General features: G+C 59.7%; 53 protein-coding genes and 1 tRNA gene. 36 read left to right on the top strand and 18 right to left on the bottom strand.

Annotated elements, in window-relative coordinates; translation table 11 throughout:
* Nucleotides 1–40: 40 nt before the first annotated feature.
* A protein-coding gene (locus BFP93_RS04470; protein WP_122582746.1) for an IS3 family transposase occupies nt 41–1,188 on the bottom strand; the annotation gives its coding sequence in 2 pieces (ribosomal slippage) (nt 41–933 and nt 933–1,188; 1,149 coding nt in all).
* 381 nt (nt 1,189–1,569) lie between these two features.
* On the opposite strand from BFP93_RS04470, the gene BFP93_RS04460 reads away from it, so the two are divergent.
* Nucleotides 1,570–2,580 (top strand): aldo/keto reductase, encoded by a 1,011-nt coding sequence (locus BFP93_RS04460; RefSeq protein WP_065892197.1) that lies wholly within the window; start codon nt 1,570–1,572, stop codon nt 2,578–2,580.
* 148 nt (nt 2,581–2,728) lie between these two features.
* The gene (gene rarD / locus BFP93_RS04455) at nt 2,729–3,610 is read left to right on the top strand and encodes an EamA family transporter RarD (RefSeq protein ID WP_065885686.1); all 882 of its coding nucleotides are present in this window, start codon (nt 2,729–2,731) and stop codon (nt 3,608–3,610) included.
* A 47-nt stretch (nt 3,611–3,657) separates the two neighbouring features.
* On the opposite strand, the gene hppD is transcribed toward rarD, so the two are convergent.
* Nucleotides 3,658–4,734, bottom strand: coding sequence for a 4-hydroxyphenylpyruvate dioxygenase (hppD, locus tag BFP93_RS04450; protein ID WP_065892196.1), 1,077 nt, complete (start codon nt 4,732–4,734; stop codon nt 3,658–3,660).
* A gap of 395 nt (nt 4,735–5,129) precedes the next feature.
* Between hppD and BFP93_RS04445 the strand changes: the two genes are divergently transcribed.
* Both BFP93_RS04445 and BFP93_RS04440 read left to right on the top strand, forming a co-directional pair.
* A complete protein-coding gene (locus BFP93_RS04445) occupies nt 5,130–6,671 on the top strand; it encodes an EAL domain-containing protein (protein ID WP_065892189.1) in 1,542 nt (513 codons plus the stop codon).
* Nucleotides 6,672–6,870: 199 nt separating this feature from the next.
* Complete coding sequence (locus tag BFP93_RS04440) at nt 6,871–7,236, top strand: histone-like nucleoid-structuring protein, MvaT/MvaU family (protein WP_065892186.1); 366 nt, start codon at nt 6,871–6,873, stop codon at nt 7,234–7,236.
* Between the two features lie 270 nt (nt 7,237–7,506).
* Here the strand turns inward: BFP93_RS04440 and BFP93_RS04435 are convergent, their stop codons facing one another.
* On the bottom strand, nt 7,507–8,037 hold the full coding sequence (locus tag BFP93_RS04435) for a DUF4946 domain-containing protein (protein ID WP_065892201.1): 531 nt from the start codon (nt 8,035–8,037) through the stop codon (nt 7,507–7,509).
* A 179-nt stretch (nt 8,038–8,216) separates the two neighbouring features.
* Between BFP93_RS04435 and gloA the strand changes: the two genes are divergently transcribed.
* The gene (gloA, locus tag BFP93_RS04430) at nt 8,217–8,738 is read left to right on the top strand and encodes a lactoylglutathione lyase (RefSeq protein WP_065892185.1); all 522 of its coding nucleotides are present in this window, start codon (nt 8,217–8,219) and stop codon (nt 8,736–8,738) included.
* A 108-nt stretch (nt 8,739–8,846) separates the two neighbouring features.
* On the opposite strand, the gene ahpF is transcribed toward gloA, so the two are convergent.
* The 3 genes from ahpF to BFP93_RS04415 all read right to left on the bottom strand — a co-directional run bounded on the left by ahpF (nt 8,847) and on the right by BFP93_RS04415 (nt 12,176).
* The gene (gene ahpF, locus BFP93_RS04425; protein ID WP_065892184.1) at nt 8,847–10,412 is read right to left on the bottom strand and encodes an alkyl hydroperoxide reductase subunit F; all 1,566 of its coding nucleotides are present in this window, start codon (nt 10,410–10,412) and stop codon (nt 8,847–8,849) included.
* 122 nt (nt 10,413–10,534) lie between these two features.
* Nucleotides 10,535–11,098, bottom strand: coding sequence for an alkyl hydroperoxide reductase subunit C (ahpC, locus tag BFP93_RS04420; protein ID WP_005788226.1), 564 nt, complete (start codon nt 11,096–11,098; stop codon nt 10,535–10,537).
* Nucleotides 11,099–11,243: 145 nt separating this feature from the next.
* Nucleotides 11,244–12,176, bottom strand: coding sequence for a site-specific integrase (locus tag BFP93_RS04415; protein ID WP_065892182.1), 933 nt, complete (start codon nt 12,174–12,176; stop codon nt 11,244–11,246).
* Nucleotides 12,177–12,347: 171 nt separating this feature from the next.
* Here BFP93_RS04415 and BFP93_RS04410 point away from each other — a divergent pair, with 171 nt between their 5' ends.
* Nucleotides 12,348–13,355, top strand: a complete 1,008-nt coding sequence (locus BFP93_RS04410; RefSeq protein WP_065892181.1) for a DNA-binding protein — start codon at nt 12,348–12,350, stop codon at nt 13,353–13,355.
* On the opposite strand, the gene gorA is transcribed toward BFP93_RS04410, so the two are convergent.
* Both gorA and galU read right to left on the bottom strand, forming a co-directional pair.
* Nucleotides 13,356–14,714, bottom strand: a complete 1,359-nt coding sequence (gene gorA, locus BFP93_RS04405; RefSeq protein WP_065892179.1) for a glutathione-disulfide reductase — start codon at nt 14,712–14,714, stop codon at nt 13,356–13,358.
* A gap of 106 nt (nt 14,715–14,820) precedes the next feature.
* Entirely contained in the window at nt 14,821–15,660 is an 840-nt protein-coding gene (galU, locus tag BFP93_RS04400) for a UTP--glucose-1-phosphate uridylyltransferase GalU (protein ID WP_003230743.1), read from the bottom strand.
* A 299-nt stretch (nt 15,661–15,959) separates the two neighbouring features.
* Here galU and BFP93_RS04395 point away from each other — a divergent pair, with 299 nt between their 5' ends.
* Nucleotides 15,960–16,145 carry a hypothetical protein gene (locus BFP93_RS04395; RefSeq protein ID WP_003173828.1) on the top strand — a complete coding sequence of 62 codons (186 nt, stop codon included), beginning with the start codon at nt 15,960–15,962 and terminating at the stop codon, nt 16,143–16,145.
* Between the two features lie 162 nt (nt 16,146–16,307).
* Nucleotides 16,308–16,589 (top strand): hypothetical protein, encoded by a 282-nt coding sequence (locus tag BFP93_RS04390; protein ID WP_065885694.1) that lies wholly within the window; start codon nt 16,308–16,310, stop codon nt 16,587–16,589.
* A 9-nt stretch (nt 16,590–16,598) separates the two neighbouring features.
* Here BFP93_RS04390 and BFP93_RS04385 read toward each other — a convergent pair whose 3' ends face one another.
* Nucleotides 16,599–16,829, bottom strand: a complete 231-nt coding sequence (locus BFP93_RS04385; RefSeq protein ID WP_065885677.1) for a hypothetical protein — start codon at nt 16,827–16,829, stop codon at nt 16,599–16,601.
* A 245-nt stretch (nt 16,830–17,074) separates the two neighbouring features.
* Nucleotides 17,075–17,425 carry a hypothetical protein gene (locus tag BFP93_RS04380; protein WP_065885676.1) on the bottom strand — a complete coding sequence of 117 codons (351 nt, stop codon included), beginning with the start codon at nt 17,423–17,425 and terminating at the stop codon, nt 17,075–17,077.
* 212 nt (nt 17,426–17,637) lie between these two features.
* Here BFP93_RS04380 and BFP93_RS04375 point away from each other — a divergent pair, with 212 nt between their 5' ends.
* From BFP93_RS04375 to BFP93_RS04330, 11 genes are all read left to right on the top strand, one after another.
* Nucleotides 17,638–17,940, top strand: a complete 303-nt coding sequence (locus tag BFP93_RS04375; protein WP_003173824.1) for a DUF1883 domain-containing protein — start codon at nt 17,638–17,640, stop codon at nt 17,938–17,940.
* 25 nt (nt 17,941–17,965) lie between these two features.
* Nucleotides 17,966–18,130 (top strand): hypothetical protein, encoded by a 165-nt coding sequence (locus BFP93_RS28800; protein ID WP_163001619.1) that lies wholly within the window; start codon nt 17,966–17,968, stop codon nt 18,128–18,130.
* 3 nt (nt 18,131–18,133) lie between these two features.
* Complete coding sequence (alkB, locus tag BFP93_RS04370) at nt 18,134–18,799, top strand: DNA oxidative demethylase AlkB (protein WP_065892178.1); 666 nt, start codon at nt 18,134–18,136, stop codon at nt 18,797–18,799.
* Nucleotides 18,800–18,874: 75 nt separating this feature from the next.
* Nucleotides 18,875–19,921 carry a bifunctional DNA-binding transcriptional regulator/O6-methylguanine-DNA methyltransferase Ada gene (gene ada, locus BFP93_RS04365; RefSeq protein WP_065892177.1) on the top strand — a complete coding sequence of 349 codons (1,047 nt, stop codon included), beginning with the start codon at nt 18,875–18,877 and terminating at the stop codon, nt 19,919–19,921.
* Between the two features lie 109 nt (nt 19,922–20,030).
* The gene (locus BFP93_RS04360) at nt 20,031–21,089 is read left to right on the top strand and encodes an NAD(P)H-dependent flavin oxidoreductase (protein WP_065892176.1); all 1,059 of its coding nucleotides are present in this window, start codon (nt 20,031–20,033) and stop codon (nt 21,087–21,089) included.
* Between the two features lie 105 nt (nt 21,090–21,194).
* Nucleotides 21,195–21,947, top strand: coding sequence for a molybdate ABC transporter substrate-binding protein (modA, locus tag BFP93_RS04355; RefSeq protein WP_065892174.1), 753 nt, complete (start codon nt 21,195–21,197; stop codon nt 21,945–21,947).
* A complete protein-coding gene (gene modB / locus BFP93_RS04350; protein WP_065892172.1) occupies nt 21,948–22,628 on the top strand; it encodes a molybdate ABC transporter permease subunit in 681 nt (226 codons plus the stop codon).
* Nucleotides 22,629–22,633: 5 nt separating this feature from the next.
* A complete protein-coding gene (gene modC / locus BFP93_RS04345) occupies nt 22,634–23,713 on the top strand; it encodes a molybdenum ABC transporter ATP-binding protein (protein ID WP_065892171.1) in 1,080 nt (359 codons plus the stop codon).
* A 75-nt stretch (nt 23,714–23,788) separates the two neighbouring features.
* The gene (locus tag BFP93_RS04340) at nt 23,789–24,838 is read left to right on the top strand and encodes a DNA topoisomerase IB (RefSeq protein WP_065885669.1); all 1,050 of its coding nucleotides are present in this window, start codon (nt 23,789–23,791) and stop codon (nt 24,836–24,838) included.
* A gap of 124 nt (nt 24,839–24,962) precedes the next feature.
* On the top strand, nt 24,963–26,597 hold the full coding sequence (locus BFP93_RS04335; protein WP_065892169.1) for an ATP-binding cassette domain-containing protein: 1,635 nt from the start codon (nt 24,963–24,965) through the stop codon (nt 26,595–26,597).
* 66 nt (nt 26,598–26,663) lie between these two features.
* The gene (locus BFP93_RS04330) at nt 26,664–27,368 is read left to right on the top strand and encodes a YoaK family protein (RefSeq protein WP_065892164.1); all 705 of its coding nucleotides are present in this window, start codon (nt 26,664–26,666) and stop codon (nt 27,366–27,368) included.
* 155 nt (nt 27,369–27,523) lie between these two features.
* Here the strand turns inward: BFP93_RS04330 and BFP93_RS04325 are convergent, their stop codons facing one another.
* From BFP93_RS04325 to BFP93_RS04310, 4 genes are all read right to left on the bottom strand, one after another.
* Nucleotides 27,524–27,877, bottom strand: a complete 354-nt coding sequence (locus BFP93_RS04325; RefSeq protein WP_065892159.1) for a hypothetical protein — start codon at nt 27,875–27,877, stop codon at nt 27,524–27,526.
* Nucleotides 27,878–28,048: 171 nt separating this feature from the next.
* Nucleotides 28,049–28,360, bottom strand: coding sequence for an AzlD domain-containing protein (locus BFP93_RS04320; protein WP_065892157.1), 312 nt, complete (start codon nt 28,358–28,360; stop codon nt 28,049–28,051).
* Nucleotides 28,357–29,052 carry an AzlC family ABC transporter permease gene (locus BFP93_RS04315; protein ID WP_065892156.1) on the bottom strand — a complete coding sequence of 232 codons (696 nt, stop codon included), beginning with the start codon at nt 29,050–29,052 and terminating at the stop codon, nt 28,357–28,359. Before BFP93_RS04315 ends, BFP93_RS04320 begins: the two co-directional genes overlap by 4 nt.
* A gap of 71 nt (nt 29,053–29,123) precedes the next feature.
* Nucleotides 29,124–29,339 (bottom strand): hypothetical protein, encoded by a 216-nt coding sequence (locus BFP93_RS04310; RefSeq protein ID WP_065892155.1) that lies wholly within the window; start codon nt 29,337–29,339, stop codon nt 29,124–29,126.
* Between the two features lie 348 nt (nt 29,340–29,687).
* Here BFP93_RS04310 and BFP93_RS04305 point away from each other — a divergent pair, with 348 nt between their 5' ends.
* The 6 genes from BFP93_RS04305 to BFP93_RS04280 all read left to right on the top strand — a co-directional run bounded on the left by BFP93_RS04305 (nt 29,688) and on the right by BFP93_RS04280 (nt 36,597).
* Entirely contained in the window at nt 29,688–30,971 is a 1,284-nt protein-coding gene (locus tag BFP93_RS04305) for an arsenic transporter (protein WP_065892154.1), read from the top strand.
* 213 nt (nt 30,972–31,184) lie between these two features.
* Complete coding sequence (locus tag BFP93_RS04300) at nt 31,185–31,796, top strand: LysE family transporter (protein ID WP_065892152.1); 612 nt, start codon at nt 31,185–31,187, stop codon at nt 31,794–31,796.
* Nucleotides 31,797–32,101: 305 nt separating this feature from the next.
* The gene (locus BFP93_RS04295) at nt 32,102–32,395 is read left to right on the top strand and encodes a hypothetical protein (RefSeq protein ID WP_065892150.1); all 294 of its coding nucleotides are present in this window, start codon (nt 32,102–32,104) and stop codon (nt 32,393–32,395) included.
* A 234-nt stretch (nt 32,396–32,629) separates the two neighbouring features.
* Nucleotides 32,630–35,347: a magnesium-translocating P-type ATPase gene (gene mgtA / locus BFP93_RS04290; protein ID WP_065892149.1), complete on the top strand. Its 2,718-nt coding sequence runs from the start codon at nt 32,630–32,632 to the stop codon at nt 35,345–35,347.
* A 61-nt stretch (nt 35,348–35,408) separates the two neighbouring features.
* Nucleotides 35,409–35,756 (top strand): DUF2493 domain-containing protein, encoded by a 348-nt coding sequence (locus tag BFP93_RS04285; RefSeq protein WP_065892147.1) that lies wholly within the window; start codon nt 35,409–35,411, stop codon nt 35,754–35,756.
* 19 nt (nt 35,757–35,775) lie between these two features.
* Nucleotides 35,776–36,597, top strand: coding sequence for a hypothetical protein (locus BFP93_RS04280; protein WP_065892146.1), 822 nt, complete (start codon nt 35,776–35,778; stop codon nt 36,595–36,597).
* Here BFP93_RS04280 and BFP93_RS04275 read toward each other — a convergent pair.
* Nucleotides 36,594–37,268: a tellurite resistance TerB family protein gene (locus BFP93_RS04275; RefSeq protein ID WP_065892141.1), complete on the bottom strand. Its 675-nt coding sequence runs from the start codon at nt 37,266–37,268 to the stop codon at nt 36,594–36,596. The genes BFP93_RS04280 and BFP93_RS04275 overlap by 4 nt on opposite strands.
* 123 nt (nt 37,269–37,391) lie before the next feature.
* Between BFP93_RS04275 and BFP93_RS04270 the strand changes: the two genes are divergently transcribed.
* Complete coding sequence (locus BFP93_RS04270) at nt 37,392–37,919, top strand: DinB family protein (protein ID WP_065892139.1); 528 nt, start codon at nt 37,392–37,394, stop codon at nt 37,917–37,919.
* A 136-nt stretch (nt 37,920–38,055) separates the two neighbouring features.
* Nucleotides 38,056–38,142, top strand: a tRNA-Leu gene (locus BFP93_RS04265).
* A gap of 89 nt (nt 38,143–38,231) precedes the next feature.
* Here BFP93_RS04265 and BFP93_RS04260 read toward each other — a convergent pair.
* Nucleotides 38,232–38,825: a GNAT family N-acetyltransferase gene (locus BFP93_RS04260; protein ID WP_065892135.1), complete on the bottom strand. Its 594-nt coding sequence runs from the start codon at nt 38,823–38,825 to the stop codon at nt 38,232–38,234.
* 277 nt (nt 38,826–39,102) lie between these two features.
* On the opposite strand from BFP93_RS04260, the gene BFP93_RS04255 reads away from it, so the two are divergent.
* From BFP93_RS04255 to BFP93_RS04240, 4 genes are read left to right on the top strand one after another with little or no spacing between them, the layout of a single operon-like run.
* Nucleotides 39,103–40,563: an efflux transporter outer membrane subunit gene (locus tag BFP93_RS04255; RefSeq protein WP_065892134.1), complete on the top strand. Its 1,461-nt coding sequence runs from the start codon at nt 39,103–39,105 to the stop codon at nt 40,561–40,563.
* Complete coding sequence (locus tag BFP93_RS04250) at nt 40,563–41,693, top strand: ABC transporter permease (RefSeq protein ID WP_065892128.1); 1,131 nt, start codon at nt 40,563–40,565, stop codon at nt 41,691–41,693. The genes BFP93_RS04255 and BFP93_RS04250 overlap by 1 nt, the downstream gene beginning before the upstream one ends.
* Before the next feature lie 5 nt (nt 41,694–41,698).
* Nucleotides 41,699–42,451 carry an ABC transporter ATP-binding protein gene (locus BFP93_RS04245; RefSeq protein WP_065892126.1) on the top strand — a complete coding sequence of 251 codons (753 nt, stop codon included), beginning with the start codon at nt 41,699–41,701 and terminating at the stop codon, nt 42,449–42,451.
* Entirely contained in the window at nt 42,448–43,398 is a 951-nt protein-coding gene (locus BFP93_RS04240; protein ID WP_065892124.1) for an HlyD family secretion protein, read from the top strand. The genes BFP93_RS04245 and BFP93_RS04240 overlap by 4 nt, the downstream gene beginning before the upstream one ends.
* Before the next feature lie 72 nt (nt 43,399–43,470).
* Here the strand turns inward: BFP93_RS04240 and BFP93_RS04235 are convergent, their stop codons facing one another.
* On the bottom strand, nt 43,471–44,421 hold the full coding sequence (locus tag BFP93_RS04235; RefSeq protein ID WP_083205601.1) for a helix-turn-helix domain-containing protein: 951 nt from the start codon (nt 44,419–44,421) through the stop codon (nt 43,471–43,473).
* A gap of 459 nt (nt 44,422–44,880) precedes the next feature.
* Between BFP93_RS04235 and BFP93_RS04230 the strand changes: the two genes are divergently transcribed.
* Genes BFP93_RS04230 through BFP93_RS04220 form a run of 3 tightly spaced genes read left to right on the top strand, consistent with a single transcriptional unit; the run spans nt 44,881 to nt 50,525 of the window.
* Complete coding sequence (locus tag BFP93_RS04230) at nt 44,881–45,927, top strand: efflux RND transporter periplasmic adaptor subunit (RefSeq protein ID WP_240997019.1); 1,047 nt, start codon at nt 44,881–44,883, stop codon at nt 45,925–45,927.
* Nucleotides 45,928–45,942: 15 nt separating this feature from the next.
* Complete coding sequence (locus BFP93_RS04225; RefSeq protein ID WP_065892120.1) at nt 45,943–49,083, top strand: multidrug efflux RND transporter permease subunit; 3,141 nt, start codon at nt 45,943–45,945, stop codon at nt 49,081–49,083.
* A gap of 2 nt (nt 49,084–49,085) precedes the next feature.
* Entirely contained in the window at nt 49,086–50,525 is a 1,440-nt protein-coding gene (locus BFP93_RS04220) for an efflux transporter outer membrane subunit (RefSeq protein ID WP_065892118.1), read from the top strand.
* Nucleotides 50,526–50,646: 121 nt separating this feature from the next.
* Here the strand turns inward: BFP93_RS04220 and BFP93_RS04215 are convergent, their stop codons facing one another.
* Complete coding sequence (locus BFP93_RS04215; protein ID WP_240997020.1) at nt 50,647–51,258, bottom strand: alginate export family protein; 612 nt, start codon at nt 51,256–51,258, stop codon at nt 50,647–50,649.
* A 217-nt stretch (nt 51,259–51,475) separates the two neighbouring features.
* Between BFP93_RS04215 and BFP93_RS29110 the strand changes: the two genes are divergently transcribed.
* Nucleotides 51,476–51,784 (top strand): transposase, encoded by a 309-nt coding sequence (locus BFP93_RS29110; protein ID WP_065883309.1) that lies wholly within the window; start codon nt 51,476–51,478, stop codon nt 51,782–51,784.
* Entirely contained in the window at nt 51,781–52,623 is an 843-nt protein-coding gene (locus BFP93_RS04205) for an IS3 family transposase (protein WP_065891840.1), read from the top strand. Before BFP93_RS29110 ends, BFP93_RS04205 begins: the two co-directional genes overlap by 4 nt.
* The last annotated feature ends 38 nt before the right edge of the window (nt 52,624–52,661 follow it).

Here is a 52,661-nt window from a genome sequence, read left to right as displayed (position 1 = left end):
TGAGGTGGTCAACTTTTTCCGGACACCTCAATCGGTGTTTTCAGGCTGTTTGCCGCTCGTACTGATTGGGCGGCAAATAGTCTAACGATGAATGCATTCGTCGTTCATTGTAGAACCGCACAATGTAATCCGTGACGTCCCTGATTGCTTCATCATGATTGGCATAGTCCTTCCTCCAAACACGCTCCATCTTCAGGTTCAAGAAGAAACGTTCCATGACTGCGTTGTCCCAGCAGTTGCCCTTGCGGCTCATGCTGCAGCGCAAGCCATGTCGTGTCAGCATGGCTTGGTAAGTAGCGCCTGCATACTGGCTGCCCCGATCTGAGTGCGCGATCAGACCCGGTTTAGGCTGCCTCTGTGTGATGGCTAGTTGCATAGCACTGCACACCAACTCTGCGCGCATATGCGGAGCCATGGACCAGCCTACGATCTTGCGTGAATACAAATCCATGACAGCCGCCAAGTACAGCCAGCCGCTTCGAGTGCGAATATAAGTGATGTCAGCAACCCATGATTGGTTGATCTGCTCGGGGTTAAACTGGCGGTTGAGCAGGTTCTCAGCTACCGGGAAATTATGATTACTGTTGGTGGTATGAACGAACTTGCGCTTCCAGATCGGGCGTAAATCCTGTTGTTTCATCAGCCGACGGACCTTGTGCCGCCCAATGGATACGCCATCGCTACGCAGTGCTTTCATCACCCGACGACTGCCATAACAGTGCTCATTGGTCATGAACGTAGCTTTGACCTGAGCTGCAACCGGACAGACAGCTTTTGGCTTAAAAGACCGCTGACGAGCTTCATAGAACCCCGAACGGCTGATCCGCAAAACCCGGCAGATACGTATTACCGGGTAGGCCTTGCATTGCATTTGGTGAACCAATTGGTGGATCACTTCAATTCGCGGGCAAAGAAGGCCGTAGCTTTTTTTAATATATCGTTGTCAGTCTTCAGCTCGCGGATCTGCTGCTCAAGCTGACGAATACGCTGTTGCTCGCTGGTTAACGGTTTACCAATCCCTGTACCACCTAACTGCTCGGCTTGGTACTGCTGGACCCAGCGGCGCACGGCAGTGTCACTCAAGTCTAAATCGGTACAAACGGAGTTCACGCTCAGGCCTTGGTCAACAATCATCTTGCAGACTCTTAGCTTGAAAGCGGCGTCGAATTTTCTGTACTTCTTGGTCATGGAATACTCCTCAATAGGTGTAGTTTCACCTATTGAGGTGTCCGGGACTATTAGACCAGCTCACTGAGGCCGTCATCGGGAGCAAGCCCCCTCCCACATTTGGACCAGGATCGACACAAAATCCTGGTCGGCCCAGAGGCCGTCATCGGGGGCAAGCCCCCTCCCACATTTGGATTGTGAAGCATCCGTCAGCCGGCGCCGTTCAACCTGAAGTGTCCCCACCGCCTGCCAGTCTCGGAACGGATGAAAATGCCGCAGCGGTTTTTACAGAAGCGCTGCCAGCCCCTGCTGAGTGCATGAAAAAACACACACAGCGCTTGTTCCAAAGCGCTCGTGTCTGGTATTGCATGACACACGTTTGCCTGCCATGAGGAGCTCTGCATGATTTACCGCACATTGGGCCAGTCCGGATTAAAGGTCAGCGCCCTGACGCTGGGCACCATGATGTTTGGCGAACAGACCAACACTGAAGACTCGCTGCGCATCATCGATAAGGCCTGGGACCAAGGCATCAACTTTATCGACACCGCCGACGTCTACACCGGCGGACGCTCCGAGGAAATCGTCGGCGAGGCCATCGCGCGCAACCGACAGGACTGGGTGGTGGCGTCCAAGGTCGGGATGGGCCCGGCGGATGGCATGCCCAACCGCAACGGGCTGAGCCGCAAGCGTATGTTCAACGCGCTGGAGGCCAGCCTGGGCCGCCTGGACACCGACTACCTGGACATCTACTACCTGCACCGCGAGGACCCCGACACTCCGCTGGAGGTCACGGTATCAGCGATCGGCGACCTTATTCGCCAGGGCAAGGTTCGCCACTGGGGGTTGTCCAACTACCGCGGCTGGCGTATTGCCGAGGTTATACGCGTGGCCGAACGCCTGGGCGTTGACCGGCCGATCATCAGTCAGCCGTTGTACAACATCGTCAATCGCCAGGCCGAAGTCGAGCAGATCACCGCCGCTGCCGCTTATGGCCTGGGGGTGGTGCCGTACAGCCCGCTGGCGCGGGGCGTGCTCAGCGGCAAGTACGCGCCGGACCTGACACCCGAGCCTGGCAGCCGCGCTGCACGCCAGGACAAACGCATCCTGGAAACCGAATGGCGCGTCGAATCGCTGCGCATCGCCCAGCAGATCCAGCAATACACCCAGGGGCGTGGCGTGGGCATGGTCGAGTTTGCGATTGCCTGGGTGCTCAATAGCGCGGCGGTGAGCTCGACGATTGTCGGCCCGCGCACCGAGGCGCAGTGGGATGCCTATACCGGCGCACTCGAGGTGAAGATCAGCGCGGAAGATGAAGCATTCATCGATTCGCTGGTAACCCCTGGGCACTCGTCCACGCCGGGGTTCAATGATGTGAGTCACTTTGTCTCGGGTCGTACGGTGCGCTCATAGGCAACCCTTGAGCCCAAGCGTGTAAAACGACCATTTTCAGCCTTTTTCCGCCTTTTGCCCCAAATCAGCGCACCTGAGCCACCAAAAGCACCATAATCTGCCTCTCGATTCTTCCTGTTTATCTCAAATCGGCTTTCGTGAGGACTGCGTGTCTAAAGGTGTTGTGTTATCGGTATCGGCCTCGGTGTTGTTTGCCGTGATGTATTACTTTACGTCGCTGCTCACCCCCCTGAGTGGTCTGGAAATTTTCGGCTGGCGCATGTTGCTGACCGTGCCCTGCATGACCGTCTTCATGGTGGTCAGCGGCGAATGGCGACGGGCGTGGGAGTTGCTGCGCATGCTGGCGACCAGGCCGCGCTTGATCGGCGGCGTGCTGCTGTCGTCCGCGCTGCTGGGCGTGCAGTTATGGCTGTTCATGTGGGCGCCGCTCAATGGGCGCAGCCTGGACGTGTCGGTGGGGTATTTCCTGTTGCCGCTGACCATGGTACTGACCGGACGGCTGGTCTACGGCGAGCAGTTGTCGCGCTTGCAGCAGATCGCCGTGGTGTTTGCCACGCTGGGCGTGCTCAACGAGTTGTATCAGGCTGGCGGGTTTTCCTGGGCAACGCTGGTGGTGATCATCGGTTACCCGGTGTACTTCGTGGTGCGCAAGTACCTGGGCACCGACCATCTGGGCGGCCTGTGGCTGGACATGGCGCTGATGTTGCCGGTGGCCTGGTGGTTTGTACAAAGCGGCGAGCAGGGTTTCGCGGTACTGGATGCGCAGCCGAAGTTGTACGCGTTGATTCCCATGCTGGGCTTGATCAGTGCTTCGGCGCTGGTGAGCTACATCATCGCCAGCCGATTGCTGGCCTTCAGCCTGTTCGGCCTGCTCAGTTATGTGGAGCCGGTGTTGTTGCTCGCCGTAGCGCTACTGCTGGGTGAAGGCATCAAGGGCGGGCAATGGCTGACCTATATCCCGATCTGGCTGGCGGTGATGGTGCTGATGTATGAAGGTTTCAAGCACCTGGTGCGTCAGCGCAGAGCCTGAATCCCAGGCAAAATAAAGCCCGGCCGAAGCCGGGCTTTATTTTTTGCCTAGTCGGCGGTCAACACACCGCGACGCACCTGATCGCGCTCGATCGACTCGAACAACGCCTTGAAGTTGCCTTCGCCGAACCCATCGTCGCCTTTGCGCTGGATGAACTCGAAGAACACCGGGCCCATCAGGGTTTCCGAGAAAATCTGCAGCAACAGGCGCTTGTCGCCTTCGATCGACGAGCCGTCCAGCAAAATGCCGCGGGCCTGCAGCTGGTCCACCGGTTCGCCGTGGTTGGGCAGGCGGCCTTCGAGCATTTCGTAGTAAGTGTCCGGCGGCGCGGTCATGAAGCGCATGCCGATCTTCTTCAACGCGTCCCAGGTCGAGACCAGGTCATCGGTGAGAAACGCCACGTGCTGGATGCCCTCGCCGTTGAACTGCATCAGGAACTCTTCGATCTGGCCTGCGCCCTTGGACGATTCTTCGTTCAACGGGATGCGGATCATGCCATCCGGCGCGCTCATGGCCTTGGACGTCAGGCCGGTGTACTCACCCTTGATGTCGAAGTAGCGCGCTTCACGGAAGTTGAACAGTTTTTCGTAGAAATTGGCCCAGTAGACCATGCGGCCACGATAGACGTTGTGGGTCAGGTGATCGATGACCTTGAGGCCGGCGCCTTGCGGGTTGCGGTCTACGCCTTCGAGGTAGACGAAGTCGATGTCATAGATCGAGCTGCCCTCGCCAAACCGGTCGATCAGGTACAGCGGCGCACCGCCGATGCCTTTGATCGCCGGCAGGTTCAGCTCCATCGGACCGGTTTCGATATGAATCGGCTGGGCCCCCAGTTCGAGGGCGCGCTGGTAGGCCTGCTGCGAGTTCTTCACCCGAAACGCCATGCCGCACACCGACGGGCCGTGTTCGGCGGCGAAGTAGGAGGCCAGACTGTTGGGCTCGTTATTGAGGATCAGGTTGATCTCGCCCTGGCGAAACAGCTGCACGTCCTTGGAACGGTGGGTCGCCACCTTGGTGAAGCCCATGATCTCGAAGATCGGCTCCAGGATGCCCGGGGTCGGCGATGCGAACTCAATGAATTCAAAGCCCATCAGGCCCATCGGGTTTTCGTATTGGTCGGTCATGTCGGGTGCCTCATCATGCTTGGATTAACAACTGGTTATTTACCGGCAAGGATGAGGTCGGCGGGGGGCGCACAGGAAAGGCCTCGCACACTGCGGGCGAGGAAGTCACCAAAAATCAGGGGAGAACCGAGTTGCTTCATGGTGTCATCAGTCTCTGACGGCGAGGCTTGCGTGAGCGCAAGTCCATATTCTTGTATGCGTAAATCGATTCTACACAGCGTAACACTTTTTGTCCGCGCTCTATTTGCCCGTACGCTTATCAAATCCCCATTGCCTTGCCGCGCGCAAGGGCTTTGTCACCCGGGCAGACGCTGTTACGTTTTGCTGAGCGACTTGTGTGAATGCCATCTATCATCGGCATTGTCCCCTTCTTTTTTTTGCACGGCCGCTCCTCTATGCCCTTTACATCCCAAGGCCCACGAAGCCGAGTTGCCCGTTATTGCCTGAGCATCGTCTGCGGCCTGCTCCCCGTTTTATTGGGGGTCGTGATTCTTTATTGGCAAGCCGAGCGCACGCTTGAACAAAGCACTGCGCAAACGGCCAGGGAAGCGGTGCGTCAGTTCGACTTGATGCTCGACAACACCGCCCTCGCCGCCCAGGACCTGTTGCCGCTGGCCGGCTTGCCGTGTGACAACGCGGCAACGCTGGCACTGCGTGAACAGGTCACCCGCCGGCCGTTCGTGCGCGCTACCACCTTGTCCTGGCAGAAAAAGATTTATTGCAGTTCATTGTTCGGCAGCCGGCATAACTCGCCGGTCAACCCGGACGACTACGTCGGCGGGCGTTTGTGGTTGATGAACGGCAACCCCGTCACGCCGGATACCGCACTGCTGGTGTACCGGTTGGTCGACGGTGATCGAGGCGCGTTTGCCTCGATTGACGGTTACCACCTCACCAATGCCCTGCGCCTGATCAGCCGCTACGCCTCCCTGGTGTTAAAGGTGGGCCCCAACTGGCTGGACGCCGACGGCAAGGTCCATACCGACGCGCCGCCGAAGTTTGCCATAGCCCCTCACTTCCTGGCCTCCAACCGCTATCAATACAGCGTCGACGTGGGCATGCCCGAGGGTGAGGTCTGGCGTTACATGCAGGCGCGCTATCCGGCTGTGTTCAGCCTGGTGGTGTTTTTTGGTGTGCTGGCCGGCCTCCTTGCCCATTGGCTGCAAAAGCGCTCTTCGGCGCCTACCCACGAGTTGCAACGTGCCCTGGGCGCCGATGAGTTCATTCCGTATTTTCAACCGGTGGTGCGCGGCGACACACGCCAATGGGCCGGTTGCGAGGTGCTGATGCGCTGGCAACACCCAAAGGAAGGCCTGGTGCGACCGGACCTGTTCATTCCCCTGGCCGAGCACTCCGGGCTGATCGTGCCCATGACACGCGCCCTGCTGCGCCAGACGGCCGCGCAACTGGCGCCGCACGCCGAGCGCTTCAGCCCGGGGTTTCATATCGGCGTGAACATCACCGCGCGTCATTGCCAGGACCTGGAGCTGGTGGACGACTGCCGAGCATTTCTTGCGGCGTTCCCGCCCGGCCAGATAACCCTGGTACTGGAACTGACCGAGCGTGAGTTGATCGAGCCCACCGACATCGCACGGCGCTTGTTCGACGCGCTGCACCAGTTGGGCGTGATGATCGCCATAGATGACTTCGGCACCGGGCATTCCAGCCTGGGCTACTTGCGTCACTTCAATGTGGACTACTTGAAGATCGATCAAAGCTTTGTCGCCATGATCGGTGCGGATGCCCTCTCACGGCATATTCTGGACAGCATCATCGAACTGTCCGTCAAACTCGACCTGGGCATCGTGGCTGAGGGTGTGGAAACAGCGCAACAGTGTGATTACCTCGTCGCAAAAGGCGTGGACTTCCTGCAAGGCTACCTGTTCGGGCGTCCATTACCCGGCGATGAATTCATTAAGTCGGTGACCCGTCAGTGAACAGTCACCGACTGCCTTCACGGCCAGCACGTTATTTAGACAAAAGACATGATTTACTCGAAGTGGATTAACTACTACAATTTTTCTTGCCGGCGATACACTCACAGTCAGGTGTTTTCGTTTGAGTTAGCTTAACCCTCTTGGCTTAAGGCTTTCTTCGCAGTAGATATCAGCTAACTACACTATTGGAGTACAGATTTTGTCCAGACTCGCCGAATTTCGCGCAGCAGAAAAAGCCCTTCAAGAGCAGCTTGCCCAGCTGGAATCCCTGAAGAACGACGCCGGGCTGAAGAAAGAAATCGAATTTGAAGAAAAACTTAAAAAACTGATGGGCAGCTACGACAAGAGCCTGCGCGATGTGATCTCCATCCTTGATCCAAACCCGGCCAAGCGCGGCGCCACGCCTGCGGCCGCACCGAAACAGCGCCGCGCCCGCGTGGTCAAGGTCTATCAGAACCCGCACACCGGTGAGCTGATCGAGACCAAAGGCGGCAACCATCGCGGCCTGAAAGCCTGGAAAGAAGAGCACGGCGCTGCCACTGTAGATTCCTGGCTTCGCGGTTGATTAACATGCACTAATAGAAAGCCCCGCTCACGCGGGTAATGCTGTTCAGTTAAGCGTACATCGCCCTCTGTAGGAGCGAGCTTGCTCGCGAAAAACGTCAACGATAACGCGTGTTTCCTGATTGAACGCGGCGCCTGTGGTTTTTCGCGAGCAAGCTCGCTCCTACAAAAAGCCTTAACTGAACGGCATTACCGCTCACGCGGGGCTTTTTCGTTTTCAGGTTCGCAAGCGAACTTAAATTAAAGTTCACTTTCTTTCGCATACACCCATTCAAAGTTTCAGGCTGTCACGTACTGAATTGACTTCATCCTGACTGGCCTCATACGCTTGCGCCTGGCCCGCATATGAAAACACGTAGGCCTTTTCCTTATCCACCGCGCCCACTAGTGTCTGCGATAGCACATGCCGACCGTTCTCGGTAATCACACAGGTAGTTTCCAGCGCATCAAGGCGGCTCAATGTAGCGGCGTGCATTTTGGTGCACACGCTTTGATAACCACCTTGGGCAAAATCTTTTTGAATGGACTTGCGCATCTCCAGCAACACGCCTTGAAGATTGACTTGGTGCCCGGCCTCAATTGGCGTACCGGTCAACTCCATCACCATCAAGGTCTGGCCATTTTCGTCATTCTTGATCGCACGTTGACGCGTCACGGCCTGGCTCTTTCCGGCGGCGTCGGGTTCAACTTCCTCCACCTGCCAACCGCTGGGCCAATGGATCTCGGGGTCGGTCGCCCATACGAGCGGGCTCGCCAGCAGTAGACATACGGTACTCAACAGCGGTTTACGAAACTCGATCATTGCAAAAAGCATCCAGGGTTCCAGCGCCAAAGTTTGCGGCCCCGGACCCACAGCTCGCAAGGGTTGCGTCAGCTTTTTCATTTGGCGTGACCGGCAGGCCTTGCGTATCATGGCCCATCTGCACGGATGCTTGCCGCAAGCCAAGGGACCGCTTTGCCCCATTTTTTTCTGGAGGGCCCATGAGCCTGCACGAACTGAACACCTTCCCCGGCGTTACTGCCCAACCTGATACCGCCACCGCGAACTTCGTGTTCAACCACACCATGCTGCGGGTCAAGGACATCACCAAGTCGCTGGATTTCTACACCCGCGTACTGGGTTTTTCCCTGGTTGAAAAACGCGATTTCCCGGAAGCCGAATTCAGCCTGTATTTCCTCGCCCTGGTGGACAAGGCCCAGATCCCGGCTGACGCGGCTGAGCGCACCCAGTGGATGAAGTCGATCCCTGGCATTCTGGAACTGACCCACAACCACGGCACCGAAAACGATGCCGATTTCGCCTACCACAACGGCAACACCGACCCTCGTGGGTTTGGCCACATTTGCATCTCGGTGCCGGACATCGTTGCGGCGTGCGAACGCTTCGAAGCCCTGGGCTGCGATTTCCAGAAGCGCCTGAGCGATGGCCGCATGAAAAGCCTGGCCTTTATCAAGGACCCGGATGCGTACTGGGTTGAAATCATTCAGCCAGCACCGATGTAACGCCGTGTGACGCAGAGCGTCACGGCAGGCATTCCCACGCGGAGCGTGGGAACGAGAACGAGAAAACCCCATGATCACTCATGGGGTTTTTTATTTGCGCTTCGGATTTTACGCAGGGGCGGACGTGCGGATCAGGTGGTCGAACGCACTCAGGGAAGCCTTGGCGCCCTCGCCCACGGCAATCACGATCTGCTTGTACGGCACAGTCGTCACGTCACCGGCGGCAAATACACCCGGCAATGAGGTCTCGCCACGTGCATCGACGATGATCTCGCCGCGAGGCGTCAGTTCCACAGTGCCTTTGAGCCAGTCGGTGTTGGGCAACAGACCGATTTGCACAAAGATGCCTTCCAGGTCGAGGGTCTTGAACTCGCCGCTGTCGCGATCCTTGTAGGCAAGACCGGTGACTTTCTGACCATCGCCTTTGACTTCACTGGTCAATGCGCTGGTGATTACGTCGACGTTCGGCAGGCTGTACAGCTTGCGCTGCAACACAGCGTCGGCGCGCAGCTTGCTGTCGAACTCCAGCAACGTGACATGGCTGACAATACCGGCCAGGTCGATGGCGGCTTCGACGCCTGAGTTACCGCCACCAATCACCGCTACGCGCTTGCCCTTGAACAGCGGGCCATCGCAATGCGGGCAGAAGCACACGCCCTTGGCCTTGTATTGCTGCTCGCCCGGCACGCCCATTTCACGCCAGCGCGCACCAGTGGCCAGGATCACGGTTTTGGACTTGAGCGTCGCACCGCTTTCGAAGCGGATTTCGTGCAACTCACCGGCGTTTTTCGCCGGCACCAGGCTGCTGGCACGCTGCAGGTTCATGATGTCGACGTCGTACTGGCGTACATGGGCTTCCAGGGCACCGGCCAGTTTCGGGCCTTCGGTTTCCTGTACCGAGATAAAGTTCTCGATGGACATGGTGTCCAGTACCTGACCACCAAAACGCTCGGCGGCCACACCGGTACGAATGCCTTTGCGGGCAGCGTAGATCGCAGCCGATGAACCGGCCGGGCCACCGCCGACAACCAATACATCAAAGGCATCCTTGGCGCTGATTTTCTCGGCGGCCTTTTCGATACCGCTGGTGTCGAGCTTGGCGAGGATTTCCTCCAGGCCCATACGGCCCTGGCCGAAGTTCACACCGTTGAGGTAGACACTGGGCACCGCCATGATCTGGCGCTCATCGACTTCAGCCTGGAACAGCGCGCCGTCGATGGCTACGTGGCGGATGTTGGGGTTGAGCACGGCCATCAGGTTCAGCGCCTGGACCACGTCCGGGCAGTTCTGGCACGACAGCGAAAAGTAAGTCTCGAAGCTGAACTCGCCTTTCAAGGCACGGATCTGTTCAATCACTTCGACACTGGCCTTGGATGGGTGGCCACCGACTTGCAGCAGGGCCAGCACCAGGGACGTGAATTCATGGCCCATGGGGATGCCGGCGAAACGCAGGCTGATCTCGGCACCCGGGCGGTTGATGGAGAACGACGGCTTGCGCGCATCATTGCCATCGCTGTGCAGGGTAATCAGCGTGGAGAGGCTGGCTACGTCCTGCAAAAGAGCGAGCATTTCCTGGGATTTCGCGCCGTCATCGAGGGAGGCGACGATCTCGATCGGCTGGGTAACCCGCTCCAGGTATGACTTCAACTGAGCTTTAAGATTGGCGTCCAACATACGGGCGATTTCCTTTAATTCTGGGTAAAAAAAACGCCCGAGCGAATCTCGCCCGGGCGTTTTTGAGGGCGGTTGCAGCTTACTGGGTAGGTGCGGATACCCGCCCTTGAGACTTCACAGACTTAGATCTTGCCGACCAGGTCCAGGGACGGAGCCAGGGTGGCCTCGCCTTCTTTCCACTTGGCTGGGCACACTTCGCCCGGGTGGGCAGCAACGTACTGGGCGGCCTTGATCTTGCGCAGCAGCTCAGAGGCGTCACGGCCAACACCGCCGTCATTCAGTTCAACGATCTTGATCTGGCCTTCCGGGTTGATCACGAAAGTACCGCGGTCCGCCAGGCCGGCTTCTTCGATCAGCACGTCGAAGTTGCGCGAGATGGTCAGGGTCGGGTCGCCGATCATGGTGTACTGGATCTTGCCGATGGCTGGCGAAGTGTTGTGCCAGGCAGCGTGGGCAAAGTGGGTGTCGGTGGACACGCTGTAGATTTCTACGCCCAGTTTCTGGAATTCGGCGTAGTTGTCAGCCAGGTCTTCCAATTCGGTTGGGCAAACGAAGGTGAAGTCGGCTGGGTAGAAGAACACCACAGACCACTTGCCTTTCAGGTCAGCGTCGGTCACATCGAGGAAGCTGCCGTTTTTGAACGCGGTGGCTTTGAACGGTTTTACTTGGCTGTTGATGATAGGCATCGTTGACTCTCCGTCAGGGTTTGTAGAAGGGCTTAACAAGTTGATGGGGTGAATCCTACCCACTCTCTGTGACGATGGCTCATTGGCAAACCTGATGCTGACGATTGGGTTTCTCTATCAGATGACTGTATTAATAGAAGAAATCTCATAGCAGCGGCTGGGTCGCCAGCGTCATGCCGAGAAAAGGTGTCGCTTCAACATAGCGCATGGCCGATTTCATGTCGTTCCAGCCGACGTAACTCATCAACGATTTCAGATCCCAGCCGCTGCGATGGGCCCAGGTCGCGAAGCCGCGTCGCAGGGAATGGCTGGTGTACTGCTCGGCCGGGATGCCCGCGCGCGCAAGCGCCTGGCGCAGCAGTGGAATCACGCTGTTGGGGTGCAGCCCCTCCTCCCCCAGGTTGCCCCAGCGATCGATCCCGCGAAACACCGGGCCGCGCACCATTGCCGAGGCGCTGAGCCATTCGCTGTAGGCCTGTACCGGGCACAGGCGCAGCAGTGCGGGTGTGTGGTAGGTCTTGCCGAGGTTGTCGCGGTCACTTTTGCTGCGCGGCAAGTACAGGCTGATGCCGGCTCCCGGCACCGCCTGGACATGCTCGACACTCAAGCGACAGAGCTCATCGCTGCGAAAGCCACGCCAGAACCCCAGCAGGATCAGCGCCGTGTCGCGTTTGGCGCGCAGCCACCCAGGCCGGTCCTGCTTGTCACGGGCTTCGCTGGCTTCACGCTCAAGCGACGCCACCACCTGCTCCAGGTGCTTGAGCTGCAACGGCTCGGCCTGCCGCTCCCGCGCAGGGTGCACGGCGCGGATGCCCTTGAGCACCTTACGCACCACCGGCGCCTTGGTCGGGTCGGCAAACCCCTGGCTGGTGTGCCACTGCGCCAGTGCCGAGAGCCGCAACTTCAGCGTGTTGACGGCCAGCACGCCCGCGTGCGCAACCAGGTAGCGCGCCACGCTGTCGCTGGTGGCGGGCAGGAAGCCACCCCAACTGACCTCGAAATGCTCGATGGCCGCGCGGTAGCTACGGCGCGTGTTGTCACGGGTCGCGGCGTTGAGGTAACGATCAAGATCACTCATGGCAGGGCCTATTCGTACTGCGAACGCCTGGTTCGACGCTAAAAATGCTGATGACACGGGATAATACGCCAATATCCCATCTGTTAAATCATGAATTTAAAGCATTTTTTAGCTGTGATATAGTATGTAAATACATACCCTGTACCACAGTACGAAATCGACGGAGACCCCATGGCTCATGGTGGCATAAACAAAGCAGTCGTTCAGACGGCACGCCTGGCGATCCTCGCCCGTGGCGAAAACCCCAGCATCGACGCCGTGCGCATCGAAATGGGCAATACCGGCTCGAAAACCACCATTCACCGCTACCTCAAGGAGTTGGACGAAAGCGAGACCCGCCAGACCATCACCGAAGCCCCCATTGATGAGGAGCTTGGCGAATTGGTGGCACGGCTCGCCCAGCGCCTGAAAGAGAAGGCCCAAGAGCCCATCGACCTCGCCCTGGCGCAGTTTGAGCAGCACAAAAGCGCCCTGCTCACTCAGCTTGAAACGTTGCAAGGAGCCCATGATCAGCTGCAACAGCAGTTCGATATCCAGGCCGCCGCCCTCGCCGAGGAAAGCGCCGCCCTGCAAACCGCCGGCACCAGCCTGCAGACCGAGCAAACGCGCAACGCCGGGCTCAGCCAGGCGTGCAGCGATTACGAACTGAGGCTCAAGGACAAGGACGAGCAGATTCGCTCACTGGAAGACAAGCACCTGCACGCCCGCGATGCCCTTGAGCATTACCGCAATGCGGTCAAGGAGCAGCGTGAACAGGAGCAGCGCCGTCATGAAGGTCAGTTGCAGCAGGTACAAGCCGAGCTGCGCCAGGCCCAGCAGAGTGCGCTGGTGCGTCAGGACGAAATCACCCAATTGCATCGAGACAACGAACGCTTGTTGATCGAACACCGGGTGACCGCGAAGGAGCTGAACGCATTGCAGGAGCAACGGCGCAAAGACCAGGCCTTGCAGCTCGAGCTGAACGAGAAGATCAGCCAGGTCGACAGCGAGCGCACACTGCTTCAGGAGCGCCTGCGGGTGGCGCTGCTGGAAAGCCAGTCACGCCAGGCAGCGCTGACTGAGCATCAGCAGGCCAACAAGGCGCTGGAGCTGGACCTTCTCAAGGCCCAGGCCAGTATTGAAGCGTTGCGTCTGGCCGCCGTCGTTGCAACGACGCCAGAGGCAACCGGCGAAACCTGATCAGTCCGCCACAGGCGTGCGCATGGTGACGAACTCTTCCGCCGACGTCGGGTGCACGCCAATGGTCTCGTCGAAATGCTGTTTGGTCGCGCCGGCCTTGAGCGCGATCGCCAGGCCCTGCACGATTTCGCCGGCATCGGGCCCGACCATGTGGCAGCCGAGCACTTTGTCGGTGTCGGCATCGACCACCAGCTTCATCAGGGTCTTTTCCTGACAGTCCGTCAGGGTCAGCTTCATCGGCCGGAAACGGCTCTCGAAGATCTGCACCTTATGGCCGTTCTTCTTCGCCTCCTCTTCCGTAAGGCCCACCGTACCGATATTCGGCAGGCTGAACACCGCCGTCGGAATCATCGCGTAATCCACCGGACGGTACTGCTCGGGCTTGAACAGGCGACGCGCCACCGCCATGCCTTCGGCCAGGGCGACCGGGGTCAATTGGACACGGCCGATCACATCGCCAATGGCCAGGATCGACGGCTCGCTGGTTTGATACAGCTCGTCCACGCTGACGAAGCCACGCTCATCGAGGGTGACGCCGGTATTTTCCAGGCCCAGGTTGTCCAGCATCGGGCGCCGGCCGGTGGCGTAGAACACGCAGTCGGCTTCCAGCACCCGACCGTCTTTCAAGGTGGCCTTGAGACTGCCATCGGTTTGCTTGTCGATGCGCTCGATGTCGGCATTGAACTGCAGGTCCAGGCCGCGTTTGGTCAGCTCTTCCTGCAAGTGCTTGCGCACCGAACCATCGAAGCCGCGCAGGAACAGGTCACCGCGATACAGCAACGACGTCTGCGCGCCCAAACCATGGAAAATGCCCGCGAACTCAACGGCGATATAGCCACCGCCTACCACCAGTACGCGCTTTGGCAGCTCTTTGAGAAAGAACGCTTCGTTGGAGCCAATGGCATGTTCGCGGCCTGGAATGTCCGGAATCTGCGGCCAGCCGCCCGTGGCGATCAGGACATGCTTGGCGGTGAAGCGCTCGCCATTGATTTCCACCTGGTGTGGATCCACCAGGCGCGCATGCCCTTCGTGCAGGGTCACGCCGCTGTTGACCAGCAGGTTGCGATAGATACCGTTGAGACGGTTGATCTCCCGGTCTTTGTTGGCGATCAGGGTCGCCCAGTCAAAGTTCGCCTCACCCAACGACCAGCCGAAACCGCTGGCCTGCTCGAAGTCCTCGGCAAAGTGCGCGCCGTACACCAATAGCTTCTTCGGCACGCAGCCGACATTCACACAGGTACCGCCCAGGTAGCGGCTTTCCGCCACGGCCACCTTGGCGCCAAAACCTGCGGCAAAGCGCGCCGCGCGAACACCGCCGGAACCGGCGCCAATTACATACAGGTCAAAATCATAGGCCATTTCATTCTCCTCGGCAGGACACCAGCATACCGACTTACATGGGGCTGAAAAACGAAAAAGCCACCCGAAGGTGGCTTTCAGTTGAAACAGATCGGCAAGCGTGAAATCAGTACGCCTTGCCAGTCTTGTAGAAGTGCTCGTAGCAGAAGTTGGTCGCCTCGATGTAGCCTTCAGCGCCGCCGCAGTCGAAACGCTGGCCCTTGAACTTGTAGGCAATCACGCAACCATCTTTGGCCTGCTTGAGCAGGGCGTCGGTGATCTGGATCTCGCCGCCCTTGCCTGGCTCGGTTTCTTCGATCAGCTTGAAGATGTCCGGGGTCAGGATGTAGCGGCCGATGATCGCCAGGTTCGACGGTGCATCTTCCGGCGCTGGCTTCTCGACCATGTCACGCACGCGGATCAGGCCATCACCAATGTCGTCGCCGGCGATCACGCCGTACTTGTTGGTTTCCGCCGGGTTGACTTCCATTACGGCGACGATGGTGCAGCGGTATTTCTGGTAGAGCTTGACCATCTGGGTCAGCACGCCGTCGCCTTCCAGGTTTACGCACAGGTCATCGGCCAGTACCACGGCAAACGGTTCGTCACCGATCAGCGGGCGACCGGTGAGGATGGCGTGGCCGAGGCCTTTCATCTGGGTCTGACGGGTGTAGGAGAACGAGCACTCGTCGAGCAGCTTGCGAATACCAACCAGGTATTTTTCCTTGTCGGTGCCCTTGATCTGGTTTTCCAACTCATAGCTGATGTCGAAGTGGTCTTCCAGTGCGCGCTTACCGCGGCCGGTCACGATGGAGATTTCATTCAAGCCGGCATCCAGTGCCTCTTCGACGCCGTACTGAATCAGTGGCTTGTTCACCACCGGCAGCATCTCTTTGGGCATGGCTTTGGTCGCTGGCAGGAAGCGAGTGCCGTAACCGGCTGCCGGGAACAAGCATTTCTTGATCATATGAGTCCTTACAAAGGGCTGTGCGTACGGAATTCGGCGCAGTCTAATCAGGCCGCAGTCACCTTACAATGGGTCCTGCTGGCGCCGCGATGTCATCATAGAGAAAAAATGTCGGCGTAAGTTCCGCTGATCTTTCAACCGGCAGGCTGGCCGGCGCTCAAGTGTTGATTTTCCAAAGGGCCTGATCCTTTGTAGCACGCTTTTCCAAGCCTGGCACCGGGCTGGAATTACTTGGGCAACGGCGGGGTATTTGCGGCTATCATTGCACCCTTGAATCAGCTTACGAGATTGCTAATTAGATGTCAGAACCCAAAGGCGTAAACGGCTACCTGATCACCCAGCGTGCGGACGGTTGGCACTTGATCAACTTCCATGGCGACAGCGTCGCGGGCGTTTTCGAGACTGAAAGCATGGCGATTGCGGTGGCTGAGGTATTCGTGGATGAAGCCGGTCACGCGTCGAGCAAGCGGCCGAAGGGCAAGTAAGCCACGCGGTCTTGCAGCAAAAGCCCCGCAGAGCGGGGCTTTTTTTGTGTTTGGCTGTACCTAGATGGCAGTTCGCTATAATCTTCCGCCAACGCCCCACGTCCGTGTCAGCGCTCTCCCCCACACCTTCGAAGACGACTCTCTATGAACAAGATGCTGGCTATGAACAAGATCCTGGCACTCACTGCGGTATTGGCGCTGGCCGGTTGCACCACCACCTCCGACACTTACCTGAAAAATGGTGAACAAGGCCTGACCATCGACTGCTCGGGCGAAGCCAATTCATGGGCCAGTTGCTATGAGAAAGCCGACGCCTCCTGCGCGGGCACCGGTTACCGCATCGTCGGCACCGACGGCACTCCGTCACTCAAGGAAAGCGAGCAGACCCTGGGCAAGGATGTAGGCAATTTCAAAGGCCGCAGCGTCGTGGTGGTGTGCAAGTAAGCCTTGGTGTTACAGGTGAACTTCGGCGAATTTGATCCCCAGGCCGCGCAGGGTTTCGATCAAGTCATCGAGGCGCGGGAATGACTCGACCTCATCCTGATCGTCCACCAGGAAGTAACTGCGGCCGTCACTTTTCTTGAAGAAGACAATCCACTCGCCCAGGTCGGCAGGGTTCTGGATGACGTGGGTCGCCGTGATCTGACCTTCGGCATGGCGGGCTTTGACGTGTTCTCGCTTCATAATGGGATATTCCAGGCGGTGCGATGCTGCCCAGATGGGTTTGAGCGGCATTCTTGTAGGCAGTGACCGACAGTTTAACGGATGCTCTGCCGATCGACACGCCATTGGGCCTTCTCATCAGCACGCTCGGCTTTATAGCCTCAATACCGAATAACGCATAAAAAACCCCACCGGGCAGGCGCGAAGAGGCTCGTCCTGTCGGGTGGGGTTCTCATCGGATTCAGTTCGTGGACATACGCCCTGGCTTAACCGGAAATGCAATCCTCCCCGGCTTTTTTCACGTCGCCCGGCCGAATCGGCACGTTGGACATGCTTTCATAGAGCTTGATGCTGCTGCCGCTGGAGCGGTCCTCAATTTCGAAGATCGCTGATGGATCGGACGAAAATTTCTGCGGCACGATCACTTGAATACCTTCCTTATGCGGTTCGATCTGTGGCGGACGACGTGTCGCCTCCAACTTGCGCACGACGCACGCCGCATACTCCTGCGGCTTTTTCCCGGAAATGACCACCAACGTGGGTGGGGTCTGCTTGATATCTGCAACCGAAGCACACCCAGCGATTGCCAAGGCCAGCACCAACACACTCCACTTCATACTAAAACCTCCGATAAAGACCCTACGACAGCGGGTATAGGAAATTTCTCCCGCCAATGTAGGATTTATCTCTAAAAACTCGGTAAATAACTGTTTTAAATTGTCGAAGTCGTCGACGACGGCCCGATAATAAACGCGCTGGGGCTGATAAACTCCATCTTAACCTACGTATCGTTCTGATTTTTCAGAAAAAGCCCTTCTGGAGACACCCCATGAAATTCATCCACCAGCGTGAGCACCTCAACGAGGGAGACATTGTCGTCATCGAATGCTCACAGACCTGTAATATTCGTCTAATGAGCGATGCGAATTTTCGCAGTTTCAAGAACGGTGGCCGGCATACCTACCACGGTGGCGCCTTCGATAAATTCCCGGCAAAAATCACCGCGCCCAGCACCGGTTTCTGGAACATTACCCTGGATGTGGTCACGCGCCGCGCCATCAGCGTTACCCGCAAACCGGCGCTGTCACACAAGATTCGTATCGTTCGTCGCACCAGCACCAAGCTGAGCTGACCTGAACACCGTAAGGAAAAAAGCTGTGAACACCACCAAATACGTCATCAAGTACAAGCTCAACGGCGAACGTCGCTTCGAATTTGCCCAACTGACCAGCAACAGCGTCGAGGAGGCCCGGCAGGCCCTGGCGAAAATCCACGATGCCAGCGACGAGATTACTGACATCAACGTGAGCAAGGCGCTGTAAGCCATGGCCGGGCCTACCGCTGACCTGTTCGCCGATGAGGCCTTGCAGCAACCGGCAAGGCGCGAACAGATTGGCGAAGAGTCTTACGTCCTGGGAGGTTACGCCCTGCCCTGGATTGAGCGTTTATTACCCGAATTGCGGCGTGTCCTGGCCCAGTCGCCGTTTCGGCAAATGGTCACGCCCGGCGGCTTTACCATGTCGGCCGCGCTGAGCAGTTGTGGCGCGCTGGGCTGGACCACCGACACGCGCGGCTACCGCTACAGCGCCCTCGACCCGCGCAGCCAGCAACCCTGGCCGGCAATGCCCGACGCGCTGCGCGAATTGGCCATCTCGGCGGCAAACGCGGCGGGTTTCAGCGATTTCTCGCCGGATGCCTGCCTGATCAACCGCTACGTACCCGGCGCCAAAATGTCGCTGCATCAGGACAAGAACGAGCAGCGCTATGACGCGCCAGTGGTGTCGGTGTCCCTCGGCCTGCCGGCGATTTTCCTGTTCGGCGGCCATCAGCGCAGTGACAAGACGCAAAAAGTCTCGCTGTTCCACGGTGATGTGGTGGTCTGGGGTGGGGTGGATCGCCTGCGCTTCCATGGCGTGATGCCGATCAAGCAAGGCGAGCACCCGATCATGGGACCGCAACGCATCAACCTGACCTTTCGCACCGCCGGCTGATTTGACCGCAAGCTTCGGAGTGTCGAGCGCCAACTGTCGGGTTAATCTGCCGATCACCACTCAAGAGTGAAGGCCATGAACCACTCACTGGACCCACGCTGGGCCGCCATCGTTGCCCGCGATGCCAAAGCCGATGGACTGTTTGTCTACGCTGTGAAAACCACCGGCGTGTACTGCCGCCCCAGCAGCGCCTCACGTTTGCCGCGTCCGGAAAATGTCGAATTCTTCGACACCCCGGCACACGCCGAAGCTGCCGGTTATCGTCCCAGCCGCCGCGCCGCCGGCGACCAGACTCAACTGGCCGCCCACCATGCAAAGCTGGTCGCCGACGCGTGTCGCCAGATAGAACAGGCCGAAACACCGCCCAGCCTGGAGGCCCTCGCCCGCCAGGCCGGCTTGAGTTCGTTCCATTTCCATCGCGTGTTCAAAGCCATCACCGGCCTCACCCCCAAGGGCTACGCCGGCGCCCTGCGCTCACGCAAGGTGCGTGATGGGCTCAAAGCGCAGCAGTCGGTCACCGATACGCTGTACGACGCCGGCTTCAATTCCAACAGCCGCTTTTACGCGGCGGCTGACCAGGTGCTGGGCATGAAGCCGCAGGAGTACAAGGCCGGCGGTGCCAACAACCTGATTCGCTTTGCCGTGGGCCAATGCTCACTGGGAGCGATTCTGGTGGCGCAGAGTCAACGCGGCGTGTGTGCGATTTTGCTGGGTGACGATCCGGATACGCTGGTGCGCGACCTGCAGGACCAATTCCCCAACGCCGAACTGGTCGGCGCGGATCGGGATTTCGAACAATTGATCGCCCAGGTCGTGGGCTTTATCGAAGCGCCCGCCCTGGGCCTGGACTTGCCGCTGGATCTACGCGGCACGGCCTTCCAAGAACGAGTGTGGCAGGCGCTGCGGGATATTCCGGTGGGCAGCACGGCCAGCTACGCGCAGATTGCCCAGCGTATCGGCGCGCCCACGGCATTTCGCGCAGTGGCCCAGGCCTGTGGCGCCAACCACTTGGCGGTGGCAATCCCCTGCCACCGCGTGGTGCGCAGCGACGGCGCGCTGTCCGGCTACCGCTGGGGCGTAGAGCGCAAGCGCACGCTGCTGGCGCGGGAAACCTCGGACTGACCCGGCTGCATAAAGCACTGCCCTCGTCCAGTGAATAAAACAGAGTGGCCGGGTGCCAAGGGGCCTGTTAAAACAGCGAAAAGCCTCACTGACGCTGGAGACGCACCCCATGAGCACCTGGCCAGACACGCGCATTCTCGACCTGCTGGGCATCGACGTGCCCATCATCCAGGCCCCCATGGCGGGCGCGACCACCACCGCCATGGTGATTGCCGCCAGCCAGGCCGGCGCACTGGGCTCCATGCCTGCCGCTGCGCTGAGCATCGAGCAACTGCGTGAGGCGTTGACCGCCATCCGCCAGGCCGGCACCCGCCCGGTCAATGTCAACTTCTTCTGCCACCAGGCGCCCGCAGCGAACGAGGAACACGAGCGGCGCTGGAAAGCGCTGCTGGAGCCCTACTACCGCGAGCTGAGCGCCGATTTTGATGCGCCGACCCCGGTCTCCAATCGTGCGCCCTTCAATGAAGCGGCGTGTGAAGTGATCGAAACCTTTCGCCCCGACGTCGTCAGCTTTCACTTTGGCCTGCCGGAAAAAGCCTTGCTGGACCGGGTAAAAGCCACCGGAGCCAAGGTACTTTCATCGGCGACGACGGTCGAGGAAGCGATCTGGCTGGAACAGCACGGCTGTGATGCGATTATCGCAATGGGCCTTGAGGCCGGTGGCCACCGCGGCATGTTCCTCAGTGACGACCTCAACAGCCAGATCGGCTTGATGGCGCTGCTGCCGCAAGTCGTCGACGCCGTCAGCGTGCCGGTGATCGCGGCCGGTGGTATCGCGGATTCGCGCGGAATGCTCGCCGCGTTTGCCTTGGGCGCCTCGGCGGTGCAGATCGGCACGGCGTACCTGTTCACCCCCGAAGCCAGCGTCAGCGCTTCCCACCACCATGCCTTGCGCCATGCCCAGGCCAGCGAAACGGCCCTCACCAACCTGTTCACCGGGCGCCCGGCACGGGGCATTGTCAACCGCGTGATGCGCGAGCTGGGCGCGATCAACCCCGCCGCGCCTGCCTTTCCACGGGCCGGTGGCGCATTGCTGCCGCTGAAGGCCAGGGACGAAGCCGGCTTCAGCAACCTGTGGGCGGGCCAGGCCTTGCGTCTGGGTCACGACCGCTCGACGTATGACCTGACCCGCGACCTGGCCGAGCAGGCATTGGCCAGGCTGCGCTAGGCCTGTCGGCACGTGGCGCAATTTCGTACTGTACCGGCAGCCGGTAACCGCTATATATTCTCGTACATAGCGGCAATCGGCCGTACACCCTCAAGGAGTTGCTTCATGATGATCCGCGCCGCGCGCCTGGCCCCCCTGCTTGCCGTCTTCGCCCTGGGTTCGGCGCAGGCCGATGAAGTGCAAGTGGCCGTCGCCGCCAACTTTACCGCGCCGATCCAGGCGATTGCCGCCGACTTCGAGAAAGACACCGGCCACAAACTGGTCGCGTCCTTCGGCGCCACCGGGCAGTTCTATACCCAGATCAAGAATGGCGCGCCGTTCCAGGTGTTCCTCAGTGCCGACGACACCACCCCGCAAAAACTCGAGGCCGAAGGCGATACCGTCAAGGGCTCGCGCTTCACCTACGCGGTCGGCACCCTGGCCCTGTGGTCGGCGAAAGAAGGCTACGTGGATGCCCAGGGTGAAGTGCTCAAGCACAATGCGTTCAAGCACCTGTCCATCGCCAACCCGAAAGCCGCGCCGTACGGCCTGGCCGCCACTCAGGTGCTGGCCAAGGAAGGCCTGACTGACAAGGTCAGGGACAAAATCGTCGAAGGCCAGAACATCACCCAGGCCTATCAGTTCGTGTCCACCGGCAACGCCGAGTTGGGCTTCGTGGCGCTTTCGCAGATTTACAAGGATGGCAAGTTGTCCAGCGGTTCGGCGTGGATCGTGCCGTCGTCCCTGCATGACCCGATCAAACAAGACGCGGTGATCCTCACCAAAGGCAAGGACAGCGCCGCCGCCAAGGCCCTGGTCGATTATTTGAAAGGCCCGAAGGCCGCTGCGGTAATCAAGTCTTACGGTTATGAACTGTAAATGCCGCTCACGAGTGCTGATTTTTCCGCGATCTGGTTGACGGTCAAACTGGCCTCGCTGACCACGGTGATCCTGCTGCTGATCGGTACGCCAATCGCCCTTTGGCTGTCGCGCACCCGTTCCTGGTGGCGCGGCCCCATCGGCGCAATCGTCGCACTGCCGTTGGTGCTGCCGCCGACGGTCATCGGCTTCTATCTGCTGTTGACCATGGGGCCCAATGGCTACGTCGGCCAGTTCACCCAGTGGCTGGGCCTGGGCACTCTGACTTTCAGCTTCGCCGGGCTGGTGATCGGCTCGGTGATCTACTCCATGCCCTTCGTGGTGCAACCGTTGCAAAACGCGTTCTCGGCCATCGGCACGCGCCCGCTGGAAGTGGCGGCGACCTTGCGTGCGGGCCCGTGGGATACGTTTTTCACGGTGATCCTGCCGTTGGCTCGCCCAGGTTTTATCACCGCGTCGATTCTCGGCTTCGCCCATACCGTCGGCGAGTTCGGCGTGGTGCTGATGATCGGCGGCAATATCCCGGACAAGACCCGGGTGGTCTCGGTGCAGATCTACGACCATGTCGAAGCCATGGAATATGCCCAGGCCCACTGGCTGGCCGGGGCGATGGTGGTGTTCGCGTTCCTTGTATTGCTGGCACTCTACTCCAGCCGTAAAACCAAAATGGGCTGGAGCTGATCGCGATGATTGAGGTACGCCTGCACCTGAAGTACACAGGCTTTGCGCTGGACGTGGAGCTGCAATTGCCGGGCCGTGGCGTCACCGCCCTTTTCGGCCCTTCCGGCTCCGGCAAGACCACCTGCCTGCGCTGTATCGCCGGCCTGGAGCGCGCCGATGACGGCGTTGTGCAGATCAACGACGAGGTCTGGCAAGACAGCCGTAACGGGGTGTTCGTGCCGCCGCACAAACGCGCCCTGGGCTACGTCTTCCAGGAGGCGAGCCTGTTTCCCCATCTGTCGGTGCAGGCCAATCTGGCGTTCGGCCTCAAGCGCATCCCACGTGCGCAGCGGCGCGTGGATATGGCCCAGGCCACTGAGCTGCTGGGTATCGCTCACTTGCTTGCGCGCGACCCGCAGCACCTGTCCGGTGGTGAACGCCAGCGCGTCGGCATCGCCCGCGCCCTGCTCACCAGTCCCCGCTTGCTGCTGATGGATGAACCCCTGGCGGCCCTCGACAGCCAGCGCAAAAACGAAATCCTGCCTTACCTCGAACGCCTGCACGACGAACTGGATATTCCGGTGCTGTACGTCAGCCATGCCCAGGACGAAGTGGCGCGCCTGGCTGACCACCTCGTCCTGCTCGGCGACGGCAAGGCCCTGGCCAGCGGCCCCATCGGCGAAACCCTGGCGCGCCTCGACCTGCCCCTGGCGCGGGGCGACGATGCCGGTGTGGTCGTCACTGGCCGCGTGATTGCCTACGACGAGCACTATCAGTTGCTCACCCTGCAACTGCCCGATTGCCTCTTGCAGATACGCGTAGCCCACACGCCGATGGCTTTGGGCACACAGCTGCGGGTGAAGATTCAGGCACGGGACGTAAGCCTCAGCCACCAGGCGCAAGCGCACAGCAGCATCCTCAACCGCCTGCCGGTGACGGTCATCAAGGACGTCGCAGCGGATAACAGCGCCCATGTACTGGTGCGCCTGGATGCCGCCGGCACGCCGCTGCTGGCACGCATCACGCGGTTCTCGCGGGACCAGTTGAATGTGCAGCCGGGGCAAGTGCTGTGGGCGCACATCAAGGCGGTGGCGGTGCTCGCCTAAACCATTTGGCACGACCGCAGGACGACGCGGTCAATCAGACATACCGGCCTGATCCGTTGCCAAGGAACCCGCACCATGCCCGACTCTTCGCTGCCTGCCGATCTGCCCCGCGACCTGCACTATGTTGACGACAGCCAACCCGGCATTCGCCGCAAAAAGCTGCGCGGCAAGTTCCAGTATTTCCGCCCCGACGGCGAGCGCATCACCGATGCCGATGAGATCAAGCGTCTGAATGCGCTGGCGGTGCCGCCCGCCTACACCGATGTGTGGATCTGCGCCGACCCGCGTGGTCACCTGCAAGCCACGGGCCGCGACGCCCGTGGTCGCAAGCAGTACCGCTACCATGCGCGCTGGCGCGAGGTGCGTGACAGCGACAAGTACGCACGTCTGCAGGCGTTCGGCGCGGCCCTGCCCAAGTTGCGCAAACAATTGGAAGCACAGATCGCCCAGCCCGGATTCACCCGCGACAAGGTGCTGGCCACGGTGGTGATGTTGCTTGATGCCACGCTGATCCGCGTCGGCAATACCCAGTACGCCCGCGACAACAAATCCTACGGTTTGACCACCCTGCGCAACCGTCACGTGGACATCAAGGGCAGCGAGATAAAATTCCAGTTTCGCGGCAAGAGCGGCGTGGAGCATCAGATCAGCGTCAAGGACCGACGCCTGGCCAGTGTGGTCAAGCGGTGCATGGAACTGCCCGGGCAGAACCTGTTCCAGTACCTGGACGAAAACGGCGAGCGCCATACCGTCAGCTCCCAGGACGTCAACGCGTACCTGCACAGCCTGACCGGCGAGGATTTCACCGCCAAGGACTACCGCACCTGGGCCGGCACGGCCATGGCGCTGGCGGTGTTGCGCGAATTGGCGTGGCAACCGGAGTCCGACGCCAAGCGCCATGTGGTGGCGATGGTCAAGGACGTCGCACGGCAACTGGGCAATACGCCGGCGGTGTGTCGCAAGTGCTATATCCACCCGGCGGTGCTCGAGCATTTCAGCCTGGGTGAGCTGTCCAAGCTGCCCAAGCCAAGGGTGCGCAAGGGCCTCAAGGCCGAAGAAGTCGCCCTGGCGATGTTCCTTGAGCAACTGGTCGCAGACTTGCCCAAGCCCGCCAAGGCGGGTTAGCCTGCGAAGCCCTGTCACTCTCGGGATGATTGCCGACGTGAACAACTAAGCCTTCCAAAAATGTATCTGCAACGAGCCGCCTGGCGCGCACGTTGGCCTGTTCGACATTTTCCTGGAGGTGCTGATGACTCACGTCAACCGGCTGCCCGCATTGATTTCCCTGCAACACCTGTGTTTCCAGTTCGCCAATGGCGAAACCGTGCTGGAAGACCTCAATCTGTCCATAGACCGGGCCCCCACCGGAATCGTCGGTCGCAACGGGCGCGGCAAAAGTATCCTGGCGCAATTGATGGCCGGCATCCTGCAGCCCACCTCCGGTACGTTGAAAGCCCCGGCCCATGTGGTGTATGTGCCCCAGAACGTGGTGGTGCGACCCGGTGCGAGCGTCGCGGACCTCACCGGTACCGCCCAGTGCCTGGCCGCCCTTGAACGCATGAATCAGGGCGTGGCCCTGGCCGGCGACTTGGCGCTGATCGATGAGCGCTGGGACCTGGCCGAACGTCTGCGCACGGCCCTGGATACGGCGGGGTTGACGTCAATTGGCGCCGCGTCCCGGGTCGATCAACTCAGCGGAGGACAACTGGCCAGGGTGGCGCTGATCGGTGCTTTGCTCGCGGCGCCGCCGTTGCTGATCCTCGATGAGCCCAGCAACCACCTCGACAGTGGCGGGCGGGCCTGGCTGCTGCGGCAATTGGCCGCCTGGCGCGGTGGTCTGGTGGTGGTCAGCCATGATCGGCAGTTGCTCAACACCATGGGCCGGATCATCGAACTGTCCCCGCTCGGTGTGCAGGCTTACGGCGGCAACTACGCCGCCTATCTTGAGCAACGCGACGCGCAACAGCAGGCGGCTACCGCAGCGTGGGAATACGCCCGCGAGCAGCGCAGCCGCGAACGTCAACGCTTGCAAAAGGCCCATGACAGCCTGCAGCGCCATGCGGCGCGCTCACGCAAACAGGCAGAGACCGCCAACGTCGACCGCTTTACCAGGGCACGCTGGAAGAGCGCGGCCACGCAAATCGTCAGCGCACGGGGCAGCGCCCATCGCGATCACAAAGACACCCTCGACGCGCAGGTGCGCCAGGCCTACGCACGTGTGGTGGACGAGACGCCGACCCTGCTCGCCCTGCCCGGTTCGGCGCTGGCCAACGGTCGCCAGGTGGTCAGCCTGCACCAGGCGCAGTTGCCCTGGCTGGACCCGCGTGCACCTTCGACCTACCTGAGCCTGGACCTGACCGGACCGGTGCGCGTGGCAGTGCGTGGGCCGAACGGTTGCGGCAAATCCACTTTGCTCAAGCTGCTTGCCGGGCAATGGCACGCCGTCAGTGGCTCCTGCGCGGTCACGGTGCCCTGCGCTTATATCGACCAGCACCTGAAGCTGCTGGACGACCAGCGCAGTATCGTCGAACAGCTCAACCTGCTCGAAACACCACTGATGGAAGCTGAACTGCGCACACGCTTGGCCTTGCTGCAGCTGGATGCCCGGCGCGTGACCCAACCCGCCGGGCAACTCAGCGGTGGCGAGCGGTTGAAAGCGGCGATGGCGATCGCTTTATGGCGCGGGGCACCGGCGCAACTGTTGCTGTTGGACGAACCGACCAATCACCTGGACCTGGAGACGGTGGTGGCCTTTGAACAGGCCTTGCAGGGATTTACTGGCGCGCTGATGGCGGTGTCCCACGACGAGGCGTTCCTGCAGGCGATCCAACCCAGCCATTACTTGAGCTGGTACAGCACCGGGTGGCGCCTGGAGCCTGTGTGATCTGATTGCGCGCCGTGGCAAAGCGTCCTAGGGTAGTGGCCGGATAATCTCACTGGAAACCGGCCGATGCTGCCTTCACCCGTCAAGCCTTACGCCAATGCCGCGCTCGCCCATCGACAACGCTGGCGTGGACGCGTGGGCCTGCTGCTGGTGGCTGGTTTGTCGGTACTTGCCGGCATGACCGATGCCATTGGTTTCATGGCCAGCGGCGATTTTGTCTCGTTCATGAGCGGCAACACCACGCGCCTGGCGGTCGCGATCAGTGCAGGCGACGGGGGGCTTACCGCACGCCTGGTATTGCTGGTTGCCACCTTCATCATCGGCAACGCGTTGGGGGTGATTGTCAGCCGCTTGAGCAAGCGCCACGCGCTGCCCCTGTTGCTCAGCATCGGCGCCCTGCTCTGTGGTGCGGCACTGCTGCCATGGTCCGATACGCTGCCCGCGCTGTTGGCGGCGATTATCGCCATGGGCATGCTTAACGCGGCCGTCGAGCAAGTCAATGGCGTGCCCGTGGGGCTCACCTATGTCACCGGGGCGCTCTCACGCTTCGGTCGCGGGCTGGGCCGCTGGTTGATGGGCGAACGCCGCAATGGCTGGCGCATGCAGCTGGTGCCGTGGGCGGGGATGTTTGTCGGCGCGGTGATCGGGGCACTGCTGGAACAGCAGATCGGGCTGCGCGCGCTGTGGGTCAGTGGCGCGCTGGCGGGGTCACTGGGCCTGGCGACCCTGGCGATACCCCGGCGCTGGCAGTTGGGTTTCATGCCACGCTGAACAGCAGGGTATGGAAAAAAGGTGCCCGCCCGACGTTTCGGCCTCGACATCCGTGTACCGGTAAAGAGCCATCACGTCGGGCGAGCCGGTGAATAATAAGCCAATGCCCGACGGCTGTCCCGCCGGGCGTTTCTGAATATGACTAAGGCAAGGTATTACAGACAAGTGGCGAGCGCAGCCAGACGACGTTTGGCGGGCATCGTGTCCTCTGCGGCGTAATACTTGACGGTCGAACCTGCGCCCGTGCTCAGCACATCCACAAAGTAATCACCGCCCGTGGTGTACACCGTAAAGCCCCCGGCCTCGGTGGCTTCCTTGAAGCCGCCGGCATCGACGCCGAATACGCCTTCGTCCTGCCAGCCGTACTGAATGCATTGGGCGACCACCAGGGTGGCCTTGTCCGACGCCATGGTCTTGTACGGGCTGCCCGCACGCGCCTCCTTCATCTTCGAACCCGCGCAGCCGGCCAGCGTCGCCAGTACCACTGCGCCTATCACCACTTTGTACATGCCTGTGCTTCCTTGGAAAAACCGTGACTCTACCATTGCGCCGCCGCCAACTGACGCGCCCATGAACTTTGTTTCACTGTAAAGGCAAAGCGGGCCGATTATAGTGGCCACGCTCATTTTTAGAAGTCTCCCTTCTGCCCGCCCTCCCGCGGGCTTTTTTTCGCCTGCGGTTCACAACCACCAGCGCAGCAGATAAAACAGCGCCATGCTCGACAGCACCGTGACCAGCACGCTGCGCGTCCACAGCATCAACCCCACGGCGCAGATCCCGGCCAGCAGGTAGGGGTTGCTCGGGCTCAGGTTGAGCTGGTGGTCTTTGATGAAAATAATCGGCCCGCAAATCGCGGTGAGCATGCCCGGTACGGCAAACCCGAGGAACTCACGCGTCCCCCGATTGAGCCGTACCGGCAGGCGCGGCTCGATAAACAGGTAGCGGTTGAAAAACACCACCAGCGCCATTGCCATAATCATCAGGTAGATCATCGCTGCCCGACTCCCAGGCGTTTGCAGGCGAACCCTGCACTCATCCCCAATACGCCCGAGACCACCACCGCCGATTCCCAGTGCAGGTAACTCAGCCACACCGAACACAACAGCGAGACGGCGACGCAGACCAGCGTCGGCACGTCGCGCACTACCGGCGTGATCAGCGCGATAAAGGTCGCGGCAATCGAAAACTCCAGCCCCAGTTGGTCCAGGCCTGGAATACTTTTGCCCAGCACAATGCCGGCCAGGGTGAACAGGTTCCAGATGATATAGAACGTGAGGCCCACACCCAGGGCATACCAGCGATTGAAGGTCTGGCGGTCATAGTGGTTGACCAGGGCAAAGAACTCGTCGGTCAACAGAAAACCCAGGCTCATGCGCCAGCGAGTGTTGAGCGAGGACAGCGTCGGGCGCATGTGCATGCCGTAGAGCAAATGCTGGGAAGTCAGCAGCAAGGTGGTCAGCACGATGGAGATCAGGCTGGCGCCGCTTTTGACCATGCCGATCGCCACCAGTTGGGCCGCGCCGGCAAACACGATGGCGGACAAGCCCTGGGCTTGCAGCGGCGTGAACTGCGCATCGATGGCCATGGAGCCGGCGAGCAACCCCCAGGGGGCGCAGGCCAGGGATAACGGAATGACAGCAATCGCGCCACGTGTGAACGCGTCATAAGGGAGGGCAGCAGGCATGGACGGGGCTCATCGACAAACAGTCGGCCAGCATGCCGGTGCACGCGGGGGCTTGTCTTGAACGATCTTGCTCAGGCCAGTTTTACCGAGACCAGTTCCACCGAGTCGCGCGCTTCGCGCAGTTCGTAGGCGTCCTGGTTCAACCGGTGGATGGTGTTGAGCAGGCGCTGGCGCAGCACTTCATCGCCGAGTTTTTCGACGGCACGCATCAGGTCAAACGCCGCGGTTTCGTTATTATCCGCGACGGAATCCAGGGTTTTGCGCAGGTTACGAGTGGCTCGGGTCACGCGGGAGCTTCCTTCATCAGCAATGGGCGGGCACTTTAGGACATTGATGTTTCATTTTAATTTCAATCACTTGTGGTCGATCATCGGGCAGTTGATCCACGTCAACCGAAATCAGGATTTGACCTACGTGGCCCTTTATCCGCAATCCTGTTCAAATGCTGGCCGCTGCCGCCTGAGCACGTCCGACGCTATTAATCCTGCGCGTGCGCGAACTTTACGTAGGCGAACTGATCCATGCCTTGGATGACAGCCGGCCCTGCTGGCAGAACGACGCGCCGCGTCCGGATGCACTGGGCGACAGACCATAACCGGCCAGCACTTGCTGCTGAGCCATCGGAGCGTTAATTCATGCTTGTCGCAATTGCGATTTTCCTTGTCACCATCGTGCTGGTCATCTGGCAACCCAAGGGCCTGGGCGTGGGCTGGAGCGCCAGCCTGGGCGCGATCCTGGCCCTGGCCTGCGGGGTGATCAGCCTGGCGGACATCCCGGTGGTGTGGCACATCATCTGGAACGCCACCGGCACCTTTGTCGCCTTGATCATCATCAGCCTGTTGCTGGATGAAGCCGGGTTCTTTGCCTGGACCGCGCTGCATGTGGCGCGCTGGGGGCGTGGCCGAGGCCGGCGCCTGTTTGCCTATATGGTGCTGCTCGGCGCACTGGTGTCGGCGCTGTTCGCCAATGACGGCGCGGCGTTGATCCTCACCCCGATTGTGATGTCGATGCTGCTGGCCCTGCGCTTTTCTCCGGCGGCGACGCTGGCATTCGTCATGGGCGCAGGCTTTATCGCCGACACGGCGAGCCTGCCGCTGGTGGTGTCGAACCTGGTGAATATCGTCTCGGCGGATTATTTCAAGATCGGCTTCAACGAATATGCCGCCGTGATGGTGCCGGTGAACCTGGTCAGCGTCGCCGCGACCCTGGCGGTGCTGCTGTGGTTTTTCCGCCGCGATATTCCGCAGAGCTACGACCCGGCCGACCTGGAACAACCCGACAGTGCCATCCACGACCGTGCGACGTTTCGTGCCGGCTGGTGGGTGCTGGGTATTCTGCTGGTCGGCTGCTTCGCGCTGGAGCCCCTGGGCATTCCCATCAGCGCGATTTCCGCGGTCTGCGCCGTGCTGTTGCTGGTGATCGCCGCCAAGGGCCACACGATTTCCACGCGCAAGGTCTTGAAAGACGCGCCATGGCAAATCGTGGTCTTTTCCCTGGGCATGTACCTGGTGGTGTACGGCTTGCGTAACGCCGGCCTGACCGATTACCTGGCCACCTGGCTCGACACCTTCGCCGCCCACGGCGTGTGGGGCGCGGCCATGGGCACCGGTGTGCTGACCGCGCTGTTGTCCTCGGCGATGAACAACCTGCCAACGGTGTTGATCGGCGCGCTGTCCATCGAGTCCAGCCATGCCGTGGGCGTGGTCAAGGACGCAATGATCTACGCCAACGTGATCGGCAGCGACCTGGGCCCGAAAATCACCCCTATCGGCAGCCTCGCCACCCTGCTGTGGCTGCATATCCTGGCACGCAAGGGCATCACCATCACCTGGGGCTACTACTTCAAGGTCGGGATTGTGCTGACCGTGCCGGTGCTGTTGATCACCCTCGCCGCCCTCGCCTTGCGCCTGAGTGTCTGAGGAATGCCATTCAGTTGAGCGTATACGGCCGTCTGTAGGAGCGAGCTTGCTCGCGAAAAACGTCAACGATAACGCGTGCTTTCTAAATGAACGCGGTGCCTATGAGTTTTTCGCGAGCAAGAGCTAGGCGCCCGCTCTTGCACATTCAATGCTGCATGGTTTCCTGCCCTCGGACTGACGTATGCTTTCGCACTTTCTCGAAAGGACACGGGCATGCTGACGATCTTTTTCTACGCGCTGGTTTTCGGCTTTGTATTTTGCCTGTCTCCCGGCGCAGTGCTCGCCGAAACCCTGCGCCGTGGTTTGCTCCACGGTTTCACACCGGCCCTGTTGGTACAGGTTGGCTCGCTGGTGGGCGACGCCGTCTGGGCGGTGATCGGGCTGACGGGCATCGCGCTATTGATCCAGCATGAGGCGGTACGCGTGCCGCTGACGGTGATCTGCGCGCTTTACCTGGCCTGGCTGGGCATCCGCAGCCTGATCGATGCCTGGCAGCTACCTCAAGTCGAAAGCGCACCCGCCAGTTCGGCAAAAAACGCACTGGTCGTGGGCGCGACGATCTCCCTGGCCAACCCCAAGAACATCGTTTACTGGGGCGCCTTGGGCAGCGCGTTGTCGGGCATCGTTGGTGCTACTCCGAGCCATGGGCAAACGCTGATGTTTTTTGCAGGCTTTATGCTTGCGTCGGTGCTGTCCTGCTTTCTTACTGCCGCGCTGGTCAACTTGCTGCGCAAGAATGCTTCGCCGACTTGGCAACGCATCAGCTATGGCGCTTGCGGTATTGTATTGATTTATTTGGCAGTCCTCGCGGCACAGAGTATTTGAAGTTACATAGGCCGCCACTTATCTGAATAAATTCTGAATATCGACTCATTTAATTAACCATGCGTTGACATTCTGTAACTGCCTGAGTAAATTGCCCCTGCCCGCAACAGGGGCCTTTTTTAAACCTCACAAAAGAAGCCAATGGACACAGTATCTAGTCGCTGTCCGAGCACCGCCTCAGCGGGCGTCGGGCGCCAAACCCAGAACATGACGGGACTTGCCCTCCAGGCCCGGTAAGCTGCGCTAGAGCTTGATGCTCCACCGTAACTGCCTCGCCGGTCGCGTGTCCGGTCCCGAGGTGTGTTATGACCTTGCAAACCCTTGTTTTACCTGATGTATGCACCCTGGCCGCGGCCCTGCGCGCCAAGCTGCATCGTGCGCCTACTGGCTTGCGCCCTGCCCGCGCGGCCTTTGATTCATCCTCCCTCCAAGTGCGTCCAGCCCGCCCGCTGGCGCATTGGCGTGTCTGCCCGCAAAGCGGCCAATTGGTGCAGCAGTGGGATCACGCCGACCCTCAGGACCCGCAGAGACCGATCGTTTCCAGCCTGGCCCAGGCTGACGTGATGCTCGGTTTTTACTTGAGCGCTCGCGCCGCCTGACCTGACTGGAAACAGCAACTTTCTTATTGATGCACTGGAGTTCCTTATGAACTTTCCCAGTCGTGGATGGCTGCGCGCACGTTAATTAACGCGCCGTCAGTATTCACTATTAAGGGTTGTCCAGACCTTATTTAAACCGATCGCAAAGTTCGCGGCTCGGCGTGCTTTCGCTCGCCTGTTATCAGGCAAGTATCGGGCATGTTGCGTCGAGAGTTGGCGACAGGAGTACCCACCATGAGCGCCGTAAAAAACACGCCACTGCAGCACAAAAAAGGCAGCGACGGCAGCACCCCCAAACTGTCGATGCGCGCCGCCCGTGAGGCCCGCAACGGCCTGTCCGCCACCCTGGCCAACGTGCGCGCCACCCAGGATGGCCTGACCGAGCTGGACGCCTCGGCACGCCTGCATCGCGAAGGCTACAACGAAGTGGCCCATGACAAGCCGCCTCACGCCCTCGTCCAGTTCCTGCAGGCACTGAACAATCCGTTTATCTATGTATTGCTGACCCTGGGCGGCATCAGTTTCATCACCGATTGCTGGCTGCCGATGCAGGACGGCGAAGCAGCCGACCCGACCAAGGTCATCATTATCATGACCATGGTGCTGCTCAGCAGCCTGCTGCGTTTCTGGCAGGAACACCGCTCGGCCAAGTCCGCCGAGGCGCTCAAGGCCATGGTGCGCACCACCGCCACGGTGCTGCGCCGCGAACAGGTAGGCGCCCAGCCGACCCTGCGCGAAGTGCCGATGCGCGAGCTGGTCGCCGGTGACATCGTGCACCTGTCGGCCGGCGACATGATCCCCGCCGATATCCGCCTGATCGAATCCCGCGACCTGTTTATCAGCCAGGCAGTGCTCACCGGTGAAGCCTTGCCGGTGGAAAAATACGACACCCTGGGCGATGTCACGCAAAAGTCCGCGTCCCCGTTGTCTGCCGACCAGGACAATCTGCTGGACCTGCCGAACATCTGCTTCATGGGCACCAATGTGGTCAGCGGCCGGGCGACAGCCGTGGTGGTCGCCACCGGGCCGCGCACGTATTTCGGCTCGCTGGCCAAGGCGATTGTCGGCTCAAGGGTGCAAACCGCGTTCGACCGTGGCGTGAACAGCGTCAGTTGGCTGCTGATCCGCTTCATGCTGGTGATGGTGCCGATTGTGTTCTTGCTCAACGGCTTCTCCAAAGGCGATTGGGGCGATGCCTTCCTGTTCGCCCTTGCCGTTGCCGTAGGCCTCACCCCGGAAATGCTGCCGATGATTGTCAGCGCCAATCTGGCCAAGGGCGCCACGGCCATGGCCCGACGCAAAGTGGTGGTCAAGCGCCTCAATGCGATCCAGAACTTCGGCTCGATGGATGTGCTGTGCACCGACAAGACCGGCACCCTGACCCAGGACAAGATTATCCTCGAGCATCACGTCAACGCCTGCGGCCAGCGCGATGATGCGGTGCTGTCCCTGGCCTGGCTCAACAGCTTTCACCAGAGCGGCATGAAGAACTTGATGGACCAGGCCGTGGTGCAGTTCGCTGCGCAGAATCCCAGGTTCGAAGTGCCGTTTGCCTACAGCAAGGTCGATGAGTTGCCGTTCGATTTCGTCCGCCGGCGCCTGTCGATCATGGTCAAGGACGCCGCCGGCGATCATCTGCTGGTGTGCAAGGGCGCCGTGGAAGAGATGCTGAGCATTTCCACCCACACCCTGGAAAACGGCGCCGCCGTACCGCTGGATGAGCGCCGCCGCGAGCAGTTGCTGGCGATCGCTAATGACTACAACCAAGACGGCTTTCGCGTACTGGTCGTCGCCACCCGCACTATCCCTGCAGCGCTGGCGCGCCAGCAGTACACCACCGCCGATGAACGCAACCTGGTGATCCATGGCTTCCTGACGTTCCTTGATCCACCTAAGGAAACCGCCGGCCCGGCGATTGCAGCGCTGCAACAAATCGGTGTGGCGGTCAAAGTGCTGACCGGCGACAACCCGGTCGTGACCAGCAAGATCTGCCGCCAGGTCGGCCTCGAACCCGGTCAACCGCTGCTGGGGCCGCAAATCGAAGCGATGGACGACGCGACGCTGCTGCGCTGCGTGGAACAACGCACGGTATTTGCCAAGCTCACGCCGCTGCAGAAATCGCGGGTGCTCAAGGCGCTGCAAGCCAACGGCCACACCGTCGGTTTCCTCGGCGACGGGATCAACGATGCGCCCGCCCTGCGCGATGCCGACGTGGGCATTTCGGTGGACAGCGGCACGGATATCGCCAAGGAGTCGGCCGATATCATCCTGCTGGAAAAGAGCCTGATGGTGCTCGAAGAAGGCGTGCTCAAAGGCCGCGAGACCTTCGGCAATATCATGAAGTACCTGAACATGACCGCCAGCTCCAACTTCGGCAACGTGTTCTCGGTGCTGGTGGCGAGTGCGTTCATTCCGTTCATGCCGATGCTGGCGATTCACCTGTTGCTGCAAAACCTGATGTACGACATCTCCCAGCTGGCCCTGCCGTGGGACAAGATGGACAAGGAATACCTGGCCAAGCCGCGTAAATGGGATGCGAAGAACATCGGCCGCTTCATGATCTGGATCGGACCAACCTCATCGATCTTCGACATCACCACCTTTGCCCTGATGTGGTACGTGTTCTCGGCCAACAGCGTGGAAATGCAGACCCTGTTCCAGTCCGGCTGGTTTATCGAGGGCCTGCTCTCGCAAACCCTGGTGGTGCATATGCTGCGCACCCGCAAGATCCCGTTCTTCCAGAGCACGGCCGCCTGGCCGGTATTGATGATGACCTGCATCGTCATTGCCCTGGGCATCTACGTACCGTTCTCGCCCCTGGGCACCCTGGTGGGCCTGCAACCGCTGCCGCTGGCGTACTTCCCATGGCTGGTGGGCACCCTGCTCGCCTACTGCTGCGTCGCCCAACTGATGAAGACGATCTACATCCGCCGCTTCAAGCAGTGGTACTGACCCCCTCCGTTCAAACGGTGAAGGCCGCCCGGCCCTCACCGTGCAACACAAGGATTTACTCATGCGCGTGTTGATCTGTGCAGGTCGGCATTACGCCGACAGCAAAAAGTCCCGCCAGGTGCTGGACGCTTACCACCGCCTGCGCCCGGTGCAGGTGCTGATCCATGGCGGCAACCAGTTCCTGGGCAGCGACATCGAGGAATGGGCCCGCGAAAACGCGATTGACGTGGTGCGCTATCCGCCGAATTGGCAACGCCACGGCAAGCAGGCGGAACGCCAGCGCAACCACTTCATGCTGGCCGACAGCCGCCCCGACGTGATCATCGCCCTGCCGGGTGGTGATGACACCTCGGAGCTGGTCTGCCAGGCCAAAGCCAGCGGCATTTCGGTGCTGAGCGTAGAAAACTGAAATTCAAGCGAGGTGCATCATGCACAACCCTCACAAACCAAAGCAGGCGGACGGGTTTGCCAAATACCGCGCGCGTCACTCGCGCCCCGCACGTCCCAGCCTGCTGCTGTTGCCGCCGGCCAGGCGCCGGGCGCTGCAGCGCAATCTGATATTTATCGGGGTGAGCCTGGGCGTTGTCCTGCTCATGGTGTTTTTTGCGAAGGCTCATGCGGCAGGCGGCGCCTATGTGGTCGACGATGGCGCCATCAATGCCCCGGGCGAATGTAATGTCGACGCCTGGTACACCGCCAACCGGCACGCTGGCGGTACCCATAACGAAACGCTGTCGCCGGCCTGTACGTTCAACGAGATGCAATCGGTGCAGTGGGGAACGGCATTGTCGCGCGCAACTGCCGAGGGCAAGGGCGAGACTCAAATCAGTCCGCAAGTGAAGGTAGAGGTGCTGTCGCGGGACGATTGGGGGCTTGAACTGGCGGTTGCCGCCGGGGCGCACTTTGCCCTGGACAGGCAGCACACATTCGATGGTGCTGACTTCAACCTGCCGTTGACGTGGCAAGCCCTGGACGCGTTACGCCTGAATCTGAATGCTGGCTGGACTCATGCCTACCACGATGGCGACCAGCAGCACCGGCTGACCTGGGGCACGGGGTTTGAATATCGCGTGGCCGAGGTTCTTACGCTGCTCGCCGAGCGCTACGGCCAGGAAGGCGGCGATCAGGCCTGGCAGGCCGGGCCGCGATTCCACGTCGGCAAGCGTGTCGACGTGGACCTGGTACTCGGGCGCAGCCTGATCGGTGAGCTTGACCAGTGGCTGACCACGGCGGCAACCCTGAGATTTTAGGCCTTGCCCTGTTGCTCCAGGTGCAGTTGCAACTGCGGATCGATGTGCAGCTGCCCCGCCAGGTCGTCCAGGTAATTGCGCTCTGCATCCTGCTGGTCATCGACCAACAGGACACTGGCCAGATACACCTCGGCCGCCACCGCCGGGTCTGCGGCAAACTCGGCGAAATCCGCAGCATCCAGCGGCTTGGCGACTTCAGCGTCGAGCCACTGCTGCAATTGCGGGTCGTCAGTATGCTTGCCCAGCTCATTGGAAATCAGCTGCTGCTCTTTTTCATCAATGTGGCCGTCGGCCTTGGCGGCAGCGATCAGTGCGCGCAGCACTGCATGGCTGTGCGCTTCGACTTGCGCGCCCGAGAGCTGGTCGGCCGTCTGGAACGCTGGTTGTGCCTGGCTCGCCTGCTGGCTCTGCCAGGCCTGATACGCTTTGTAGGCCATCATCCCGAGAGACGCCAACGCGGCATAGTTCATCCCACCCGCGCGCCCTTGTGTTGGACGCGTAGCCGCGCCACCGCCCAGCATGCCGCCGAGCCCACCCAACAAATCGCCGAGGCCGCCGCCCGAAGCATTACCGGCGCGGTTGCCCTTGAGCAGTCCTCCAAGCACCCCGCCCAAACCGCCGCCCTGCCCTGCGCCGCGCAACAATTGCTCCAGTAAATCGCCGGTATTCATGGTGTCGCCCTCCCAGGCGCGTAGTGGCGTTAATCAACCTTAGTCCGCCCTTGATGGAACACCATGACCGCCGGGCGGGCAAGCTTTATGATGGCGCCACAACAACCTCAAGGGAGAACCCAGGTGAATCGCATCGAGCACATCGGGTTGATGGCCAACTACAATCAATGGATGAATCGCAAGGTCTATGAGGCTGCCGGCACCCTCACAGACGGGGCGTTGACTGCGGACTGCCAGGCATTTTTCGGCTCGATCCTCGGCACCCTCAATCACCTGGCACTGGGCGACACCGTCTGGCTCAAACGCTTTGCCCAGCACCCGGCGGGATTCAGCGCGTTGGCGCCCTTGAACGCCATCGCCACACCCGGCGACCTCAGGCAATTGGCGTTCGCAGACATCCGTGAACTCTCGGGCCATCGGGCCTGGCTGGATCAACTCATCCTGAATTGGGCCCACAGCTTGCGCGACGCCCACCTGGACCTGCGATTGAGTTATCACACCATGGACGGCGTAGCGTCTGAAAAACCGTTTTTCGGCCTGCTGATGCATTTCTTCAACCACCAGACCCATCATCGCGGCCAGGTCACCACATTATTGAGTCAAGCCGGCGTGGACGTGGGTGATACCGACCTGCTCGCGCTGATTGACTGAGCGGAGCCTGCCCCGCAGCGTAGATCACTGATCTGGCAGGTTTTTTCAGACCTGTGTTTGTGCAGGAAAGGATGCATCGAGGTTGCACCGAAGCGTCTGGATCTATATATTCGCAACCCTGCTGCACCGCGCTACCGCCCGAATGGCGAAACTGGTAGACGCATGGGACTTAAAATCCCCCGCTCGTAAGGGCGTCCCGGTTCGATTCCGGGTTCGGGCACCATAGATATCAAGGGCTTGCCGGGGAAACCTGGGCAGGCCCTTATCTTTTGTGCTCCGCGATGATTAGACCCACATAACCCGTCTCGCTAATTAATCCAGGAACCGCTCTGCACCCGCGTCTGATGCAAGCAAGCTGAACTGGTGGAGGCTTAAAAACTTGCCCTCCTTCAGCTCAACGTCACGAAGCGTTCCTTCAAGGTGAAACCCAAGTTTTTTCAAAAGCGCGCAGCTGGGCTCGTTATCGGGCTCTACGTCTGCGTGGATACGATGGAGGCCCATATTGCGCAAGCCGTACCGCACAACTGACGGCAGAGCTTCAGTCAAAAGGCCTTGTCGCCAGTGCTCTGGCATCAACCAATAGCCGATTTCAGCCTTGCGGTGCTTGTGGCACCAATCATTCAGGCCGCATGCTCCGATCATTGCGTCATCGGTCTTCAGGGCGATAGCCCACCACATTCCTGTCTTCTGCACGAATATGTGCTCAAACCACCTCATCTGCTCATCGGTAGCAGCCAGGCTTGTATAGGAAACACCGTACTGAGCGACCACACGGGGATCCGACAGTCCCGCGTAAACAGAGGCAACATCCCCAGGACGGACTTTTCTCAGCTTGATTCTCCTGAGCGAGAATTCTGGAAATTCTTCAGACAATTTATGGCTCACTTTTTTCTGACGCGGCTCCATGCCGGTTTCCCGTAATACCCATATCACTACACCGTCTCGCTAATCAAAAGCGCTTTCTCCACAAACTCTCCATCAACCCTTGGGCAAAAGCACACATTGGGTAAGTACCATTGCATCCGCTGCGGGGCATCCGCCATTTGCAACGATAACGCTTAAAACCCAACTATCAGCATGCGGACAAAACCCTACCTCTGCGCTCAGAAGATCCATCCCTATTGAAGAAATAAAATAACCATACAGAACCGCAACCTACGATGCGGTTCTTGCAATTAAGCACATGCCCCTAAAGCTTCGAACGGCCATTTACTACCAGGTGAAGAACATCAAGCCTTTTATCAGACTTAGAACAAGTAGGACTAGGTTGGCTCTTTCGCTAATAGTGCTATTGGTGCTTGCCGGTTGCTCCGTGGCGCCGCTGCCTCCGCTGAACCCGGCGCCGCCTGACGCATGGCGTAATTCACGCGCCTATACCGCGCCTGCACACCCGGAGTTCAAGCAATGGTGGCATGCGTTCGGTGATCCCGAGCTGGACGCATTGGTGATTCGCGCCTTACAGAAAAACCTGGATGTTGCCGAGGCAACAGAGCGATTACGGGCAACACGAATACTCAGTCAGCGCGCGCAGTCGCCCTATTTGCCCGCACTGGGAATAAAAACCACCGATGCCGTCAGCCCTGACACCAGCACGTCTTACTTGCTCCTGGGGCTCGACGCACAATGGGAACTCCCGTTGTTTGGGGCAAAACAGAGTGCCGATCGTCTTGCCCATGGCCATGAAGCGCTGATGACGGGCGACTTACGCACGGTACGCGTGTCATTGGTCGCAGAAGTGAGCAGTCGTTGGCTCGAACTGCGCGCGGCGCAGCAGCTTGAAGCCACTTTGAGCGCCATTGAGCAAGTGCAACGTAAAAAGCTGGAATTATTGCTTGTCCGCGAGCACCTGAATCTCACCGCCTCGACTGAAATTGCAAAGGCGCGGGCCGAACTGGCGCGTTGCGCAATGGCGCTGAATGCACCACGACAAACCATAAACCGAAGCGCGCAACAGTTAGCGCTACTGGTCGGACAAAGCGAGCCGGATCCGCTGTGGCTGCAGCCCGGCCCCCCACCCAAACTGGGGCCTTGGCAGCTGACCAGCTTACCGGCTGACCTATTGCGAACGCGGCCTGAGATCAGTATTGCCGAAGCTCAGGTACTCATTGCCGCTGGCGAACTGGGTATGAGTCGGGCCGATATCTATCCGCGTATCAGTTTAGGTGCGTCATTGCAGTGGTCGGTCAATATTGCCAGCAACCGCAAACGAACACGCAGTGGCGACAGCATCTTCTCGGCCGGACCTGGGATAAGTATCCCGTTGTTCGACTGGGGTCAGCGATTGGCCAATGCACAGGCCAAGGACCATCAACTGCAGGCCGCGGTCCTGGCCTATCAACAATCCGTATTACAGGGCGTCGCTGAAACCGAAACCGCGCTGGGAGACCTCGAACAGTTGCGTGTGTATGAACAGTCGTCCCTGCACGCGTTAACCGAATCTCAAGCTTACCTTGACGCGCTGGAGCAACGCGCTCGATTGGGTTTACTGAGTGAACTGGACATCGACGATGCCCGGATTGAGAAGCTGAACGCCCAGCAACAGGTGGCTCGCGCCAACGCCGAGCGAGGTTTGGCCTACATCACGTTGTACAAAGCATTAGGCGGTGCGCCATTGCCGGCAGATACCCTGAAGGACATTGACTGATGGTTGCCCTTGCGCGTCAAACGCTCCTCTACGAATGGCGCCGGTTCCTTCCCGCGATTATTGCGGTGGGTTTTGCCGGATTGCTGCAATTGCTTCAAGTGGGACTGGTGACGGGAATCTTCAGTAGCGCCAGCGTTTATATCACCCGCTCCGCCGCCGATGTCTGGGTGGGATTCCCAGGCACTCAAAGCGTCAACCTGGGCCGAACGATAGACGCCGGCGTGGAGATGCGGCTGCGCATGGATCCCGACATCACCAGGGTTGAACAATTTCAATGGCTGGATGCCGATTGGCGAGGCGCACGCGATACCGGCGGTGTCTCGGTATTTGTCTCTGGTATTGAGACAGGGCCACGTGGATTGATGTTTCAGCAACTACTGTCTACGCCGCTACGCGCGCTTTTGAACGAGCCGGGAGCCGTCATCGTCGACCGCGCCGACCTGGTCACCCTGGGCGTCAATCTGGGGGACGTGGCCACCATTAACGGCCGTCGCGTGCACGTCGTGGGCATCACCGGCGGACTGCGGGCGTTGGGGGGTGTGAATGTGCTGACGTCGTTGTCCACCGCCCGGCTACTCGATACCGCCATCGCCAGTGACCGCACCACCTACCTGGTGGCCAAAGTGCGCGATCCGGCCCAGGCGGATGCGGTTGCCGGTCGTCTCGAAGGGGCGACGGCGTTCGGCAGCTACGCGGTCTGGACTGCAGAGCAATTTGCTCATCGCTCACAGATGTATTGGATTTTCGACACCGGGGCCGGGGCTGGGGTGTTGTTCATGGCCGCCATCGTATTTTTGGTCGGTGCGGTCATTACCAGCCAAACCCTGGTGGCCGCCGTGGCCGGTTCCATTCGTGAGTACGCGACCTTGAACGCGCTTGGCGTCGGCGTCAACGCGCTGCGCAAAGTGGTGATGGAGCAAGCGTTCTGGGTCGGGGCGATCGGCCTGCTGGGCAGCAGCATCCTGGCTTGCGGATTGTTCGCCATCGCCTGGCATTTCAACGTTCCCGTGGAAATTTCACCCGCTGCGGTGGGGGCTTGCCTGCTGCTAAGCATGATTCTGGCGCTGGTATCCGGACTGGCAGCCATTCGAACCTTACGTCAAGCCGATCCGGCGAGTCTTCTGAGATAGGCCTTATGAAACCGTTAAGATCAGCAATTCCAGCCACACTTCAGGCAAGCAATATTCGCAAATCCTTTATAGCGGGTGGCGTGACTACGCCTGTGCTGCATGATGTCAATCTGGCGATAAGGCCAGGCGAGCTGACGTTGATCTCAGGACCGTCCGGCTGTGGCAAGAGTACGTTACTGGCAATTCTCAGCGGCTTGCAACGGCCGGAACAAGGCCGCGTTAGCGCGCTGGGGCATGACCTTGGGAAACTGGATACCCATGAGCTGGAAAAATTTCGCCTGCAACACACGGGATTTATTTTCCAGGGTTTCAATCTGTTTCCTGCCTTGAATGCGCTGCAACAGGTCGAGCTGCCCCTGAGCTACCTCGGTCTCTCGGCCAAGGACGTCACCAGACGTGCTACCCAAGCCTTGGAAGACGTTGGCCTGGGGCCGCGCATGCACCTGCGTCCTTCCGAGTTGTCCGGCGGTGAAAAGCAGCGCGTCGCCATTGCGCGAGCCGTGGCAAAGGAACCTGAACTGCTGTTCGCCGACGAACCCACCAGCGCATTGGATGCGGCCAACGGCCAGATCATTATCGACATACTGCACAAGATTGCGCGCAATCGAGGCACAACGGTGTTGTGCGTAAGCCATGACCCACGACTGATAAATCATAGCGACCGTGTCTTGACCATTGAAGACGGTCGAATCCTGGCTGACCACGCCTCTTTCTCCCACGCAATCAACATCGTCAGTAAAAAGGAACATGTGTTATGAATCCGGGTTCGTTTCGGCCATTGCTGGCACTGGTTCTCGCCCTGGGTCTTACCGGCTGCGGTATGGAAGACACCTCTTCAGGCGCAGTGCCTGCCGCCCCTCCCTACCTGGCCATCGCGCGCGGCCGTCTCGATGTTGAAGGCGGGGTCTTGAAGCTTGGCACGCAGCGAGAGGGTGTCGTGAAAAAAATCTGGGTAAGCGAGGGCGATCAGGTACGTAAAGGCCAATTGCTAGCCTCCCTGGACAGCGAACTTGCGCAACTGGCCGTCAGTGCGGCGCAGGCCGAGCAACAACAACTCGAGGTTCGCGCCAAGCAATTGGCCAGACACTTCAAGGCCGCTGATCTAAAGGCCAAACGGTTGACGACCGCTGCAAGCGTCGGGGCCGGCGATCAACAGAGTGCTGACGATGCGCGTGAAGCTGCGCAGCAGTTGCACGATCGAATTGAAGATAATGACGCGGACGCAGCCGTCACCAAGAGAAAACTGGCCAGTGCGCGCTATGAACTGGAACAGCGCAATATTGTTTCACCCGCGGATGCGCAGATTGTTCGTAGTTTTGTTCAACTGGGCGCGTCTCTCTCCGCGTCATCAGGACCCGCATTCATATTATTGCCCACTACAGAGCGCATCATACGGGCCGAGTTGAACGAGTCATTTATCGGCATCGTTGTCCCGGGTATGAAGGCACAAGTCACCGATGATACCGGCAGCGGACTACCGGCCATATCTGCCCATGTACTGCGTGTCAGCCCTGTGTTTGGTAATAGCACGCTTGAGGACGATCCGCAGACACGCGGTAATCTGCGTACCGTCGAATGCATATTGGTGCTCGATCAGGCGGTGCCCGCTTCCGTACGTATAGGACAAAGGATGTTGGTACATTTTGGCGTTGATCGCAGCCAGCGCAAACGCTTCCATAGCCCTTTTCCCGCTGATGCGGAATAACGCACTCGCTTCTGCCTGCGGCATGTCGCTTGTGCGCCAACGCCGCTACGCAGGCTTCCCGATATTGAGCGCCTACATCCAGCTGGAGGTCCATATCACACGGCCCATAATGTCAATATCATTGACCTGAGCCTTTGTTAGGAGCACATCACGGTATGCCTTGTTTTCATTAATGATGCATGCCGAACCGTCCGAAAGTCGCTGCAACCGCTTGGCATACAACTGGTCGTTCAAACGAATCACATAGAGGGCATCGGCATCGAGCTGGTTGCGTTCCAGGTCAATCATTACGATATCGCCCGCATTCAATATTCCAGCCATCGAATCACCCATTACTGGAATCGCTAAAAGCTGCTGCGGGCACAGTTTCTGTTTGTGCAATGAGTCGGCGGGGAACGCAAGGTGGGTGAGAACGTTTGCGCTGAGATTCCCTGGACCCTTACGGCCACGCAAAACAGGCTCGTAAAGTGGAATATAGACGTAGGCGTCATTATCCCCACTGCCTGCTCCATTTTGATCGGGCTGACTCTCCTTACAGCCCCCACCCGCCAACCAATCAAGTGATACGTTGGCGACGACAGCCATTTTCCAGGCCCTTTCAATATTAGGTACAACCCGTCCTTTTAGATAACTGTATAGCGAACTGTTAGCAATTCCGCATTTATTTGAAAATGCGTGGGGTGTTTCATCGCCCAGCGCTTTTTTCAAGCGTGCGCTGAACCCGCCAAATTCTTTGACAGCGCCGTCACCAGGAGGAATGCTCAAACGTTGTGAGTTGTGATCCAGGGATACCATACTGCTTGATTGCTGGATAACGTGCGGGGCTCCCTTCCCCGCCAACCAATCAAGCGAGACATTGGCCGTGACGGCCATTTTCCAGGCTTTTTCCAGACTCGGGACAGATTCACCACTCAAATATTTGCGCAACAAGGGTTCGGAAATACCACTTTTCTTCGCGAATGAATAGATTGTTTCACCGCCAATCGCCTGTCTAAGCCGCTGATTAAAACCATCAAATTTCATTCTATCGACCTGTGCCAACTTGCCTCTGCGCACCCTGACTCAACCGTTATTGCCAACATCCAGATCGATTCAGCGCCGGGTTTTCAGGGGCTCTTTATATATAACGCATGCTCCATGAACAATGCCAAGACCGTGTGGAGAAACGATGGAGTTTTGATGGAGATTTAACCACGCTACTATTTTCGGATACTCCGAACATCATTACCGCCCGCCACGTTAGTTTCAAAATCCACACTACCTACACATAACGTCGAATGAATCCCAACTCTTTTAGTTGAACATTCCATTCGAGCGCCACGGCCTTGAGCCTGGCAATATTTTTAATGAGGTTATTCAGGTATGTCTTTTAGATCCAGGCGACCGTGTCCCTTATGGATCGGGCTTTTTATGTTCGCCTTAACCGGGTGTCACCCCGAGGGGCAAGTCGCCGACGACGTGCCTATCCCACAGGTTTCCGTAATGCCCCTTGAACCCGCTTCCATAAAAGTCAGCGAGGTACTGCCTGGCCGTGTTTCGGCAGTTCGCACTGCCGACATTCGCGCGCAGATCAGCGGCATCGTGAACAAGCGTCTATTTGATCAGGGCGTTGAAGTGACTGCCGGCACGGCCTTGTTTCAGATTAACCCGGCCCCCTTCAAAGCCGAAGTCGATAGCGCTGCAGCGCTGGTGCTCAAAGCGCAGGCTGCATTGAAACGCGCACGTATCCAGGCCGAACGGCTTTCGCCTTTGATGCACGCCGAGGCAGTCAGCCGCCAAGTCTACGACGACGCCATATCACTGCGCGATCAGGCTGAGGCGGATGTCGCCCAGTCCAAGGCAACCCTGGCTCGACGCCGGCTGGACCTGAGGTTCGCGACAGTCGACGCGCCGATTGCCGGACGCATTGACCAGACCCTGGTGAGCGAAGGCGCGCTTGTGTCATCAACTGACAGCGCACCGATGGCGAGAATCCAGCAGATTGACCAAGTGTATGTCGATGTTCGTCAAACCGCATCGACACTGCGCTCGCTGCGTGAATCACTCAGCGCCCAGGACGGTCAACGCGCGCCTGGCTTGCCCGTAGAGATTCTCGACAGTTCCGGCAACCCCACCGGCCTCAACGGCAGCATCCTGTTCTCCGGGATTAATGTAGATGCAGGTACCGGAGACGTGTTGCTCCGCATACTGGTCGACAACCCCCATCGCCAGCTGCTGCCAGGCCTGTTTGTACAAGCGCGGGTGCCACTGGCCGATTATCCGCAGGCGCTGAGCGTACCGCAGCAAGCCGTACTGCGTAGCGGCGGCCAGGCACGCGTGTGGGTGATAGATGCCAAGGAGCAGGCACACGCTGTCGCAATCGAACTGGGGGAACTGGTCGATCGCCGCTACCGCGTCGTGTCCGGGCTCAGCGCTGGACAGCTCGTTGTCATCGAGGGTCTGGAGCGCCTGACCGAAAACGCGCAAGTCAGCGCCGCCTCCTGGCAGGCGAATGCCGCTGCGCTCCCACTCAACGCCACTGCGCGTTAGGCAGAGAACCCCCTCATGTCTCAGTTTTTCATCAATCGCCCGGTGTTCGCCTGGGTGATCGCGTTGTTCATTGTATTGTTCGGCCTTATTGCCATTCCGCAACTACCGATCGCGCGTTACCCCTCGGTAGCGCCTCCGTCAGTCAGCCTGACGGCCAGTTATCCGGGGGCTTCGCCGCAAACGCTTAACGACTCGGTCGTCAGCCTGATTGAGCGTGAACTATCAGGCGTGAAGAATCTGCTGTACTTCGAATCCGCTGTCGACGCATCGGGCACCGCGCAGATCAGCGCCACTTTTGTGCCTGGCACCAACCCCGAAATGGCCCAGATCGATGTACAAAATCGCGTCAAGGCGGTCGAAACACGCCTGCCGCAGGTGGTGCGTCAGAACGGCATGCAGGTCGAGTCGGCGGCGTCGGGTTTTCTGATGATGATCGGCATGACATCGCCCGACTTGCGCTTCGGTGAACTCGCCCTCAACGATTACCTGGCGCGCAACGTGGTGCAGGAGCTACGACGGATCAAAGGCGTGGGTCGCGTGCAGTTATTCGGCGCTGAACAGGCCATGCGTATTTGGGTGGAGCCGGCCAAGCTGACGGCGTTCGGCTTGACCATGAGTGATGTGGCCCAGGCGGTCGAGCAGCAGAATGCGCAGATCGCCCCGGGTAGATTGGGTGACGAACCCACACTGCCCGGCCAGCGCCTGACGATCCCGTTGACCGTGCAAGGGCAGCTATCAACCCCGGAGCAGTTTGCGGCTATCGTACTGCGCGCCAATGTGGACGGTTCAAAAGTGCTGATTGGCGACGTAGCGCGTGTCGAGCTGGGTGCGCAATCCTACGCATTCTCCAATCGAGAAAACGGCAAGGTCGCGACCAGCGCCGCCATTCAGCTGGCGCCAGGCGCAAACGCCGTGCGCACCGCCCAGGCGGTGCGCGACAGATTGGCCGAGCTCGCACCCAGCATGCCGACAGGCATGTCGTACTCCATCCCCTTCGACACAGCACCCTTCGTCAAGGTCTCTATCGAGAAGGTCGTGTATACCTTGCTCGAAGCCATGGTCCTTGTATTTCTGGTGATGTACCTGTTCCTGCAAAAAGTACGTTACACGTTGATTCCCGCCATCGTTGCACCCATCGCCCTGCTCGGCACCTTCGCCGTGATGTTGCTGGCGGGGTTCTCGATCAACGCATTGACCATGTTTGGCATGGTGCTGGCCATTGGCATCATTGTCGATGATGCCATCGTCGTGGTGGAAAACGTGGAACGCCTGATGGCTACCCAGGGGTTATCGCCAAGAGCGGCGACGTCCCAGGCCATGAAGGAAATCAGCAGTGCGGTGATCGGGATCACCCTGGTGCTCACGGCGGTGTTCATACCCATGGCATTCGGCACCGGGTCCGTCGGCGTCATCTACCAGCAATTCACCCTGTCCATGGTGGTATCGATCCTGTTCTCGGCGCTGCTGGCGTTGACCCTGACGCCCGCGCTTTGCGCAACGCTGCTACGCCCGGTCACGCCTGGTCATTACGACAAGCGCGGCTTTTTCGGTGCGTTCAACCGAGCCTTCGAGCGACTCACTGGCCGCTACAGCGAGCGCGTAGGCCAAATGGTCGGGCGCAGCGGCAGGATGATGCTGATTTTTGCGGCGATATGCGCCGTATTGGCCGTTGCCATGGCGCAGTTGCCCTCCTCGTTTCTGCCTGAGGAGGATCAGGGTTATTTCATGACATCGATCCAGTTGCCAACCGGCGCAACCAGCGAGCGCACATTGGATGTGGTCAAGGCGTTCGAAGCCCATGTGGCGTCACGTCCGGCGCTTGCCGCCAACCTGGTGGTGCAGGGCTTCAGCTTCGCAGGTTCCGGCCCCAACACGGCCATGGCGTTCACCATGCTCAAGGACTGGAATCAACGCAATGGTGCGACAGCGAGCAATGAGGCCGCGCTGGCCCAGAGCGCGATGACCGACAGTGTCGAAGGCACCACGATGAGCCTGATGCCGCCGCCGATAGATGACCTGGGCACGTCGTCCGGCTACACCTTTTTTCTACAGGATCGGGCAAATCGTGGAGAGCAAGCGCTCCTGGCGGCCCAGGCGCAACTGCTGAAACTGGCCGCGCAGGACACGCTCGTCAGCGGCGTTTACGCCGATGGCCTGCCACCTGGCGAGAGCGTCCGACTGGAGATTGATCGGCAGAAGGCCGAATCAATGGGCCTGTCGTTCGCCGCCGTGAACAGCACGTTGTCTTCGGCCATGGGCTCACTCTACGTCAACGACTTTCCCAACGCAGGACGCCTGCAATCCGTCATTTTGCAAGCCGATGCCGCTGCGCGTATGCAATTGGAAGACGTACTGAGCCTGCGTGTACGCAACTCGACAAATGGCATGGTGCCGTTGCGCGAAGTGGTGACGCCGGTGTGGACCGAGTCCCCCCAGCAAATGATGCGCTTCCAGGGTTTCCCGGCGGTGCGCATTACCGGTGGCGCTGCCGAGGGTGTCTCAAGCGGAGCGGCGATGGCGCAAATGGAGCGCCTGGTCGCGCAGTTGCCCCAGGGCTTCGCTGTGGCGTGGACAGGCCAATCGCTACAGGAAAAACAGTCGGCAGCGCAGGCGCCGTTGTTGATGTTGTTGTCAGCGCTGGTGGTTTTCCTGGTGCTCGCCGCATTGTACGAAAGCTGGTCGATTCCGCTTTCAGTGGTGCTGGTGGTGCCATTGGGCCTGCTCGGGGCAGTCGCCGCAGTGATGCTGCGAGGCTTGCCCAACGATGTATTTTTCAAGGTCGGGATGATCACAATCATCGGTTTGTCGGCGAAAAATGCCATCTTGATCGTAGAGTTCGCGCGCCAGTTGCATGCTGAAGGCAGAACGTTGATCGACGCGGCAGTCACCGCCTCTCGGCTACGCCTGCGCCCGATTCTGATGACGTCCATGGCCTTCACTCTCGGCGTTGTCCCCCTGATGCTCGCCTCGGGCGCCAGCGCGGAAACCCAGCATGCAATCGGCACTGGCGTATTCGGCGGGATGCTCAGTGGCACCTTGCTGGCGGTGTTCTTTGTGCCCGCGTTCTTCGTCTTCGTAATCGGCAGCCAGGAACGCTTCGAGGCATGGCGTGCACGCCGCTCCAAAAGCACCTCAACCATGACCCCGGAAAATTAAACATGCGCCTGTTGGTTTGCTTGTCCCTGGCTGGCTGCCTGTCCGCCTGTGTGCTGACGCCCAAGCTGGACAGTCCGGCGCTGCCCGTTCCTTCGCACTTTCCACTGCAGGAAGGGGCCGCGATGAAGTCAGGCGCTTCGTTGACGGCTGCAGCCCTGGGCTGGCGAACGATGTTCGGCGATCTGCGTTTGCAGCGGTTGATTGACCTGGCGCTGCAGAACAACCGTGATCTGCGTCTGGCTACGCTGAATGTCGAAGCCGCCCGGGCCATGTCACAGATTCAAATCGCCGGACGTTTTCCTTCCGTGTCCGCCGATGCAAGCGCCACTCGCGAGCGGGCCGCAGGCGTGAGCGGCCAGGGCAGCGAAAATCGCCAAGTCACTCAGCAGGTGGGTGTGAACGTGGGCATCAATGCGTTCGAGCTGGATCTATTCGGACGTGTACGGGCACTTTCCGATGCCGCGCTGGCACGCTACTTCGCCAGTGAAAATGGCCGTGACGCTGCTCAGATCATCCTGGTGAGTGCCGTTGCCGAGACGTATTTCGCACAGCAACTGGCCCGTGAGCAGTGCCAACTGGCCGAGCGCACACTCGCGGATTGGCGAGTGTCCCTGGAACTGGCTCGCCTGATGAAGACGTCGATGCAGAGCAGTGAGTTGGACGTCGCCCAGGCCGAAAACCAGGTCGCACTGGCCGAAGCCGACTTGCAGGCACGTCAGCGTACGCTTGCCAAGGCCGGCAACGCCCTGCAATTGATTGTCGGCAGCGAGCTGCCCAACGATCTGCCCTCGGCACTGCCGCTGGAACGGCAACCCGTCATCGCACGACTGCCCGCCGAACTGCGGGCTGACGTGCTCTTGACGCGTCCCGATGTGCGCCAGGCCGAACAACACCTTATCGCCAGCAACGCCAATATCGGCGCCGCGCGTGCGGCGTTCTTTCCGCGAATTTCACTGACCGCCTCTTTTGGTTATGCCAGCTCATCAATCGGGGATTTGTTCGACCCCTCGCGGCAGGTCTGGAGATTCGTGCCTCAGGTGACCCAACCGCTGTTCCAGGCCGGGCAGCTGCGCGCCGAACTGGACCTGGCCAAGGTGCGTAAATCCGAAGCCATTGCCCTCTATGAGCGCACCATCCAGACGGCTTTTCGGGAGGTCGCGGACGCCTTGGCCGGTACAGCGACATTCGATAGACAAATCGAAGCGCAACTACGTGCCGTAAAGACCGCGGAACGCCGCCTTGGGCTGTCAACCCTGCGCTATCAGGCGGGGCTGGATGGCAGGCTGGAGCTGCTGGACGCACAGCGCCTGCTCTACGCCGCACGCCAGGCGTTGTTGGAGTTGCGACGTGACGATATCGTCAACACAGTCGCGCTGTACAAGTCTCTGGGAGGGGGTTTGCAGGACCGCAGCGGCGCGGCTATTGCCGCGCCGAAGGGTTGAGCTGACACGAGAAGGGGTTGAGCAGATTCGAGAAACCATGGGCATGAACGCAAGGAGGCGTTGACGCAAAACGTCAACGCCTGCCCTGACTGCACCAGCCCTCAATGACGACTCAGACGACTCAGAACGTCGCCCACACAATGAACTGCATGTAGGTGTTGGTTGAGGCGTCGCCGCTCTGCCGGCCACCGTTGCCCAGCCACTTCTCCGGTTTGTAGAAGCCAATCAGCGGCGACAGCGTGATGTTCTCCGTGACCGCCCAATCGACAAAAAAATCGACCTCCTGCGCAGCGAAGTCCAACTCATGGCGACGGGACAGCTGGTGATAGTTGAACGCCATCGCATTAAGGGTCAACTTCTCGGTCGGCTTGACCGAGAGGAGCACGTCGTGGATCTCCATATTCGAGGTTACGGAGCCCGCGTAATTAAGCCCGATTTCTCCCTGCAGGCGCTTGCGATAACCGCCCTGGAACAGGAAGTCCCAGCCTTCGGAATAGCGCGAATAACGATAGCTGACGGTCGGTTGCCATGGCTTGTCGACGAAGGTGTAACCCGCGTCGAAGAACATCGCCCGCTGCGAGCCCGAACGCTTTTCCTGACGGGCCACTTCGAACGCAAAATCGGCGTTCTCGATCCCGGCATTGCCCTGTCCACGGATGCTGTAGACGTTCATGCCCTTGCGCTCAGCCCGATCTCCGAAGGCGTATTTCTCTTCCACATCCAGGCCGTGCACGTAGGTCGAACCGATAGAACCTGGACTTTTGCGCTTTTCAAAAGTGAGCCGCCGTCAGGGCGGAACCCTAAGTGGCCGTTACCGCAGCAACGGATATGTACTCGACTGATCCAGCATCCTGGTCGGCCCAGAGGCCGCCATCGGGGGCAAGCTGAACTGGCCTAATGCTCCCGGACACCTCTTAAGGGCGATATGATTCGCCCAATCAGGAGGTTTCATGCAAGAGCGAAAGACCTACACCCGCGAGTTCAAGCAACGTGCTGTAAGCATGGTACTTGATGATAACTGCTCAGTTCCTGACGTCTGTGCGTCGATGGAGGTTGGCCCCACGGCTCTGCGCCGTTGGATTGAGCAGGTTCGCAAAGAGCGTCAGAAAGGGCAGCCAGTGGCAGGTACTAAGGCAATCAGCGATGAACAGCGAGAGCTTCAACAGCTGCGAGCCAAGGTCAAGCGCCTGGAGACCGAGGCTGAAATCTTAAAAAAGGCTACGGCTCTCTTGATGTCGGATCCCGATCGTTTTTCCTGATCGAGGAGCTGAGAGAGTCGAGTTCGTATCCGATCTGCCTGCTTTGCAGTGCGCTGGGCGTTTCCCGCAGCGCGTTTTATGACTGGCTTAAGCGTCGCTCAGTGCCGAATACCAAGCGTGACGCGCTCAGAGCAAAAGTTGCGCAATTGCATGACGAAAGCCGGGGAAGTGCAGGCGCGCGGATGATCTCTCAGCACTTGAAAGCCCAGCAGATCAAGGTGGGACGGCATCTGGCCGGAAAACTCATGGCGGAGGCAAATCTGGCCAGCAGACAGCGCCGCCGCCATCAGTATCGCTCTAGAGGCGTCGAAGCATTTGTGGCCAAGAATCTGCTCGAGCGTAACTTCGAGCCAACCGCAATCAATCAGGCCTGGTGCGGCGACGTTACCAGCCTGATGGTTGGTAAACGTTGGTATCACTTGGCAGCGGTCATTGATCTGTTCGCCCGCCGAATCGTTGGCTGGGCGTTTTCCCTGATCAACGACGCCAACCTGGTTAGCAAGGCGCTGAGAATGGCGGTGGAGGTTCGAGGCAAACATGCAGGCTTGATGTTTCATTCGGATCAAGGCAGCCAATACACCAGCCAGCTCTTTCAGTCCGAGCTGCTGGAGCATGGAATAACGCAAAGCATGAGCCGCAGAGGGCAATGCTGGGACAACGCGCCAACAGAGCGTTTCTTCGGGACGCTTAAATCAGAGTGGGTGCCCAATAAGGGCTACACCACAGTTGAAGAAGCCAGGCGGGATATGACCAGCTTCTTCATGCGATACAACCGAATCAGGCTCCACAGCTACAACAACTACCTGTCGCCAATAGCCATGGAGCAAAAAGCGGCATAAACACCGTAATCGGTGTCCGGGATTACTTGACCAGTTCA

This window comes from Pseudomonas sp. 44 R 15, assembly GCF_900004965.1.
In the GTDB taxonomy this organism is placed as follows: domain Bacteria; phylum Pseudomonadota; class Gammaproteobacteria; order Pseudomonadales; family Pseudomonadaceae; genus Aquipseudomonas; species Aquipseudomonas orientalis_A.
The sequence above is the reverse complement of the archived record's forward strand: the minus strand, read 5'-3'. Positions and strand labels throughout refer to the sequence as shown.

Excerpts from the sequence above, each read along its gene's own strand:
- BFP93_RS04295 (WP_065892150.1), top strand. The coding sequence starts at position 32,102 with ATGACCTTGCAAACCCTTGTTTTACCTGATGTATGCACCCTGGCCGCG.
- BFP93_RS04435 (WP_065892201.1), bottom strand. The coding sequence starts at position 8,037 with ATGATCGAGTTTCGTAAACCGCTGTTGAGTACCGTATGTCTACTGCTG.
- BFP93_RS04300 (WP_065892152.1), top strand. The coding sequence starts at position 31,185 with ATGCTGACGATCTTTTTCTACGCGCTGGTTTTCGGCTTTGTATTTTGC.
- BFP93_RS04255 (WP_065892134.1), top strand. The coding sequence starts at position 39,103 with ATGCCCCTAAAGCTTCGAACGGCCATTTACTACCAGGTGAAGAACATC.
- BFP93_RS04235 (WP_083205601.1), bottom strand. The coding sequence starts at position 44,421 with ATGAAATTTGATGGTTTTAATCAGCGGCTTAGACAGGCGATTGGCGGT.
- modC (WP_065892171.1), top strand. The coding sequence starts at position 22,634 with ATGATTGAGGTACGCCTGCACCTGAAGTACACAGGCTTTGCGCTGGAC.
- gorA (WP_065892179.1), bottom strand. The coding sequence starts at position 14,714 with ATGGCCTATGATTTTGACCTGTATGTAATTGGCGCCGGTTCCGGCGGT.
- BFP93_RS04315 (WP_065892156.1), bottom strand. The coding sequence starts at position 29,052 with ATGCCTGCTGCCCTCCCTTATGACGCGTTCACACGTGGCGCGATTGCT.
- BFP93_RS04335 (WP_065892169.1), top strand. The coding sequence starts at position 24,963 with ATGACTCACGTCAACCGGCTGCCCGCATTGATTTCCCTGCAACACCTG.
- ada (WP_065892177.1), top strand. The coding sequence starts at position 18,875 with ATGAACCACTCACTGGACCCACGCTGGGCCGCCATCGTTGCCCGCGAT.
- BFP93_RS04320 (WP_065892157.1), bottom strand. The coding sequence starts at position 28,360 with ATGATCTACCTGATGATTATGGCAATGGCGCTGGTGGTGTTTTTCAAC.
- modB (WP_065892172.1), top strand. The coding sequence starts at position 21,948 with ATGCCGCTCACGAGTGCTGATTTTTCCGCGATCTGGTTGACGGTCAAA.
- BFP93_RS04375 (WP_003173824.1), top strand. The coding sequence starts at position 17,638 with ATGAAATTCATCCACCAGCGTGAGCACCTCAACGAGGGAGACATTGTC.
- BFP93_RS04285 (WP_065892147.1), top strand. The coding sequence starts at position 35,409 with ATGCGCGTGTTGATCTGTGCAGGTCGGCATTACGCCGACAGCAAAAAG.
- BFP93_RS04360 (WP_065892176.1), top strand. The coding sequence starts at position 20,031 with ATGAGCACCTGGCCAGACACGCGCATTCTCGACCTGCTGGGCATCGAC.
- ahpF (WP_065892184.1), bottom strand. The coding sequence starts at position 10,412 with ATGTTGGACGCCAATCTTAAAGCTCAGTTGAAGTCATACCTGGAGCGG.
- galU (WP_003230743.1), bottom strand. The coding sequence starts at position 15,660 with ATGATCAAGAAATGCTTGTTCCCGGCAGCCGGTTACGGCACTCGCTTC.
- BFP93_RS04250 (WP_065892128.1), top strand. The coding sequence starts at position 40,563 with ATGGTTGCCCTTGCGCGTCAAACGCTCCTCTACGAATGGCGCCGGTTC.
- BFP93_RS04340 (WP_065885669.1), top strand. The coding sequence starts at position 23,789 with ATGCCCGACTCTTCGCTGCCTGCCGATCTGCCCCGCGACCTGCACTAT.
- BFP93_RS04325 (WP_065892159.1), bottom strand. The coding sequence starts at position 27,877 with ATGTACAAAGTGGTGATAGGCGCAGTGGTACTGGCGACGCTGGCCGGC.
- modA (WP_065892174.1), top strand. The coding sequence starts at position 21,195 with ATGATGATCCGCGCCGCGCGCCTGGCCCCCCTGCTTGCCGTCTTCGCC.
- BFP93_RS04230 (WP_240997019.1), top strand. The coding sequence starts at position 44,881 with ATGCCCCTTGAACCCGCTTCCATAAAAGTCAGCGAGGTACTGCCTGGC.
- BFP93_RS04275 (WP_065892141.1), bottom strand. The coding sequence starts at position 37,268 with ATGAATACCGGCGATTTACTGGAGCAATTGTTGCGCGGCGCAGGGCAG.
- alkB (WP_065892178.1), top strand. The coding sequence starts at position 18,134 with ATGGCCGGGCCTACCGCTGACCTGTTCGCCGATGAGGCCTTGCAGCAA.
- BFP93_RS04415 (WP_065892182.1), bottom strand. The coding sequence starts at position 12,176 with ATGAGTGATCTTGATCGTTACCTCAACGCCGCGACCCGTGACAACACG.
- BFP93_RS04390 (WP_065885694.1), top strand. The coding sequence starts at position 16,308 with ATGAACAAGATCCTGGCACTCACTGCGGTATTGGCGCTGGCCGGTTGC.
- BFP93_RS04240 (WP_065892124.1), top strand. The coding sequence starts at position 42,448 with ATGAATCCGGGTTCGTTTCGGCCATTGCTGGCACTGGTTCTCGCCCTG.
- BFP93_RS04410 (WP_065892181.1), top strand. The coding sequence starts at position 12,348 with ATGGCTCATGGTGGCATAAACAAAGCAGTCGTTCAGACGGCACGCCTG.
- BFP93_RS04385 (WP_065885677.1), bottom strand. The coding sequence starts at position 16,829 with ATGAAGCGAGAACACGTCAAAGCCCGCCATGCCGAAGGTCAGATCACG.
- BFP93_RS04380 (WP_065885676.1), bottom strand. The coding sequence starts at position 17,425 with ATGAAGTGGAGTGTGTTGGTGCTGGCCTTGGCAATCGCTGGGTGTGCT.
- BFP93_RS04220 (WP_065892118.1), top strand. The coding sequence starts at position 49,086 with ATGCGCCTGTTGGTTTGCTTGTCCCTGGCTGGCTGCCTGTCCGCCTGT.
- BFP93_RS04395 (WP_003173828.1), top strand. The coding sequence starts at position 15,960 with ATGTCAGAACCCAAAGGCGTAAACGGCTACCTGATCACCCAGCGTGCG.
- BFP93_RS04305 (WP_065892154.1), top strand. The coding sequence starts at position 29,688 with ATGCTTGTCGCAATTGCGATTTTCCTTGTCACCATCGTGCTGGTCATC.
- BFP93_RS04225 (WP_065892120.1), top strand. The coding sequence starts at position 45,943 with ATGTCTCAGTTTTTCATCAATCGCCCGGTGTTCGCCTGGGTGATCGCG.
- BFP93_RS04460 (WP_065892197.1), top strand. The coding sequence starts at position 1,570 with ATGATTTACCGCACATTGGGCCAGTCCGGATTAAAGGTCAGCGCCCTG.
- BFP93_RS04330 (WP_065892164.1), top strand. The coding sequence starts at position 26,664 with ATGCTGCCTTCACCCGTCAAGCCTTACGCCAATGCCGCGCTCGCCCAT.
- BFP93_RS04280 (WP_065892146.1), top strand. The coding sequence starts at position 35,776 with ATGCACAACCCTCACAAACCAAAGCAGGCGGACGGGTTTGCCAAATAC.
- BFP93_RS04245 (WP_065892126.1), top strand. The coding sequence starts at position 41,699 with ATGAAACCGTTAAGATCAGCAATTCCAGCCACACTTCAGGCAAGCAAT.
- gloA (WP_065892185.1), top strand. The coding sequence starts at position 8,217 with ATGAGCCTGCACGAACTGAACACCTTCCCCGGCGTTACTGCCCAACCT.
- BFP93_RS29110 (WP_065883309.1), top strand. The coding sequence starts at position 51,476 with ATGCAAGAGCGAAAGACCTACACCCGCGAGTTCAAGCAACGTGCTGTA.
- BFP93_RS04445 (WP_065892189.1), top strand. The coding sequence starts at position 5,130 with ATGCCCTTTACATCCCAAGGCCCACGAAGCCGAGTTGCCCGTTATTGC.
- mgtA (WP_065892149.1), top strand. The coding sequence starts at position 32,630 with ATGAGCGCCGTAAAAAACACGCCACTGCAGCACAAAAAAGGCAGCGAC.
- BFP93_RS04260 (WP_065892135.1), bottom strand. The coding sequence starts at position 38,825 with ATGGAGCCGCGTCAGAAAAAAGTGAGCCATAAATTGTCTGAAGAATTT.
- ahpC (WP_005788226.1), bottom strand. The coding sequence starts at position 11,098 with ATGCCTATCATCAACAGCCAAGTAAAACCGTTCAAAGCCACCGCGTTC.
- hppD (WP_065892196.1), bottom strand. The coding sequence starts at position 4,734 with ATGACCGACCAATACGAAAACCCGATGGGCCTGATGGGCTTTGAATTC.